This is a genomic window from Streptomyces sp. NPDC005761 (genome assembly GCF_040630635.1).
In the GTDB taxonomy this organism is placed as follows: Bacteria; Actinomycetota; Actinomycetes; order Streptomycetales; family Streptomycetaceae; genus Streptomyces.
Genome location: NZ_JBEXXX010000013.1, coordinates 111,676 through 168,062, shown reverse-complemented (window position 1 = coordinate 168,062; position 56,387 = coordinate 111,676). Strand labels below are relative to the sequence as shown.

The 56,387-nt window shown below is 71.0% G+C and carries 51 protein-coding genes; 40 read left to right on the top strand and 11 right to left on the bottom strand.

Annotated features, from left to right (window positions below; genetic code table 11):
• Positions 1 to 106: 106 nt before the first annotated feature.
• Both ABZ434_RS15630 and ABZ434_RS15625 read right to left on the bottom strand, forming a co-directional pair.
• The gene (locus ABZ434_RS15630) at positions 107 to 595 is read right to left on the bottom strand and encodes a DUF3515 domain-containing protein (protein ID WP_359135840.1); all 489 of its coding nucleotides are present in this window, start codon (positions 593 to 595) and stop codon (positions 107 to 109) included.
• A gap of 20 nt (positions 596 to 615) precedes the next feature.
• Complete coding sequence (locus tag ABZ434_RS15625) at positions 616 to 849, bottom strand: Lrp/AsnC ligand binding domain-containing protein (protein WP_064070330.1); 234 nt, start codon at positions 847 to 849, stop codon at positions 616 to 618.
• Positions 850 to 1,157: 308 nt separating this feature from the next.
• On the opposite strand from ABZ434_RS15625, the gene ABZ434_RS15620 reads away from it, so the two are divergent.
• Together ABZ434_RS15620 and thiD are read left to right on the top strand one after the other, a co-directional pair.
• Positions 1,158 to 2,129 (top strand): thiamine-phosphate kinase, encoded by a 972-nt coding sequence (locus tag ABZ434_RS15620; RefSeq protein WP_359135837.1) that lies wholly within the window; start codon positions 1,158 to 1,160, stop codon positions 2,127 to 2,129.
• Between the two features lie 10 nt (positions 2,130 to 2,139).
• Positions 2,140 to 2,952, top strand: a complete 813-nt coding sequence (gene thiD, locus ABZ434_RS15615; protein WP_359135835.1) for a bifunctional hydroxymethylpyrimidine kinase/phosphomethylpyrimidine kinase — start codon at positions 2,140 to 2,142, stop codon at positions 2,950 to 2,952.
• Between the two features lie 93 nt (positions 2,953 to 3,045).
• Here the strand turns inward: thiD and rpmB are convergent, their stop codons facing one another.
• Positions 3,046 to 3,231: a 50S ribosomal protein L28 gene (gene rpmB / locus ABZ434_RS15610; protein WP_003965989.1), complete on the bottom strand. Its 186-nt coding sequence runs from the start codon at positions 3,229 to 3,231 to the stop codon at positions 3,046 to 3,048.
• A 257-nt stretch (positions 3,232 to 3,488) separates the two neighbouring features.
• Here rpmB and ABZ434_RS15605 point away from each other — a divergent pair, with 257 nt between their 5' ends.
• Positions 3,489 to 5,111 carry a DAK2 domain-containing protein gene (locus ABZ434_RS15605; protein ID WP_359135833.1) on the top strand — a complete coding sequence of 541 codons (1,623 nt, stop codon included), beginning with the start codon at positions 3,489 to 3,491 and terminating at the stop codon, positions 5,109 to 5,111.
• Between the two features lie 86 nt (positions 5,112 to 5,197).
• Here ABZ434_RS15605 and ABZ434_RS15600 read toward each other — a convergent pair whose 3' ends face one another.
• Positions 5,198 to 8,125 carry a tetratricopeptide repeat protein gene (locus ABZ434_RS15600; protein ID WP_359135831.1) on the bottom strand — a complete coding sequence of 976 codons (2,928 nt, stop codon included), beginning with the start codon at positions 8,123 to 8,125 and terminating at the stop codon, positions 5,198 to 5,200.
• On the bottom strand, positions 8,122 to 10,002 hold the full coding sequence (locus tag ABZ434_RS15595; RefSeq protein WP_359135829.1) for an HSP90 family protein: 1,881 nt from the start codon (positions 10,000 to 10,002) through the stop codon (positions 8,122 to 8,124). Before ABZ434_RS15595 ends, ABZ434_RS15600 begins: the two co-directional genes overlap by 4 nt.
• Positions 10,003 to 10,174: 172 nt before the next feature.
• Between ABZ434_RS15595 and recG the strand changes: the two genes are divergently transcribed.
• The 8 genes from recG to mutM all read left to right on the top strand — a co-directional run bounded on the left by recG (position 10,175) and on the right by mutM (position 17,582).
• The gene (gene recG / locus ABZ434_RS15590) at positions 10,175 to 12,394 is read left to right on the top strand and encodes an ATP-dependent DNA helicase RecG (RefSeq protein ID WP_359135827.1); all 2,220 of its coding nucleotides are present in this window, start codon (positions 10,175 to 10,177) and stop codon (positions 12,392 to 12,394) included.
• A 115-nt stretch (positions 12,395 to 12,509) separates the two neighbouring features.
• Positions 12,510 to 13,094, top strand: a complete 585-nt coding sequence (rsmD, locus tag ABZ434_RS15585) for a 16S rRNA (guanine(966)-N(2))-methyltransferase RsmD (protein ID WP_359135825.1) — start codon at positions 12,510 to 12,512, stop codon at positions 13,092 to 13,094.
• A 26-nt stretch (positions 13,095 to 13,120) separates the two neighbouring features.
• Complete coding sequence (gene coaD, locus ABZ434_RS15580; RefSeq protein ID WP_359135856.1) at positions 13,121 to 13,600, top strand: pantetheine-phosphate adenylyltransferase; 480 nt, start codon at positions 13,121 to 13,123, stop codon at positions 13,598 to 13,600.
• A 98-nt stretch (positions 13,601 to 13,698) separates the two neighbouring features.
• Positions 13,699 to 14,799 carry a cell division initiation protein gene (locus ABZ434_RS15575; protein ID WP_359135823.1) on the top strand — a complete coding sequence of 367 codons (1,101 nt, stop codon included), beginning with the start codon at positions 13,699 to 13,701 and terminating at the stop codon, positions 14,797 to 14,799.
• Positions 14,800 to 15,013: 214 nt separating this feature from the next.
• Entirely contained in the window at positions 15,014 to 15,622 is a 609-nt protein-coding gene (locus ABZ434_RS15570) for a DUF177 domain-containing protein (RefSeq protein ID WP_359135855.1), read from the top strand.
• Between the two features lie 2 nt (positions 15,623 to 15,624).
• Positions 15,625 to 15,798 (top strand): 50S ribosomal protein L32, encoded by a 174-nt coding sequence (gene rpmF, locus ABZ434_RS15565; protein WP_003965982.1) that lies wholly within the window; start codon positions 15,625 to 15,627, stop codon positions 15,796 to 15,798.
• A gap of 19 nt (positions 15,799 to 15,817) precedes the next feature.
• Entirely contained in the window at positions 15,818 to 16,639 is an 822-nt protein-coding gene (rnc, locus tag ABZ434_RS15560; protein ID WP_359135821.1) for a ribonuclease III, read from the top strand.
• A gap of 88 nt (positions 16,640 to 16,727) precedes the next feature.
• Positions 16,728 to 17,582 (top strand): bifunctional DNA-formamidopyrimidine glycosylase/DNA-(apurinic or apyrimidinic site) lyase, encoded by an 855-nt coding sequence (gene mutM, locus ABZ434_RS15555; protein WP_359135819.1) that lies wholly within the window; start codon positions 16,728 to 16,730, stop codon positions 17,580 to 17,582.
• Between the two features lie 4 nt (positions 17,583 to 17,586).
• On the opposite strand, the gene ABZ434_RS15550 is transcribed toward mutM, so the two are convergent.
• Both ABZ434_RS15550 and ABZ434_RS15545 read right to left on the bottom strand, forming a co-directional pair.
• Entirely contained in the window at positions 17,587 to 18,006 is a 420-nt protein-coding gene (locus ABZ434_RS15550; RefSeq protein WP_359135817.1) for a helix-turn-helix domain-containing protein, read from the bottom strand.
• A 130-nt stretch (positions 18,007 to 18,136) separates the two neighbouring features.
• The gene (locus ABZ434_RS15545; protein WP_359135815.1) at positions 18,137 to 19,120 is read right to left on the bottom strand and encodes a CAP domain-containing protein; all 984 of its coding nucleotides are present in this window, start codon (positions 19,118 to 19,120) and stop codon (positions 18,137 to 18,139) included.
• A 144-nt stretch (positions 19,121 to 19,264) separates the two neighbouring features.
• Here ABZ434_RS15545 and ABZ434_RS15540 point away from each other — a divergent pair, with 144 nt between their 5' ends.
• From ABZ434_RS15540 to ABZ434_RS15525, 4 genes are all read left to right on the top strand, one after another.
• Complete coding sequence (locus ABZ434_RS15540; RefSeq protein WP_359135814.1) at positions 19,265 to 19,546, top strand: acylphosphatase; 282 nt, start codon at positions 19,265 to 19,267, stop codon at positions 19,544 to 19,546.
• Between the two features lie 439 nt (positions 19,547 to 19,985).
• Positions 19,986 to 20,198, top strand: coding sequence for a hypothetical protein (locus ABZ434_RS15535; protein ID WP_018551753.1), 213 nt, complete (start codon positions 19,986 to 19,988; stop codon positions 20,196 to 20,198).
• Positions 20,199 to 20,547: 349 nt separating this feature from the next.
• Positions 20,548 to 24,324 (top strand): AAA family ATPase, encoded by a 3,777-nt coding sequence (locus ABZ434_RS15530; RefSeq protein ID WP_359135811.1) that lies wholly within the window; start codon positions 20,548 to 20,550, stop codon positions 24,322 to 24,324.
• Between the two features lie 209 nt (positions 24,325 to 24,533).
• Positions 24,534 to 25,952 (top strand): sugar porter family MFS transporter, encoded by a 1,419-nt coding sequence (locus ABZ434_RS15525; protein WP_359135809.1) that lies wholly within the window; start codon positions 24,534 to 24,536, stop codon positions 25,950 to 25,952.
• A 70-nt stretch (positions 25,953 to 26,022) separates the two neighbouring features.
• Here the strand turns inward: ABZ434_RS15525 and ABZ434_RS15520 are convergent, their stop codons facing one another.
• On the bottom strand, positions 26,023 to 26,988 hold the full coding sequence (locus tag ABZ434_RS15520; protein WP_359135807.1) for an LLM class flavin-dependent oxidoreductase: 966 nt from the start codon (positions 26,986 to 26,988) through the stop codon (positions 26,023 to 26,025).
• A gap of 63 nt (positions 26,989 to 27,051) precedes the next feature.
• Complete coding sequence (locus ABZ434_RS15515) at positions 27,052 to 28,449, bottom strand: cytosine permease (protein WP_359135805.1); 1,398 nt, start codon at positions 28,447 to 28,449, stop codon at positions 27,052 to 27,054.
• A 191-nt stretch (positions 28,450 to 28,640) separates the two neighbouring features.
• On the opposite strand from ABZ434_RS15515, the gene ftsY reads away from it, so the two are divergent.
• Positions 28,641 to 29,837, top strand: a complete 1,197-nt coding sequence (gene ftsY, locus ABZ434_RS15510) for a signal recognition particle-docking protein FtsY (protein ID WP_359135803.1) — start codon at positions 28,641 to 28,643, stop codon at positions 29,835 to 29,837.
• A 63-nt stretch (positions 29,838 to 29,900) separates the two neighbouring features.
• Here the strand turns inward: ftsY and ABZ434_RS15505 are convergent, their stop codons facing one another.
• On the bottom strand, positions 29,901 to 30,560 hold the full coding sequence (locus ABZ434_RS15505; RefSeq protein WP_359135801.1) for a bifunctional DNA primase/polymerase: 660 nt from the start codon (positions 30,558 to 30,560) through the stop codon (positions 29,901 to 29,903).
• Positions 30,561 to 30,982: 422 nt separating this feature from the next.
• Between ABZ434_RS15505 and ABZ434_RS15500 the strand changes: the two genes are divergently transcribed.
• The 6 genes from ABZ434_RS15500 (at position 30,983) to ftsH (ending at position 40,790) form a co-directional block, all read left to right on the top strand.
• Positions 30,983 to 32,458 (top strand): hypothetical protein, encoded by a 1,476-nt coding sequence (locus tag ABZ434_RS15500; RefSeq protein WP_359135799.1) that lies wholly within the window; start codon positions 30,983 to 30,985, stop codon positions 32,456 to 32,458.
• A 368-nt stretch (positions 32,459 to 32,826) separates the two neighbouring features.
• Positions 32,827 to 34,179, top strand: coding sequence for an ammonium transporter (locus ABZ434_RS15495; protein WP_359135797.1), 1,353 nt, complete (start codon positions 32,827 to 32,829; stop codon positions 34,177 to 34,179).
• Positions 34,176 to 34,514 (top strand): P-II family nitrogen regulator, encoded by a 339-nt coding sequence (locus ABZ434_RS15490; RefSeq protein ID WP_136330688.1) that lies wholly within the window; start codon positions 34,176 to 34,178, stop codon positions 34,512 to 34,514. The genes ABZ434_RS15495 and ABZ434_RS15490 overlap by 4 nt, the downstream gene beginning before the upstream one ends.
• A gap of 31 nt (positions 34,515 to 34,545) precedes the next feature.
• Entirely contained in the window at positions 34,546 to 36,999 is a 2,454-nt protein-coding gene (locus ABZ434_RS15485) for a [protein-PII] uridylyltransferase (RefSeq protein WP_359135794.1), read from the top strand.
• A 131-nt stretch (positions 37,000 to 37,130) separates the two neighbouring features.
• Positions 37,131 to 38,684, top strand: coding sequence for a signal recognition particle protein (gene ffh, locus ABZ434_RS15480; protein ID WP_359135792.1), 1,554 nt, complete (start codon positions 37,131 to 37,133; stop codon positions 38,682 to 38,684).
• A 189-nt stretch (positions 38,685 to 38,873) separates the two neighbouring features.
• On the top strand, positions 38,874 to 40,790 hold the full coding sequence (ftsH, locus tag ABZ434_RS15475) for an ATP-dependent zinc metalloprotease FtsH (RefSeq protein WP_359135790.1): 1,917 nt from the start codon (positions 38,874 to 38,876) through the stop codon (positions 40,788 to 40,790).
• A gap of 44 nt (positions 40,791 to 40,834) precedes the next feature.
• On the opposite strand, the gene ABZ434_RS15470 is transcribed toward ftsH, so the two are convergent.
• A complete protein-coding gene (locus ABZ434_RS15470) occupies positions 40,835 to 41,692 on the bottom strand; it encodes an SAM-dependent methyltransferase (protein WP_359135788.1) in 858 nt (285 codons plus the stop codon).
• Positions 41,693 to 42,273: 581 nt separating this feature from the next.
• Here ABZ434_RS15470 and ABZ434_RS15465 point away from each other — a divergent pair.
• From ABZ434_RS15465 to ABZ434_RS15380, 18 genes are all read left to right on the top strand, one after another.
• On the top strand, positions 42,274 to 42,867 hold the full coding sequence (locus ABZ434_RS15465; RefSeq protein ID WP_359135786.1) for a hypothetical protein: 594 nt from the start codon (positions 42,274 to 42,276) through the stop codon (positions 42,865 to 42,867).
• Between the two features lie 158 nt (positions 42,868 to 43,025).
• Positions 43,026 to 43,469 carry a 30S ribosomal protein S16 gene (gene rpsP, locus ABZ434_RS15460; protein WP_136329608.1) on the top strand — a complete coding sequence of 148 codons (444 nt, stop codon included), beginning with the start codon at positions 43,026 to 43,028 and terminating at the stop codon, positions 43,467 to 43,469.
• 2 nt (positions 43,470 to 43,471) lie between these two features.
• On the top strand, positions 43,472 to 43,711 hold the full coding sequence (locus ABZ434_RS15455; protein ID WP_003980229.1) for an RNA-binding protein: 240 nt from the start codon (positions 43,472 to 43,474) through the stop codon (positions 43,709 to 43,711).
• Positions 43,712 to 43,790: 79 nt separating this feature from the next.
• Positions 43,791 to 44,396 (top strand): ribosome maturation factor RimM, encoded by a 606-nt coding sequence (gene rimM / locus ABZ434_RS15450; protein WP_359135784.1) that lies wholly within the window; start codon positions 43,791 to 43,793, stop codon positions 44,394 to 44,396.
• Complete coding sequence (trmD, locus tag ABZ434_RS15445; RefSeq protein WP_359135782.1) at positions 44,396 to 45,217, top strand: tRNA (guanosine(37)-N1)-methyltransferase TrmD; 822 nt, start codon at positions 44,396 to 44,398, stop codon at positions 45,215 to 45,217. Before rimM ends, trmD begins: the two co-directional genes overlap by 1 nt.
• A 126-nt stretch (positions 45,218 to 45,343) precedes the next feature.
• Positions 45,344 to 45,694: a 50S ribosomal protein L19 gene (gene rplS / locus ABZ434_RS15440; protein ID WP_359135780.1), complete on the top strand. Its 351-nt coding sequence runs from the start codon at positions 45,344 to 45,346 to the stop codon at positions 45,692 to 45,694.
• Between the two features lie 45 nt (positions 45,695 to 45,739).
• On the top strand, positions 45,740 to 46,510 hold the full coding sequence (lepB, locus tag ABZ434_RS15435) for a signal peptidase I (RefSeq protein WP_359135778.1): 771 nt from the start codon (positions 45,740 to 45,742) through the stop codon (positions 46,508 to 46,510).
• Positions 46,503 to 47,582 (top strand): signal peptidase I, encoded by a 1,080-nt coding sequence (lepB, locus tag ABZ434_RS15430; RefSeq protein WP_359135776.1) that lies wholly within the window; start codon positions 46,503 to 46,505, stop codon positions 47,580 to 47,582. The genes lepB (ABZ434_RS15435) and lepB (ABZ434_RS15430) overlap by 8 nt, the downstream gene beginning before the upstream one ends.
• On the top strand, positions 47,479 to 48,399 hold the full coding sequence (lepB, locus tag ABZ434_RS15425) for a signal peptidase I (protein WP_359135852.1): 921 nt from the start codon (positions 47,479 to 47,481) through the stop codon (positions 48,397 to 48,399). Before lepB (ABZ434_RS15430) ends, lepB (ABZ434_RS15425) begins: the two co-directional genes overlap by 104 nt.
• Before the next feature lie 234 nt (positions 48,400 to 48,633).
• Positions 48,634 to 49,548, top strand: a complete 915-nt coding sequence (gene lepB / locus ABZ434_RS15420; RefSeq protein WP_359135774.1) for a signal peptidase I — start codon at positions 48,634 to 48,636, stop codon at positions 49,546 to 49,548.
• 49 nt (positions 49,549 to 49,597) lie between these two features.
• Positions 49,598 to 50,347 carry a signal peptidase I gene (lepB, locus tag ABZ434_RS15415; RefSeq protein ID WP_359135772.1) on the top strand — a complete coding sequence of 250 codons (750 nt, stop codon included), beginning with the start codon at positions 49,598 to 49,600 and terminating at the stop codon, positions 50,345 to 50,347.
• Positions 50,337 to 50,825, top strand: coding sequence for an NUDIX hydrolase (locus ABZ434_RS15410; protein WP_359135770.1), 489 nt, complete (start codon positions 50,337 to 50,339; stop codon positions 50,823 to 50,825). Before lepB (ABZ434_RS15415) ends, ABZ434_RS15410 begins: the two co-directional genes overlap by 11 nt.
• A 64-nt stretch (positions 50,826 to 50,889) precedes the next feature.
• Positions 50,890 to 51,198 (top strand): DUF2469 domain-containing protein, encoded by a 309-nt coding sequence (locus tag ABZ434_RS15405; RefSeq protein WP_003965949.1) that lies wholly within the window; start codon positions 50,890 to 50,892, stop codon positions 51,196 to 51,198.
• Between the two features lie 84 nt (positions 51,199 to 51,282).
• Positions 51,283 to 51,642 carry a YraN family protein gene (locus tag ABZ434_RS15400; protein ID WP_359135768.1) on the top strand — a complete coding sequence of 120 codons (360 nt, stop codon included), beginning with the start codon at positions 51,283 to 51,285 and terminating at the stop codon, positions 51,640 to 51,642.
• On the top strand, positions 51,642 to 53,267 hold the full coding sequence (locus tag ABZ434_RS15395; protein ID WP_359135766.1) for a YifB family Mg chelatase-like AAA ATPase: 1,626 nt from the start codon (positions 51,642 to 51,644) through the stop codon (positions 53,265 to 53,267). Before ABZ434_RS15400 ends, ABZ434_RS15395 begins: the two co-directional genes overlap by 1 nt.
• Positions 53,264 to 54,451, top strand: a complete 1,188-nt coding sequence (gene dprA, locus ABZ434_RS15390; protein ID WP_359135764.1) for a DNA-processing protein DprA — start codon at positions 53,264 to 53,266, stop codon at positions 54,449 to 54,451. Before ABZ434_RS15395 ends, dprA begins: the two co-directional genes overlap by 4 nt.
• Before the next feature lie 290 nt (positions 54,452 to 54,741).
• The gene (gene whiG / locus ABZ434_RS15385; RefSeq protein WP_359135761.1) at positions 54,742 to 55,578 is read left to right on the top strand and encodes an RNA polymerase sigma factor WhiG; all 837 of its coding nucleotides are present in this window, start codon (positions 54,742 to 54,744) and stop codon (positions 55,576 to 55,578) included.
• Between the two features lie 148 nt (positions 55,579 to 55,726).
• A complete protein-coding gene (locus ABZ434_RS15380) occupies positions 55,727 to 56,302 on the top strand; it encodes a helix-turn-helix domain-containing protein (RefSeq protein ID WP_359135850.1) in 576 nt (191 codons plus the stop codon).
• Positions 56,303 to 56,387 lie beyond the last annotated feature (85 nt).

Here is a 56,387-nt window from a genome sequence, read left to right as displayed (position 1 = left end):
GCTCACGATCGCGTTCCGGCCGCTGATCGAGGAGTGGGCCGGGCAGCGCTTCGGCTCGCTGGTCCTGAAGCCGGCGGAGCTCCTCGTCATCCCCCCCTCGTACCCCCTACAGGCCGCTGGGAACCGTCTTCTTGACCGGCGCCGCGAAGGCCGCCAGCGGGGTCGCGTCGTGCGCGTACGCCTCCGAGAGCGAGACCTCTACGTACGCCTTGCGCAGGGTGGTCGTGAACCGCGGCCCGTCGTCCTCCCGCTGTTCCAGCAGCCAGTTGACGCCGTCGGCCTCGGCGGCCTTCGCCTGGGCGTCGTCCATCTTCGCGGGGCGCGCGACACCGCAGCGCAGTACGATCGCCCCGTCCCCCCACCCGGCGGTCAGATCCGAACGGGGTGCGGGATCGCTGCGCTCCAGACCGGCGACGGAACTCGGCAGCTCCTTGTGCAGCGCGCGGCAGTAGGCTGCGGCTTCCGAGGAGGGCGTCGGTACCGAGACCGATGCCGCCGGATCCGTGGAAGTGCAGCCGACCGCGGCCAGGAGTACCAGGGCGGCGGACGGACCGAGAAGCACGGGGTGGGGGAGCCGGCGGCGGGAAGATGTCACCGGCCCAGCGTAGACGGGGGCTACAGGTGAACGACCGGACAGGTCAGGGTTCGGGTGATGCCGTCCACCTGCTGGACCTTGGCGACCACCATGCGTCCGAGTTCGTCGACGGTGTCGGCCTGGGCCCGCACGATCACGTCGTAGGGACCGGTGACGTCCTCTGCCTGGATCACTCCCGGAATCTTGGCGATGGTCTCGGCGACTGTCGACGCCTTGCCCACCTCGGTCTGGATAAGGATGTACGCCTGTACCACGGAACCTCCAGGGCGGCCACGAGGATCATGTGGGGGAAAGGGACGCCACGTTATCGCGTTGCCGCGGGCCGCGGGGAGACCTGCGGGCCGGATGACGCCCACAGCGTGGCGTACAGAACGCACAAGTTGACGTATCTCTTGACAGTACCGACAGCAGTGACGGCCCGCGACCGCAAGCTCAGCGGCGCGGACGGGGGACAGGCGGGACGGGCGTGACCGTGACCACCAGGGCGGAGCACGGTCCGGACGTCCGGCCGCTGAAGCAGGCCGGACGCCCGTCCGGCCCCATAGATGAGAGGTGGGACTCGGTGAAGGGAACCGTGGGCGAGTTGGGGGAGTTCGGGCTCATCAGGGAACTGACCTCCCGGCTCACCACCACTCCGGCGGTACGGCTGGGGCCCGGCGACGACGCCGCGGTCGTCACCGCCCCCGACCGCAGGGTCGTGGCCAGCACGGACATCCTGCTGGAGGGACGGCACTTCCGGCGTGACTGGTCGACCGCGTACGACGTCGGCCGCAAGGCCGCCGCGCAGAACCTCGCCGACATCGCCGCCATGGGCGCCGTGCCCACCGCACTGCTCCTCGGCCTCGTCGTCCCCGCCGAACTCCCGGTCACCTGGGCCGGAGAGCTGATGGACGGCATCCGCGACGAGTGCCAGGTCGCGGGGGCGGCCGTGGTCGGCGGAGATGTCGTGCGCGGCGACACCATCACCGTCGCGATCACAGCGCTCGGTGATCTGCGCAACCACGAACCCGTCACCAGGGCGGGAGCCCAGCCCGGCGACGTCGTCGCCGTCACCGGCTGGCTCGGCTGGTCCGCCGCCGGGTACGCAGTCCTCTCCCGCGGATTCCGCTCACCCCGTGCCTTCGTGGAGGCCCACCGCCGTCCCGAGCCGCCGTACCACGCGGGCCCCGCGGCGGCCGGGCTCGGCGCCACCGCGATGACGGACGTCAGCGACGGGCTCGTCGCCGACCTCGGCCACATCGCCGAGGCCAGCAAGGTCCGCATCGACCTGCGTTCCGGGCTCATCGACATCCCGTCCCAGATGTCCGACATCGGGCAGGCCGTCGGCGTGGACCCGCTCCAGTGGGTGCTCACCGGCGGCGAGGACCACGCGATCGTCGCGACGTTCCCGTCCGACGTGAAGCTGCCGGCCCGCTGGAAGGTGATCGGAGAGGTCCTCAACCCCTCGGCGCTGCCGCAGGTGACGGTCGACGGGGCGCCCTGGACCAGCAAGAGCGGGTGGGACCACTTCGGCGACATCGAGGACGCCCAGTAGATTGCGGCGTATGCCCATACCCTCCTCCGCCGTACCGCCCCGAGTGCTCACCGTCGCCGGATCCGATTCCGGCGGCGGTGCCGGCATCCAGGCCGACCTGAAGACGATGCTGGCGCACGGCGTCCACGGCATGAGCGTGCTGACCGCCGTCACCGCCCAGAACTCGCTCGGCGTGCAGGGTGCCTGGGAACTGCCCGCGGACGCCGTACGCGCCCAGTACCGCAGCGTCGTGGACGACATCGGCGTGAGCGCCGTCAAGACCGGCATGCTGTCGTCGGCGCTGCTCGTCGAGACCGTCGCCGCGCTCCTGGCCGGGACGGACGCCCCCGCCGTCGTCGACCCGGTCGGCGTCTCCAAGCACGGAGATCCGCTGCTGGCCGCCGAAGCACTCGACTCGGTCCGGACGAAGCTGCTGCCCGTCGCGACCGTGGCGACCCCGAACCTCGACGAAGTGGCGCAGCTCACCGGCATCACGGTCACCGACGAGGCCGGAATGCGGCAGGCGGCGTCCGCACTGCTCGGTTACGGGCCGCGCTGGGTCGTCGTCAAGGGCGGGCACCTGCCGGGCGAGCCCGTGGACCTCCTCACGGACGGCATCGAGGAGCACTGGCTGCGCGCTCCTCGCCACGACAACCGCCACACCCACGGCACGGGCTGCACCCTCGCCTCCGCCATCGCCTGCGGACTGGCCCGCGGCCAGGACGTGCCCACGGCGGTGCGGGCCGCCAAGGTCTACGTCACCGGCGCGATCGCGGCGGGCTTCCCGCTGGGGTCGGGGATCGGCCCGGTCGACCACGGGTGGCGACTGCGGGACGCCCGCTGATCCGCTCCCCCCGGAAGAGCACAGCAAAAAGCCGGTCCACCGAGGTGGACCGGCTTTTTGGGCAACCGGTAGGGCTGCGCTACGACGGGAACGTCAGCGCGCGACCTTGCCGGCCTTGATGCACGAGGTGCAGACGTTGAGCCGCTTCGGCGTCCGCCCGACCACGGCACGCACGCGCTGGATGTTGGGATTCCAGCGACGGGACGTACGGCGGTGCGAGTGCGAAATGCTGTTGCCGAAGCTCGGCCCCTTGCCGCAAACGTCGCAGTTGGCAGCCACGGGTCACTCCAAAACTTCAGATGCACTTACAGTGAATTCCGGCACGCCGGATTCATTGACTGAAGTGGCGGTACCGGGGGAATGTTCCCGACTCTCGTCGGGCAACCGAAGCAGCATACAACGGCTGCGTCGGAGATACGAAACTACCATGGGTCCACAGCCGCCCGCCCCGCCCCTGGGCCCGTCCCGGCCGCCGGCCGGGGCTACTCTGCGGTGCAGCCCGCCGCCCCGGTACGCGTTTCGAGGAGGACCATCAGGTGCCGCAGACCGCCGACGACCTGGACGCCGTCGCGGTGCGTACCTGGTGCTCACTGGCGCTGGACGCACTGGGCCGCGAGCGCGAGGCCATCGACGCGATCAACGTGTATCCCGTCGCCGACGGCGACACGGGAACCAATCTCTACCTGACCGTGGAATCCGCGGCGGCAGCCGTCGAGGCGGTCTTCGCCGCCCACGAGACCGGCACCTCGGTGCCCTCCACGGCCGACGCGGTACGTGCCATGGCGCACGGGGCGCTGATCGGGGCCCGCGGGAACTCCGGCACGATCCTGGCGCAACTGCTGCGTGGTATGGCCGGGGTCCTGGCCGAAGGAGCGGGCGCCGGCCGGCTGCGCCTCGCGCTCAGCAGAGCGGCGACGTCGGCCCGTGAGGCGGTCGCCCACCCCGTCGAGGGCACGGTCCTGACCGTGGCCGCCGAGGCCGCCGCAGCCGCGGCGCGGGTGGCGGACGGCGCAGGCGCGCCCGCGGTGGTGCGGGCGGCGTACGAAGGGGCGCGGACGGCCCTGGACGCGACCCCCGGGCAGCTCGCCGTCCTCGGCCGGGCCGGGGTCGTCGACGCGGGCGGACGGGGACTCGTGGCGGTGCTCGGCGCGCTCGTCGAGGCGGTCTCGGGCCGGGCCCCGGAACGGGTGCCCACGTTGCCCCCCGCGCACGTCGCCGGCGCGGACTGTCCCGCGGGCGACGACCCGCAGGACGGACCGGCCTTCGAGGTCATCTACCTGCTGGAGGCCGACGACGAGGCCGTGGAACGGCTGCGGGTCCGGCTCGACGGGCTGGGAGACTCCCTCGTGGTGGTCGGCGGCGACGGGCTGTGGAACGTCCATGTACACGTCGACGACGCGGGAGCGGCGGTGGAGGCCGGTGTCGAGGCCGGGCGGCCGTACCGCATCCGGATCACCCACTTCGCCGCGGACCGGGTGCACGCCCGCCCCGAACCCGCCCAGCGCGCCGTCGTCGTGGTCGTCCCCGGCGACGGCCTCGGCGGCCTGTGCGCGGAGGCCGGTGCGACGACGGTGCTCGCGAGGCCGGGTGAGCCCCCGGCCAGCGGCGAACTCGTCGACGCCATCCGCCGCGCGCACGCCCGCGAGGTGGTGCTCCTGCCCAACGACGGAGACCTGCGCCACACCGCGGCGGCCGCCGCCGAGCAGGCCCGGACCGAAGGCATCCGGGTCGCCCTCATCCCCACCCGGGCCGCCGTCCAGGGCATCGCGGCCCTGGCCGTCCACGAACCGGACCGCAGCTTCGACGAGGACGTCGTCGCGATGACCGCGGCAGCCGGCGCCACCCGCTACGCCGAACTGGCCGTCGCCGAACGGCAGTCCTGGACCATGGCGGGCATCTGCCAAACCGGCGACATCCTGGGCCTGATCGACGGCGATGTGGCCGTCATCGGCGAGGACGTCCCGGAAACGGCCCGCAAGGTGCTGGACCGGATGCTGGCGGCGGGCGGCGAACTCGTCACGCTGGTCCTCGGCGAGGACGTCCCCGGCACCCTGGCCGACGCCCTGGAGGAACACGTCCGCGAGGGCTACCTGGCGGTGGACACGGTGGTCTACCGCGGCGGCCACCAGTGCGCTCCGCTGCTGATCGGCGTGGAGTAACACCGCCGCCGCGTGTTCTCGATCGTCGGACGGGGCCGGGCCCGTCCGGCGACCGAGGACGAGGCGCCCCGTCCGGACGAGCGGGGCTACGCCCCCGCCACGTACCCCCGCACCGACTCCACCTCCGACCGTCGCGCGTCCACCGTCCCGTCCGTGCCCGCCGGCACCCCCTCGTACGCCGCGAGCACCTCCGCGGCCCGCCTCAGCGCCGCGTCCGCACGGCCCAGGTCCGCCTCGAGCCAGGCGGCCATCAGGCCGGCGGCCGTACGCCGGTCGAGGTGTTCGGGGCCGGCCTCGTCGAAGGCCGCCGCCGCCCGGTCGACGTAACCGAGCGCCTCCTCGTACGCCAGCCGCGCCGGATCGTCCGCGGCCTCCCCCGGGTCGCCCTCGCACGCGTGGGCGAGCAGTTCGGCGGTCTGGCGGTACGTGTCCGCGAGATCCGCCCGCAGCAGCGGGCCCTCGCACTCCCGTTCCGCCTCGGCCATGAACGCCCGTGCCGCGCCGAGTCCCGGCAGACCGTCCCGAATCGCGATCCAGGCCCGCACCCGCAACGTCCTTGCCAGCGCGGGCACGTCACCGAGCGCCCGCCACAGCTCCCCGGCCCGCTCGTACGCCCGCTCGGCCTCCTGGTTCAGTTCGGCCCGGTACAGAGCCTGGCCGGCGAGCTGGGCGAGCATCGCGTGGTCGTGCTGCTCCGGCCAGGCGCGCGCGACGTCCGCCGCCCGCAGCCAGTGCTCCGCGGCCGCCCGCGGTTCACCGAGCGTGGACAGCCCGTCGCCGAGCCACCACAGCGTCTGGACGACCATGCCGTCCCCGTGCTCCTCGGCCGAGAGATCCGGCAGTACCGCCTCCAGAACGGCCGCCGCCTCCGCCGCGCGCCCCAGCCGGAGCAGCCAGCCGCCGAGCTGGTGCCGGGCATGCGCCCCCAGCGTGGCACTCTCGCCCGCCTCGTCCGCCCAGTGCGCCGAGTCGAGGGCGTGCCCGGTGGCCTCGTCGAACCGGCCCGTCGCGCCGAGCACTTCGGCGAGTATCAGATGCAGCCGGGCCCGCCCCGCGGCGGACAGCGAGGTACTGCCGTGCTCCAGGGCCTTCCGCGCGGCCCGCTCCGCCGTCTCGTGGTCGTCCAGCTGCGCGGCGATCCGTGCCGTCCTGGCCTCGTACTCGACGGCGTACCACGGCTGTTGCGCCGCGTTCACCACGGCCGCCGCCCGCCCGTACAGTTCAGCCGCCGCCGGACCGTCGCCGCGGTACGCCGAGACGTCCGCGAGGAAGCCCAGAGCCTCCGAGACCCTGGTGGCCACCTCGTCCCGTCCGAGCAGGGGCTCGGCGAACGCGAGCACCTCCCGGGCCGCCTGCTCCAGCGCGGCGACCGCCGCTGCCGTCGACTCCTCGTCCGCGGCCTGGAACATCCGCTGCTGGTGGGCCCGGGCCCGGCAGACCAGCACACCGCTCACCTGCCGGCCCGTGGCGAGGCCCTCCGCGTGCAGGGCCCGGACCAGTTCCACGAGCGGCGCGATCTCCGCCAGTGCCTCGTCGGCCGCGCCCTCCTCCGTCGACCGGAGGAAGGCGCGCCTGGCCTGTGCCGCGACGGCCTCGCCTCGGTCTCCGGCCTCCTCGTAGAGCCGGGCGGCCGTCCGGAAGGCCTCCGCAGCCTCCGCGGGCGGCAGTGAGGGGCTCATCGCGCGGTGGTCCTCCACGCTCGCCCGGTCGTGGGCGCTCAGCGCGTCCGCCTCACCCCCTGCCTCCCCGGCTCGCTCGGCGACCGCCCGCCAGGCGGCCCGGGCGTCCGGATGCCCGGCGTCCGAGAGCCGGTGCGCCTCGGCCAGCAGGCCCGCCAGGTCCGCCGCGGGGCCGGTCGCGGCAGGGCGCACGGCAGGCGCCGGGGCCTCGGACGGTGCCGCGAGCGGGACGGCCCGTACCCCGAGCGGCAGCCGGTCCAGCAGCGGGCGGCGCGCCAGACGTTCGCGCACCTGCGCGCCCACGTGGCCGTTGCCGTTGCGGGTGTCGAAGCGGGCAGCCAGAGCCAGTGCCTGGGTCCGCGCCTCAACTGCCAGCAACGCCGCGGTCCAGTCCGTACCGGCCGGGCCCGGTACCGGCTGGGCGCCGTGCCCCAGCTCGGTCAGCCGGTCCATCAGCACGGCGGTGACCGTCAGGAAGTCCATCAGGCTGCCGGGGTTCCCGCTGTCGGTGAAGTACGCGGGCCGGTCCGCCAGGATCTCCAGCGCGCGCGGCTCGTTGCCGGTCAGCGCACAGAACTCGACGTGCAGGGCGACCGAGTACCGCATGCTCTCCATCGGCCGCACCATCCGGTACCCGCGCAGGTGATGCGCGCGGGCCTGCTCCGCACGGCCGGTCCGCAGGAGCGGCAGCAAGGAGGCGGCCAGCACCGCATGCGGCTCGTGTGCGCAGACGTGCTCACCCTCCAGCACCGGCGACCAGGCCGTCAGCGCCTCCTCGTCCAGCCCCCGCAGCGCCTGCCAGTTCCCCTGCTCGTGCAGCTCGCAGGCGTGGCAGTTGGCCATCCGGTCCCGGTCCGCCGCCTGCCAGGCGGTGTACGCCTGCCCGGCCCGCTCCAGATCGCCCAGGTGCCGGGCGATCTCCAGCTCGCCCTGGCGCACCGCCCGCTCGGAATGCCCCGCCAGCCGGTAGCGGCGCTCCATCTCGCCCTGCCACTTCTCGATGGCGGCCAGCGGGATGTGCGGCTGGTCGACCATGGAGCTGGAGACCCACTTGAACATCCAGAACAGATGGTGGGTCATGAACGGGTCGAAGTCGCCCGGCCGTTCGTCCCACAGCCGCAGCAGCCGCGCGAACGGGACGAACATCTTGTCCTTCTCGGAGCTGTAGTTGTAGACCTGCAGCTGATGGACGAGCGCCTCGACGAGCAGCGCCGCGTCCCCGCTCTGCTCCGCCCCGGCCAGCAGCCGCTCCGCACGGGCGTTCCGCGCGGGCCCCTCCGGCTCCTCCTGGTTGTCCCGCAACGCCTGGCGGATGGTCGCCGCATCGGTGCTCATCGGCCGTCCTCCTGAGGGTTCGCGGGGGAGTGCCCCGGAGCGGCGGGATGCGTGGCCCACTCCAGCAGGCCGAGGAACGCCCGGTTCAGCAGCGCCGAGTCGGCGGGCCGCAGCGGCCGCTGCGCCATCAGCAGCGCCTGCCCGTACAACGCCTCCGTCGCGGTCACCGCCAGCTCCTCGCTGTCCAGCGAACTGATCCGGCGGATCAGCGGATTGAGATGGTTCAGGACGAGCCGGGCCCGTGGCGCGCTGCCGCGCAGCGAGCCCAGGATGTCCGCCCACAGGTCGTCCGCCTGCTCCTCGGCCTCGGCACGCGCCTGCTCGTGGCGGGCCGAGCGGTCGTCCAGGTGCAGTGCCGGCACCGTCAGCGGATGGAAGGCGCGCACCGCCACATCGCAGCCGAGCGGATCCAGCCTGGCGCGCGCCGCCGTGAGGAACGCGCCGAGCGCCAGCTCCTCCTGCGGGTCCACGGAGTCCAGGTGCGCGGTGACCGTGTCGGCGTCCAGCTCCGCGACCACCGTCCCCGGCCGGGCCGCGGGCAGCCGCTCGACGAGCTCGGTGTCGTACGTGTAGCCGCCGTTGACCACCCCGATGCCCTGCGCGGAGGCGATCGGCGCGACCTGCCGGAACTCCTCCACGGTCCGGGTGAAGTGCACCACCGGATGGCGCCGGGCGAACTCCTCCAGCGACAGCCGGCCGTCCGTCGTCTCGAACGGCAGCCACGGCAGCATCGTGCGCAGCATGGCGCCGTCGTGCCGGGCGAGCGACTTCACCCCCAGGTGGTGCACGGACAGGAACTCCGCCAGCCGCTCGGGTTCGCCCGCCGCCAGCCCCGTGAGCCAGTCCCTGATGCGCTCGCCCAGCGCGTCCCGCACCGCGGAGAGGGTTTCGTCCGCGTACAGCGCCTCCCGCGAGGCGGTGGGCCGCAGACTGTCCGTGTCGATGACGCACCGTACGAAGAACGCCCACTCCGGCAGCAGCTCGTCCGCCCGGTCCGTCAGCAGCATGCCCTTCAGATGGACCCGGTGACCCGCGCGCTGCGCCGGACTGACGGCGGACGGCAGGACGTGGGCCACCCCGCGGATCCCGGCGAGCGGCAGATCGAGATCGATCGTGTCGAGCGGCGTGAAGCCGAACTGCTCGTGGCAGTGGCGCGCCAGCGCCACCCGCCGCCCTGCCCGACTCGCGTACGCCCGGTCCCACGGCGCCGGCAGACCGGTGACGGCCACCTCGCCGACCCGCACGTCGTAGGGCAGCAGCGAACCGAAATCCCGGGCCAGCGCGAGGACCCGCTCCTCGGACAGCCACTGGGCGCTGCCCGGCCGGGCCGTCAGGTGCACGGTGGTGCCGGGCTCCGGGCGCGCACTGTCGGGAAGCGTGCGGACGGTGTACGAACCGTCGTCACGGGCACACCACTCCACCGGCGGCGCACCGGGCGTCCGCGCGGAGCGGCTCACCACCCGGATCTCGGCCGCGACGACGAAGCACGCCAGCAGCCCGATGCCGAACTGGCCGAGGAATTCCGCCCGCGCCGAGGCGAGCCCCTCGGCCCCGTCCCGCTTGGAGCTGCGGCCGATCGTGGCGAGCAGGCTGTGCACATCGGTCTCGGTCAGCCCGATGCCGCTGTCCTCGACACGCAGCCGGCCGCCCTCGGCGTACAGCCGCACCAGAGCGGGGGCGTCGGGCTGCCCCGCACGGCGGGCCGTGACGGCGTCCACCGCGTTCTGCAGCAGCTCGCGCAGATAGACGCGGGGAGAGGAGTAGAGATGATGGGAGAGAAGGTCGACCAGTCCGCGCAGATCCACCTGGAAGGTGTGCGGCTCCTGGACGGCGGCGGACTCGGTGGGCGCGGAATTCGCTGAGGTCTCAGATGTCATCGTCGCAGCGCCGGTGGGGGGACTTGCGACAGCGCGGGTCGGGCGATCCCTCGATGGGTGATCGCGAACGAGAAGCGGGGGAGCCGATCCTAGGGTTGCGGGCACGATTCTGACCAGGACTTATCGCGGCCCGGTGGCGCCCCTCGGACAACTGTCAGTGGCGTGGTGTGCAATGGATCGCGTGTCTGCGTTCGACGAACCCCTCAAGAAGCTGCTCGGTGGCGCCACCGCGAAGGTGATGGCCGAGCACCTCGACCTGCACACGGTCGGTGATCTCCTCCACCACTACCCACGGCGGTACGAGGAGCGCGGCCGGCTCACGGCGCTGACCGACCTCCCGCTCGACGAGCACGTGACGGTCGTCGCCCAGGTCGACGACGCCCGGGTGATGACGTTCAACGGCGGCCGGGGCAAGCGCCTCGAAGTGACGCTCACCGACGGCCACGGCCGGCTCCAGCTGGTCTTCTTCGGGCACGGCGTCCACAAGCCGCACAAGGAGCTGCTCCCGGGGCGGCGGGCCATGTTCGCCGGCAAGGTCTCCGTCTTCAACCGCAAGATGCAGCTGGCCCACCCCACGTACCAGCTGCTGGACGCCGAGTCCGCCGACGAGGCCGAGGCGACCGAGGCCGTGGACGCGTTCGCCGGCCGGCTGCTGCCGATCTACCCCGCCTGCAAACAGCTCGACTCCTGGCGCATCGCCAAGGCGGTCGACGCGGTGCTGCCCAGCGCCCGGGAGGCCGTGGACCCGCTCCCGGCCGCGCTGCGCGAAGGCCGTGGCTTCACCCCGCTGCCCGAGGCACTGCTGAAGATCCACCGGCCGCAGACCAAGGACGACGTCGCCGCGGCGAAGGACCGGCTGAAGTGGGACGAGGCCTTCGTCCTCCAGGTCGCCCTGGCCCGCCGCAGATACGCGGACACCCAGCTGCCCGCCGTCGCCCGGGGACCGGTCCCCGGGGGACTCCTCGACGCCTTCGACGCCAAACTGCCGTTCACCCTCACCGACGGCCAGGTCAAGGTCTCCAAGGAGATCTTCGACGACCTGGCGACCGAGCACCCGATGCACCGGCTGCTCCAGGGGGAGGTCGGATCGGGGAAGACGATGGTCGCGCTGCGCGCCATGCTGGGCACCGTCGACGCCGGGGGACAGGCCGCCATGCTCGCGCCCACCGAGGTCCTCGCCCAGCAGCACCACCGGTCCGTCACCGAGATGATGGGGGAGCTCGCCGAGGGCGGCATGCTCGGCGGCGCCGACCAGGGCACGAAGGTGGTGCTGCTCACCGGTTCGATGGGCATGGCGGCCCGTCGGCAGGCCCTGCTCGACCTGGTCACCGGAGAGGCCGGGATCGTCATCGGGACGCATGCGCTGATCGAGGACAAGGTGCAGTTCCACGACCTGGGACTGGTCGTCGTCGACGAGCAGCACCGTTTCGGGGTAGAGCAGCGCGACGCCCTGCGTTCCAAGGGCAGGCAGCCGCCGCATCTGCTCGTCATGACCGCCACCCCCATCCCCCGGACGGTCGCGATGACCGTCTTCGGTGACCTGGAGACGTCCGTCCTGGACCAGCTGCCGGCCGGCCGCTCGCCGATCGCCAGCCATGTCGTCCCCGCCAAGGACAAGCCCCACTTCCTGAGCCGCGCCTGGGAACGGGTCCGCGAAGAGGTGGAGAACGGCCACCAGGCCTATGTGGTCTGCCCCCGCATCGGCGACGACGAGGACGACGCCGCCAAGAAGAAGGGGAAGAAGAAGGCCGCCGAGGAGAAGGAGGAGGGGGACAAGCGTCCTCCGCTCGCCGTCCTGGAGATCGCCGAACAGCTCGGCAAGGGACCGCTGAGCGGTCTGCGCGTCGAGGTGCTGCACGGCAGGATGCACCCCGACGACAAGGACGACGTGATGCGCCGCTTCGCCGCGGGCCAGGTCGACGTCCTGGTCGCCACCACCGTCATCGAGGTCGGGGTGAACGTCCCCAACGCCACCGCGATGGTGATCATGGACGCCGACCGGTTCGGCGTCTCCCAGCTGCACCAGCTGCGTGGCCGGGTGGGCCGAGGATCCGCTCCCGGCCTCTGCCTGCTGGTCAGCGAGGCCCACGAGGCGAGCCCCGCCCGCGCCCGCCTCTCCGCGGTCGCCGCCACCCTCGACGGCTTCGAGCTCTCCCGGATCGACCTCGAGCAGCGGCGCGAGGGCGACGTCCTCGGACAGGCCCAGTCCGGGGTCCGCTCCTCGCTCCGGGTCCTGAGCGTCATCGACGACGAGGAGGTCATCGCCGCCGCCCGCCAGGAAGCCGTCACGGTCGTGGCCGCCGACCCGGATCTGGAGCACCTGCCCGAACTGCGCATCGCCCTGGACGCCCTGCTCGACAAGGACCGCGAGGAGTACCTCGACAAGGGGTGACGCGCTCGCGGGGTGCGGGATCCGCGGGAGCCCTGTCCGCCCCGACGCCATATCGTGGGTGGCACGGCGCCCGCAGCACCCTGCGCGCCGCCCCCGACCCGAGGATCAGACACCCATGACCCGCGTGATCGCAGGCGTGGCCGGCGGACGCCGCCTGGCCGTCCCGCCCGGCACCGGCACCCGCCCCACCTCCGACCGCGCGCGCGAGGGCCTCTTCTCCACCTGGCAGGCGCTCCTCGGCACCCTCGACGGCATCCGGATCGCCGACCTCTACGCGGGCTCGGGAGCCGTCGGCCTCGAAGCGCTCTCCCGCGGAGCGGTCCACGCGCTGCTCGTCGAGGCCGACGCCAAGGCCGTCCGCACCGTCCGGGACAACGTCCGCACCCTGGGCCTGCCCGGCGCGGAGGTCCGCGCCGGCAAAGCGGAACAGATCGTGACAGGACCTGCCCCCGCGGACCCGTACGACGTGGTCTTCCTCGACCCTCCCTACGCCGTGACGGACGACGATCTTGGCGAGATCCTGCTCACACTCCGTGCCCAGGGGTGGCTCACAGGCGATGCGCTCGTCACGGTAGAACGCAGCACCAGAGGCGGAGAATTCAACTGGCCCAAGGGATTCGAGCCATTGCGGGCCCGTCGCTACGGCGAGGGAACGCTTTGGTACGGTCGCGCCGCCGCTACGTGCGAAGACGCACGATGACCGGACCGGAGAGCGAGGGAATCAAGTTGCGCCGCGCCGTCTGCCCGGGGTCGTTCGACCCCATCACCAATGGACATCTCGACATCATCGGCCGCGCCTCGAAGCTGTACGACGTCGTACATGTCGCGGTGATGATCAACCAGTCCAAGAAGGGCCTGTTCACGGTCGACGAGCGGATCGAGATGATCCGCCAGGTCACCTCGGACTTCGGCAACGTCCAGGTCGAGGCCTTCCACGGGCTGCTGGTCGACTTCTGCAAGCAGCGCGACATCCCGGCGATCGTGAAGGGCCTGCGGGCCGTAAGCGACTTCGACTACGAGCTCCAGATGGCCCAGATGAACAACGGGCTCTCGGGTGTCGAAACGCTCTTCGTGCCGACCAACCCGACCTACAGTTTCCTGTCGTCCTCCCTGGTCAAGGAGGTGGCGACCTGGGGCGGAGACGTCTCGCACCTGCTGCCGCCCCTGGTCCACGAGGCACTGACGGAACGCCTCGCTCAGCAGTGAGGCGCTGACAGTCCGTCACCAGGTGTCGGGTGGGCGCCGACTGGCCGTACAGTCGTCCCGTCCGTCTCCAATCGGCAGTAGAGAGTGGCGAGCACACGGTGGACGTGCAGAAGAAGCTCGACGAGATCGTCGAAGCGGTCGGGAACGCCCGGTCCATGCCCATGTCGGCGTCCTGCGTGGTCAACCGCGCCGAACTGCTCTCGATGCTCGAAGTGGTGCGCGAGGCCCTGCCCGGCTCGCTCGCCCAGGCCGCGGAGGTCATCGGCGGCCACGAGCAGCTCGTCGAGCAGGCCCGTCAGGAGGCCGGCCGGATCATCGAGAGCGCCCACGCCGAGCGCGGCTCGCTCATCTCCGGCACGGAGATCGCCCGGCAGGCCCAGGCCGAGGCCGACCGGATCCTCGGTGAGGCCCGCAGGGACGCCGAGGAGGTCCGCGCCGAGGCCGACGAGTACGTCGACAGCAAGCTCGCCAACTTCGAGGTCGTCCTCACCAAGACGATCGGCTCGGTCGACCGGGGCCGCGAGAAGCTCCTCGGCCGGGGCCAGGGCTTCGACGAGCAGGGCTACGAGGATCCGGACTTCGCCGAGGCCCCCGAGCGCAGTGCCGACCCGGCCACGCTCCAGCGCCGGGCCGACGAGTACGTGGACACCAAGCTCGGCGCCTTCGAGGCGGTGCTCGCCAAGACCCTGGAGGCCGTCGGCCGCGGCCGCCAGAAGCTGCACGGCAGGGTCGCCACCGACGACCTCGGCGCGCACATGGCGGCCCAGGACGCCGCGGGCAACCAGGGCCACACCAGTGACGAGGACCACTGGGCCGGTCTGGCCGGGCTCGCCACCCCGGAACCGCTCCAGGTGCCCCAGCAGCAGCACAGCGAGCCGCAGTACCCGGCGCAGCCGGAGCCGCAGTACGCCCAGACGTACGCGTACCAGGAGCAGCCGCAGGACGCCTACCAGGCGCAGCCCCAGCAGCCCGACCCCTACGCCGGCTACCAGCAGCAGTCCGATCCGTACGCGGGGTATCAGCAGCAGGGCTACGACCCGAACCAGGTCCAGGTCCCGATGCCGGCGCAGGGCTACGACGCCTGGCAGCAGCCGGTGCAGGCTCAGCAGCACGGCGAAGGCGCGCTGGACGAGACCAGTCTGTTCGACACCAGCATGATCGACCTGGAGCAGCTCCGCCGGTACGAACAGGAGCGCTGAGCGCTCCCGGGGGCCGGCCCCGGTGCTGGTTCAGGGCCGGATTGGGAGCTGGGCGATGTGTCCAGTATCCTGGCTCTTCGGTCGCGCGTATGTCCGCGATCCCGGCTGCCCGCTTCGACTCCGAACCGGTCGGCCCACCCACACCATGCGTGATGCGCACGATTTGAAAGCAGGAGAAGCCCTGAACGGCCACCTCGACCACCGAAACCCCCTCGTGTTCGATACGCACGAGCTGGGTCGGCGTCCCGGTGCCCTCAAGCGGCTGACCCGCTCGGCGGAAGCCCCCAAGGACCTCGGTATCGACGGGGTCATCGGTGTGCCGGAAGGCGCACCGGTGGAGCTGGACGTCCGCCTCGAATCGGTCATGGAAGGTGTGCTTGTCACAGGCACCGCCCGTGCATCCGCCGAGGGGGAGTGCGTAAGGTGTCTGGAGCCGCTCACCCTTCAGGTGGAGGCGGATTTCCAGGAGATGTTCTCGTACCCTGACGCCGATGACCGGAACCGCAGCAAGGCCGCGGACCCGGTCGACGACGCCGAGGACGACGAGGACAGGTTCTTCCTCGAGGACGGCTTGTTCGACCTCGAGTCAGTGCTGCGTGATGCGGTGGTGCTCGCACTGCCGATGCAGCCGGTGTGCACGGAGACCTGTTCCGGTCTGTGTTCCGAATGCGGAATCAGGCTGGACGAGAACCCGGGCCACCACCACGATGTCGTCGATGCTCGATGGGCGGCATTGCAAGGACTCGCCGAGACCGTTCAGGACGGCGAGAAGGACAACATGGGCGGCGCCGATCCCGGCGTCGACGAGAAGCAGGAGAAGTAGCCGTGGCTGTTCCGAAGCGGAAGATGTCGCGCAGCAACACGCGCCACCGCCGGTCGCAGTGGAAGGCTGCGGTCCCCACCCTGGTTTCGTGCGAGCGTTGCCAGGAGCCGAAGCTGCAGCACATCGCGTGCCCCAGCTGCGGCACGTACAACAAGCGCCAGGTCCTCGAGGTCTGAGCGGCTGGTGAGAGGCCCGATGTCTGAGTTGTCCCACGCCAAGAAGCAGGCAGACAACGTCAACACAGCCTCGTCCCACACGCTTCTGGAAGGGCGGCTCGGGTACCACCTCGAGTCCGCCCTTCTGGTGCGTGCGCTGACCCATCGTTCGTACGCGTACGAGAACGGCGGTCTGCCCACGAACGAGCGGCTCGAATTCCTCGGGGATTCGGTGCTCGGACTGGTGGTCACGGACACGCTGTACCGCACTCACCCCGACCTGCCTGAAGGCCAGCTGGCCAAATTGCGGGCCGCGGTGGTCAACTCGCGTGCGCTTGCGGAAGTGGGCCGCGGCCTCGAACTCGGCTCCTTCATCCGGCTCGGCCGAGGTGAAGAGGGCACGGGTGGCCGGGACAAGGCGTCCATCCTTGCCGACACCCTTGAAGCGGTGATCGGTGCGGTCTATCTCGATCAGGGCCTCGACGCGGCCTCGGAGCTGGTTCACCGGCTCTTCGACCCGTTGATCGACAGGTCCTCGAACCTCGGTGCCGGCCTGGACTGGAAGACCAGTCTCCAGGAGCTCACCGCGAGCGAGAGCCTCGGTGTCCCCGAGTACCTCGTCACGGAGACCGGCCCGGACCACGAGAAGACCTTTACTGCTGCTGCTCGCGTCGGTGGTGTCTCGTACGGCACCGGCACCGGCCGTAGCAAGAAGGAAGCGGAGCAGCAGGCGGCCGAGTCCGCCTGGCGCGAGATCAGCGCCGCCGCGGAAGCACGGGAGGCAGCGGAGAAGTCCGCGGCCGACGGAGGGGCCGCCGACACCCCTGCCGACCCGGCGTCCACGGACGTTGCTCCTGCCTGACCCCGAGAACCCCCCGGTGCCCAGCGCACCGGGGGGTTCTCTCTGTCCGCAAGCAGATCCAGCCACCGATTGATTCAGGAGCGACACCGTGCCCGAGCTGCCCGAGGTCGAAGTCGTCCGGCGCGGGCTCGAGCGCTGGGTCGCCGGGCGCACCGTCGGCGAGGTCGAGGTCCTGCACCCGCGCGCGGTCCGCCGGCACCTCGCGGGCGGCGCGGACTTCGCGGCCCGGCTCGGCGGTGTCCGCCTGGGCACGGCCATGCGCCGGGGCAAGTACCTGTGGGTGCCGCTCGACGACGCGGCCACCTCGATGCTCGGCCACCTCGGCATGAGCGGTCAGCTGCTCGTACAGCCCGAGGGGACACCCGACGAGAAGCATCTGCGGATCAGGATCCGCTTCGACGACACCGTGGGCACCGAACTGCGCTTCGTCGACCAGCGCACCTTCGGCGGGCTCTCCCTCCACGAGAACACCGGCGAGGGGCTGCCCGACATCATCGCCCACATCGCACGCGACCCACTGGACCCGGCCTTCGACGACGCCGCGTTCCACACCGCGCTGCGACTTCGCCGAACGACGGTCAAGCGCGCTCTGCTCGACCAGTCACTGATCAGCGGCGTCGGCAACATCTACGCGGACGAGGCGCTCTGGCGCGCCAAGCTGCACTACGACCGGCCGACGGCAACCCTCACCCGCCCCAGGTCGGCCGAGCTGCTCGGCCATGTCCGCGACGTGATGAACGCGGCGCTCGCGCAGGGCGGCACGAGCTTCGACAGCCTCTACGTGAACGTGAACGGCGAGTCGGGCTACTTCGACCGCTCGCTCGATGCCTACGGGCGCGAGGACGAGCCCTGCCATCGCTGCGGTACGCCGATGCGGCGCCGCGCCTGGATGAACCGGTCGAGCTACTTCTGCCCCCGCTGCCAGCGGCCGCCGCGCCCGTAGAGCCTCAGACGCGGTCTGCGTGGGCCCCGTCGTACTGGGCGCGTGCCGTGAGGACCTCGGGCATCCGGCCCTCGACGAGCTGAATGAGGCCGAGCAGTTGCCCGGCGACCTGCCGCCCGAGGGGCGTGAGCTCGTAGTCGACGCGTGGCGGATTGACCGGCTGCGCCTCGCGGTGCACCAGTCCGTCGCGCTCCAGCGCATGCAGCGTCTGGGAGAGCATCTTCTCGCTCACCCCGTCGACCCGGCGCCGCAACGCGTTGAACCTGAGGCTGCTCTCGTACAGCGCGCCGAGCGTCAGACTGCCCCAGCGCCCGGTGACGTGCTCCAGGGTGCCGCGCGAGGGGCACTTCCGGGAGAACACGTCGAAGGGGAGGGTGCCGTCCGGGCCGCACTCGCCCGGTGCGCTGCTGCCGGTCTCTTCCATGAAAACCAGCGTACGCCCGCACAGCGCTTTCCACGGGGTTGCGCAATCCGTGGGTGAGCGAGTGGGGCGTACGAGGCCGGAGCGGGTGGTGATGCGGGACGAGGCGCTGTTCAGGAGCGTCCCGGGAGTCTCAGAAGCCGAAGTCCTGCGTCCACCACGGGCCGCCGGATCCGAAGTGGACACCGACGCCGAGCGTCTTGTAGTCGCAGTTGAGAATGTTTGCGCGGTGGCCGTCGCTGTTCATCCAGGCCTCCATCACGGCCTCGGCGTCGGCCTGGCCGCGGGCGATGTTCTCACCGCCGAGACCCGAGACGCCGGCCTTGGAAGCGCGGTCCCACGGGGACTGTCCGTCCGGGTCGGTGTGGTCGAAGAATCCGCGGGCCGCCATGTCGTCACTGAAGTTCTGGGCGAGCGAGGCCAGTGAGGAACTCGCGGTCACCGGACTGCAGCCGACCTTGGCGCGCTCCTGGTTGACCAGGGCGAGCACCGCGGCCTGGGCCGAGGTGGCGGCGGCCGGCGCGGTGGTCTTGCGGGCGGCCGGTGCGGAGGACGAAGCCTTGGTCGTCGGCTTGGCGGGGCTCGACGTGGAAGCAGTCGGTGCCGAGCTCTTCACGGGTGCGGCCGGGGCCTTCGTCGGGGCGGCGGAGCGCCGCGCCTGCTCCGTGGCCGTGGCCGCTGCCTCCTTCGTCCTCGTCTTCGCCTTCGTCGGCGCGGACGTCCGGGAGGGCGACGCGGACGGTGTGCCGGCCTCGGGGGAGCCCGACTTCGCGGGCGCCTTGGCGCGTCCGGTGCCGCGGTCGGCCGCGGTGGACGCGGACTCGCGGTCTGCCGGGGCGGTCGTGGAGCCGCCCTGCGTCAGCAGGTCCGGGGCTCCCTCGGAGCGCACGTGGTCGGCGGCGGGGCCGCCACTCACGTTGTAGTTGTCGCCGCCGGGCAGCAGTCCGGAGGCCACCGCCACGGCGCCCACGGCCAAGGCCGCGGAGACACCGAGCAGTCCCGTACGTACCGGTATGCCGGACCGCTTCCTGCGGTGCGCGTCTCGGGTCCGGCCTGCGGTTCCCTCCGCGTGCTGTTCAGCGGCGGGAGCTGCGGCGGAGCGTCGGTGGCGTCCCATCTGCTGTGCCCTTCTGACGATCTGGACGCCGTTGTCGGCGCACCCTGGCTCACCCGATCGAGTGAAGCTATTGCGAGGGGACTGTACGCCATGACGAATCGCCGAGAAGTGCTCCGAGAGCAATTGGCCGGTTAGCGTTCGGGCATGAACGAAGATGTACGGCTCACCGCTTGGGTACGCGGTCGAGTACAGCAAGTAGGGTTCCGCTGGTTTACCAGGGCAAACGCTTTGGAGATCGGCGGCCTCGCCGGATTCGCCCTCAATCTCGACGACGGCAGAGTGCAGGTTGTGGCCGAAGGGGGGCGTGAGAATTGCCACCGTCTGCTGGATTGGCTGCGCTCGGACGACACACCCGGGCGCGTTGACGGGGTCACTGAGATCTGGGACACGCCGCGGGGCGGATACGAGGGATTCGCGATCCGCTGAGGCGACCTCCGGGCGGGGGAGGAACACGGCTTGTGTTCGGGCCGTGTTCGAGGCGCGCCGGGGGGTGACGGCGACGGGTGCGGTCATGCGTACACATGAAATGACCTGCGGAATGACCCGATGGTTGCCAAGATTCGGTTGCCGTGCCAGGCTGCGGCAGTAAGGATGATCTCCGTGCCCCTGAGGGCCCCGCTGGAGAGTCGCGCCGCATGATCGTCAAGCCGCGCGCCCCCGGGACGCCCGCCTCTACAGGGTGTGATCGTGTTGACCGTCAAACTTTTTGGTGAGACGCTGAAATCCCCGCGCACCTTAGCTGTTCGGCAGAGCTGTTTGGCAGCAGAACAGCAGTGAGCACAGAGCACTGCCGAACACCGCGGGTGCGATTCCCTCACGACCCACACCGCATCGGTCGGTCACTCAGTGTGGAGGACCATCCATCATGGCAAAGGCGCTTCTCGGTTACGTCGGCGGTTCCGATCCGCGACTCCTCGCCGAGATGCGACGGCTTCAGCAGCGCGTCCAAGATCTTGAGTCCGAGCTCGTACGGATTCAGGACGAGAACGACGCGCTCAATGCCGCCGCCCAGCACCAAGAGTCGCTGCTCGACAGCATCGACATCGACGTACCTCAGGCGGAGCCGGCGCTGACCTGACCGATGGCCCCCAGGGGCCGGTCGGGCTGCACGCGTCAGCCGCACGGGACCATCGCCGGATCGTCACCGGATCATTGAAGATCAATTGCTCTTGATCTGCCTCATCATGTGCCTCGTCACTGATCCGGGCACGCGCGCCTTCATGGAGGCCGACGGATCTGCTGATGTGGCACTGCACCGGATCCGGCAGCACTGCACAAGATTTGCAAGGGACGCTTCGGCGTCCCTTCTTTCTTTTCCCCTCCGGACTGCGCCCGCCCCGCCCCGGACGTACACCCCTTCCCTTACCGTCTGATGTGCCCTGCACCTTCATCAGCGAAACCGAGAGTGAAAGGTAGAGTCCGGCGGCGTGCACCTCAAGGCCCTGACCCTGCGTGGTTTCAAATCGTTCGCCTCCGCCACCACCCTGCGGTTCGAACCCGGGATCACGTGTGTGGTCGGCCCGAATGGCTCGGGCAAGTCCAATGTGGTGGACGCGCTCTCCTGGGTCATGGGGGAGCAGGGGGCCAAATCCCTGCGCGGCGGCAAGATGGAGGATGTCATCTTCGCCGGCACCACCGGGCGGCCGCCGCTCGGCCGGGCGGAAGTATCGCTGACCATCGACAATTCCGATGGTGCACTGCCCATCGAGTACGCCGAAGTGACGATCACTCGGATCATGTTCCGCAACGGCGGCAGCGAATACCAGATCAATGGCGACACCTGCCGGCTGCTGGACATCCAGGAACTCCTTTCGGACTCCGGAATCGGCCGTGAGATGCACGTCATCGTCGGCCAGGGCCAGCTGGATTCCGTGCTCCACGCGGACCCCATGGGGCGCCGCGCCTTCATCGAAGAGGCCGCGGGTGTCCTCAAACACCGCAAGCGCAAGGAGAAGGCGCTGCGGAAGCTGGACGCGATGGGGGCGAACCTGGCCCGTGTACAGGACCTCACCGACGAACTGCGGCGGCAGCTGAAACCACTCGGCCGGCAGGCCGCGGTGGCCCGCCGGGCCGCCGTCATCCAGGCCGATCTGCGCGATGCCCGGCTGCGTCTCCTCGCCGACGACCTGGTGCGCCTGCACACCGCGCTGCGCAGCGAGATCGCGGACGAGGCCGCGCTGAAGCAGCGCCGCGAGGCGGCGGAGACGGAACTGAAGGCCGCCCTCGCGCGCGAGGCCGAACTGGAGGGCGAGGTACGGCGGCTGGCGCCCCGGCTTCAGCGCGCCCAGCAGACCTGGTACGAACTGTCGCAGTTGGCGGAACGCGTACGCGGAACCGTCTCGCTCGCCGACGCCCGGGTGACGAGCGCCACCGCGCCGCCCGAGGAGGAGCGGCGCGGCCGCGATCCCGAGGACATGGAGCGCGAGGCCGCCCGGATTCGCGAGCAGGAGGCGGAACTGACCGCAGCGCTGGAGGCGGCGGAGCACGCGCTGGAGGACACCGCGTCCCACCGGGCCGGACTGGAACGGGACCTCGCGGCCGAGGAACGCAGGCTCAAGGACGCGGCCCGCGCGCTCGCGGACCGCCGCGAAGGGCTCGCCCGGCTGAACGGACAGGTCAACGCGGCCCGCGGCCGGGCAGGTTCGGCGCAGTCGGAGATCGACCGGCTGGCCGCCTCGCGCGACGAGGCACGGGAGCGGGCGGATCGGGCCCAGGAGGAGTACGAGCAGCTGAAGTCCGAGGTCGACGGACTGGACGCCGGGGACACGGAGCTCGGCGAACGGCACGAGGCCGCCCGGGGCGCACTGAGGGAGGCGGAGGGGGCTCTCTCCGCGGCCAGGGAGGACCTCACCACCGCCGAACGCGAGCGCGCCGCGGTCGCGGCCCGCCATGACGCGCTGGCCCTCGGGCTGCGCCGCAAGGACGGTACGGGTGCGCTGCTCGACGCCCGGGACCGGCTGGCCGGTCTTCTCGGGCCGGCCGCCGAACTGCTCACGGTGGCCCCGGGACACGAGATCGCGGTGGCCGCGGCGCTGGGCGCGGCGGCGGACGCGGTGGCGGTGACGGACGCGGCCACGGCGGCGGAGGCGATCCGGCTGCTCCGCAAGCAGGACGCGGGGCGTGCCTCGCTCCTGCTCGGCGGCGGTGGGGGCCGGAGCGCGGGCGGCGCCGCTCCGGGCGGATCCGATGCCACGGGCCATGTACCCGGTCAGGGTGCGCAGGCCCACCCGGCGCCACCGACCGGCGGCGCGCACGTCCCGGGGCAGGGCGCCGAACCCGCACAGCGGGCCACGGAGCCCACCGCGTCTCCCACCTTCCCGGGCCCGGCCGAAGCCGAAGCCGAAGCCGAGCCCGTCGAGAAGATGACCGCTCTCGCCCTCGCCGGCGGCGGGGGCGCTCCCGCCGTCGCCGATCTCGTCAGCGGCCCCGTAGGACTGATGGGCGCGGTCCGCAGGCTGGTGCGGCACATGGTGGTCGTGGGAACGCTGGAGGATGCGGAGGATCTGGTCGCCGCCCACCCGGAGCTGACGGCGGTGACCGGTGAGGGGGACGTGCTCTCCGCCCACTTCGCGCACGGCGGCTCGCCGGGGGCGCCCAGCCTCCTGGAGGTCCGGGCGTCCGTGGACGAGGCGGCGGCCGAGCTGGCCGAGCTCGCCGTGCGATGCGCGGAGCTGGCCGGGACGCAGCGGAGCGCGGTCCAGCGGCGGGCAGACTGCGCGGCGCTCGTCGAGGAGTTGGGGGAGCGCCGCCGGGCGGCGGAGCGGGAGAAGTCCGGGGTGGCCCAGCAGCTCGGCCGCCTGGCCGGCCAGGCACGCGGGGCTGCCGGGGAGGCCGAACGGATGACCGCCTCCGCCGCCCGCGCCCAGGAGGCCCTGGAGCGGGCGACCGAGGAGGCCGAGGAGCTGGCCGAGCGGCTGCTGGTGGCCGAGGAGGCCGCGCAGGACGGTGCGGACGACGAGCCGGACACCGCTGTGCGCGACCGGCTCGCCGCCGACGGGGCCAACGCCCGGCAGACCGAGATGGAGGCCCGGCTCCAGGTCCGTACGCACGAGGAACGGGTCAAAGCCCTTGCCGGCCGCGCCGACTCCCTGGACCGGGGCGCCCGCGCCGAACGCGAGGCCCGCGCCCGCGTCGAGCAGCGCCGTGCCCGGCTGCGTCACGAGGCCGCGGTGGCATCGGCCGTCGCCTCCGGCGCCCGTCAGCTGCTCGCGCACGTCGAGGTGTCCGTCGTGCGGGCGCAGGAGGAGCGCGCCGCCGCCGAGGCGTCCAAGGCCGAGCGGGAGCGGGAGCTCGCAGCCGAACGCCACCGGGGCCGCGAGCTCAAGGGCGAGCTCGACAAGCTGACGGACTCGGTCCACCGGGGAGAGGTTCTCGGCGCCGAGAAGCGGCTGCGCATAGAGCAGCTGGAGGCGAAGGCCCTGGAGGAACTGGGCGTGGAGCCGGCCGGTCTGGCGGCCGAGTACGGCCCCGACCAGCTCGTCCCGCCGTCCCCCGCTGCCGAGGGGGAGGAACTGCCGGAGGACCCGGAGCACCCGCGGAACCAGCCGAAGCCCTTCGTCCGGGCCGAACAGGAGAAGCGGCTGAAATCGGCCGAACGGGCGTATCAGCAACTCGGGAAGGTGAATCCGCTCGCTCTGGAGGAGTTCTCGGCGCTGGAGGAGCGGCACAAGTTCCTCTCCGAGCAGCTGGAGGACCTGAAGAAGACCCGGGCCGATCTGATGCAGGTCATCAAGGAGGTCGACGAGCGGGTCGAGCAGGTCTTCACCGAGGCGTACCGGGACACGGCCAGGGAGTTCGAGGGTGTCTTCTCGCGCCTCTTCCCCGGCGGTGAGGGGCGGCTCATCCTGACCGATCCGAACAACATGCTGGCGACCGGTGTGGACGTCGAGGCCAGGCCGCCGGGCAAGAAGGTCAAGCGGCTCTCCCTGCTGTCAGGCGGGGAAAGGTCCCTGACGGCGGTGGCGTTGCTGGTCTCGATCTTCAAGGCCAGGCCGAGCCCGTTCTATGTGATGGACGAGGTCGAGGCGGCGCTCGACGACACCAACCTGCAGCGGCTGATCCGGATCATGGAGGAGCTCCAGGAGAGCTCCCAGCTCATCGTGATCACGCACCAGAAGCGGACGATGGAGGTCGCCGACGCGCTGTACGGCGTCTCGATGCAGGGCGACGGCGTGTCCAAGGTGATCAGTCAGCGACTGCGCTGAGCCTTCACGGAATCTTCAAGACTTCAAAGTAAGCCTTCGCGAGTTCCCGGGTACCCGTCTGGCTGGACCCCACTGTTGACTTCATAACTTGAACGCATAGTCTCTGCAACGTCGTTTCTGTCTTCAAGTGGTGGCAGAGCGGAAGTTATGCGCCACTTAAAGAGCTCACCCCCCATGCCTGACGTTGCGGCCAGGCCCCAGGAGTTCATGTGACCAGCACATCGCAGGGACCGGAGTCCGGAGCCCGGGCGGCTCATCCGGACCACATCGGCCATGTCATCTTCATCACCGCCGCGGCCGCCATGGGTGGCTTCCTCTTCGGCTACGACAGCTCCGTGATCAACGGTGCCGTCGAAGCGATCCGCAGCCGGTACGACATCGGCTCCGGCACGCTCGCCCAGGTCATCGCCATCGCCCTGATCGGCTGCGCGATCGGCGCGGCCACGGCCGGCCGCATCGCCGACCGCATCGGCCGTATCCGCTGCATGCAGATCGCCTCGGTGCTCTTCACCATCAGCGCCGTGGGCTCCGCGCTCCCGTTCGCGCTCTGGGACCTGGCGATGTGGCGCATCATCGGCGGCTTCGCCATCGGCATGGCGTCGGTGATCGGCCCGGCGTACATCGCAGAGGTCTCCCCGCCCGCCTACCGCGGACGCCTCGGCTCCTTCCAGCAGGCAGCGATCGTCATCGGCATCGCCATCTCCCAGCTGGTCAACTACGGCATCCTGCAGATCGCCGACGGTGACCAGCGCGGCAAGATCGGCGGGATCGAAGCCTGGCAGTGGATGCTCGGCGTGATGGTCGTGCCCGCAGTGCTCTACGGACTCCTCTCGTTCGCGATCCCCGAGTCCCCGCGCTTCTTGATCTCCGTGGGCAAGAAGGACCGGGCCCGGCAGATCCTCGAAGAGGTCGAGGGCAAGAACATCGACCTCGACGCCCGGGTCGCCGAGATCGAGACCGCGATGCACCGCGAGCACAAGTCGAGCTTCAGGGACCTGCTCGGCAGCCGCTTCGGCTTCCTGCCCATCGTCTGGGTCGGCATCGGCCTGTCGGTGTTCCAGCAGCTCGTCGGTATCAACGTGGCGTTCTACTACTCGGCGACGCTGTGGCAGTCGGTCGGCATCGACCCGACCGACTCGTTCTTCTACTCCTTCACGACCTCGATCATCAACATCATCGGTACGGTGATCGCGATGGTCCTGGTGGACCGGGTGGGCCGTCGCCCGCTGGCCCTCGTCGGTTCCTGCGGTATGGCCGTCGCCCTCGCCTTCGAGGCCTGGGCCTTCTCCGCCGACCTGGTCGACGGAAAACTCCCCACCACCCAGGGCGTGGTCGCACTCGTCGCCGCCCACGTCTTCGTGCTCTTCTTCGCCCTCTCGTGGGGCGTCGTGGTCTGGGTCTTCCTCGGCGAGATGTTCCCGAACCGGATCCGCGCCGCCGCACTCGGCGTCGCCGCGTCCGCGCAGTGGATCGCCAACTGGGCGATCACCGCGAGCTTCCCGAGCCTGGCCGACTGGAACCTGTCCGGCACGTACATCATCTACGCCTGCTTCGCCACGCTCTCGATCCCCTTCGTCATCAAGTTCGTGAAGGAGACCAAGGGCAAGGCGCTGGAGGAGATGGGTTAATCCCCGCTGCCCGTCTCCTCGAAGACGTACGGCCCCGTCCCGCGCCCGCGGGACGGGGCCGTACGCACGTTCACCCCCCGATCGCCCCGCAGTACAGCCGTAGGCTGCGCCACCCCTCCTCGACCGGCATGCCGCCGCACAGGGGGTGCAGCACCAGACTGTCGAGCTCCCCGGCCAGAGCGGCGCACTCCTGCGGTGTGACGATCCGGTAGACGCCCTCGTCCCGGAGCTCCGCCACGGTCGTCGCCGCCGAGCGGACGGCCGAACGGATGTCCTTGGACTGCCAGGAGGCGTATGTACGCGCCTCGTGCAGGAAGTGCTCGCCGTACTCGGCCCAGGTCCGGTCGGGGTCCTCGGACACGTGCAGCAGCGGCGTCTCGGCCGCGGGCATCATGCAGAAGCCCTCCGTACCGTGCTCCGCACGCTGCTCGTGGTAGTACGCCTCCAGCTCCGGCAGATGCGCGCTCGGGAACAGCGGCAGCCCCAGCCGGGCCGCCCGCCGCGCCGCCGCCCGTGAGCTGCCGCCCACCAGCAGCAGCGGATGCGGGCGGGTGTACGGCCGAGGGGTGACCGTGACCGTACGGCCGCGGAACTCGAAGGGCTCCCCGGTCCATGCCTGCAGCAGCGTCTCCAGCACCTCGTCCTGGAGCCGGCCCCGCCTGCCCCACTCGACGCCTGCCCGCTCGTACTCCTCGGGCCGGTAGCCGATCCCCGCGACCGTGACCAGCCGGCCCGCACTCAGCAGATCGAGCACCGCGATGTCCTCGGCCAGCCGCAGCGGGTCGTGCAGCGGCCCGATGACCGCGGAGACCGTGACCGCGATCCGGCGGGTGGCGCCGAAGACGGCCCCGGCGAGGACGAAGGGGGACGGCAGCCAGGAGTTGGCGGCCCCGTGGTGCTCCTCGGTCTGCACCGTGTCGACGCCGTGCTCGTCGGCGTACGCGGCCATGTCCAGCGCCGCGCGGTAACGGGCCGAGAGCGGCCCCGGGGTGGCGTCGGGGTCGACGAGGTTGAAACGGACGACGGTGAAGGCCATGACGCTGTCCCCCTGGGTCCTGCCGGGCGGGCTGGGCGAGGCCGGACCTTAGCTGACGTAGCGTCAGAAGTGTAGGGGTGCGGTCCGGCGCCTTGCCGGGGGCCGCGGCAGTACCGCGTACAGACCGCCCGAGACGAGGACCGTGACCGCCCAGCCGAGCCCGTTGCGCCCCGTCCAGGTCGTCGCGAGCGGACCGGAGAACCACTCCACGCCCGTGAACAGCAGCCCCACCACCAGGCCCACCGCCCAGGCCCCCACCGCGGTCCACGCGAAACCGCCCGCGTACCAGTAGGCCCCGGCGGGCGTGGTGTCCATGAGTGCCACCGGGTCGTAGGCGCGGCCCCGCAGCTGATCCACGCCGAAGACGCCGATCCATGCCGAGAACGTCACCGCGAGCAGATTCAGGAAGGAGACGAACGAGTCGACGAAACTGCTCGCCACGAGCATCAGCAACGATCCCAGGAACAGACTGATCGCCGCGTTCACGCCGACGGCCCAGGTGCGCGGGATCGTGAACCCCAGGGTCTGGGCGGTGAATCCGGCCGAATACATCGACATGGCGTTGATCAGCACCATGCCGAGCACCGCGACGGCCAGATACGGAACCGAGATCCAGTCGGGCAGCAGCACCCCGATGAACGAGACCGGGTCACGGGTGACGGCGAGCCCCGGGGTGCCGACCGCCATCACCGCCCCCATCAGCACCATCGGCAGGAACACGATCCCCGCGCCTCCCACGGTCGCCGCGACCATCGCCCGCCCGGACGAGGAGCGAGGCAGATAGCGGGTGAAGTCCGGCCCGGTGGGCGCCCAGCTGATGCCACCCGCCGCCAGGGTGCCGATCCCCGCGATCATCGCCGACGTCGGACCGGCCGGCCGGTCCAGCACCGCCGGCCAGGCCGTCGCGCCCGCCAGGTGCACCAGGACCAGGACGCTGAACCCGCCGAAGAGGTACGCGGACCAGGTGCAGCACAGCCGCAGCGCCCGCATGCCCAGCCCCGACAGCGCGAAGCTGCTCGCGACGAACGCGAGCAGCGTCACCACGATCAGCGTCGAGGTGCTCCGGACCCCGAAGAGCAGGCCGAGTACGGCCAGCAGGGCGTACGCCCCGGTGACCGCGTTCACCGTCTCCCACCCCCAGCGGGCCACCCAGATCAGCGCACCGGGTGCCAGATTGCCCCGCTGGCCGAAGACGGCCCGGGAGAGCGCCATGCCGGGGGCACCGCCGCTGCGCCCCGCGACCGAGATCATTTCGACCATGCCGAACGACACGGCCGGAGCCGCGACCGCGACGACGAGCACCTGCCAGAGACTCAGCCCGTCGAAGACGACGAGCCCCGCACCGATGGTGAGGAGCAGCACGGTCATGTTGGCTGCCGCCCAGGTGGGGAACAGGGCCCGGACCCGGCCGGTGCGCTCGCTGTCGGGGACGGGGTCCAGCCCACGGGTCTCCACGGCCATGATCGTACCGTTACCGACATATGGCGCGTAATGCCCAGCGCATTCGGGGGCGCCGCGGGTCCGCCCGCGGGCAGAGGGCGTGCGGCTGGGGGGCGGTGACGTCACGGTTCAGGAGCTGGTGCACGTACTCGGCCCCCGCGGGACCCCGCATCCCTCGCTTGTCGCCGCACGTGACCGATACTGGGTGCGTTATGGAATTCGTCATCCTTGCTGTAGTCATCGCCCTGGTCGCGGTCGGCGTGATCAGCGGGCTCGTGGTCAGCAGCCGCAAGAAGAAGCAGCTGCCCCCGGCACCGTCGAGCACGCCGACCATCACTCCTCCCGCCGAGCCCCAAGTCGGCGAGGAGGCCGAGACGCCGCGCGACACCTCGCGCCGCACCATGGAGGAGGTCGGCCTTCCGCCCGCGGAGGCCCCGGAAACCGTCCAACCGGAGACGCCCGCGGCCCCCGCGCTGGACGTCCCCGAGCCCACCGCCGGCCGTCTCGTACGGCTGCGGGCCAGGCTCGCCCGCTCGCAGAGCTCCCTCGGCAAGGGGCTGCTCACGCTCCTGTCGCGGGACAACCTCGACGAGGACACCTGGGAGGAGATCGAGGACACCCTCCTCACCGCCGACGTCGGCGTCGCACCCACCCAGGAACTGGTCGAACGGCTCCGGGAGCGCGTCCGCGTCCTCGGTACCCGTACCCCCGACGAGCTGCGCAGGCTGCTGCGCGAGGAGCTCCTCGCGCTCCTCGGCACCGACTTCGACCGCGCGGTCAGGACGGAGGGCGGCGCCGAGACCCCCGGCGTCGTGATGGTCGTCGGCGTCAACGGCACCGGCAAGACCACCACCACCGGCAAGCTGGCCCGGGTGCTCGTGGCCGACGGCCGCAGCGTCGTCCTCGGCGCGGCCGACACCTTCCGTGCCGCCGCCGCCGATCAGCTCCAGACCTGGGGCGAGCGCGTCGGTGCCCGCACCGTGCGCGGCCCCGAGGGCGGCGACCCGGCGTCGATCGCCTACGACGCCGTGAAGGAGGGCATCGCGGAGGGCGCCGACGTCGTCCTCATTGACACGGCGGGACGGCTGCACACCAAGACCGGGCTGATGGACGAGCTCGGCAAGGTCAAGCGGGTCGTCGAGAAGCACGGACCGCTCGACGAGATCCTGCTCGTCCTCGACGCCACCACCGGCCAGAACGGCCTGGTCCAGGCGCGGGTGTTCGCCGAGGTCGTCGACATCACCGGCATCGTCCTCACCAAGCTCGACGGCACCGCCAAGGGCGGCATCGTCATCGCCGTCCAGCGCGAGCTGGGCGTGCCGGTGAAGCTGGTCGGTCTCGGCGAGGGGCCGGACGATCTGGCTCCGTTCGAGCCGGAGGCGTTCGTGGACGCCCTGATCGGGGACTGAACCCCCCACTGCAGCGAGGAGCCCGGCCGCACGGTGCGCGGCCGGGCTCCTCGCTGCAGCCGTTCAGCCGCAGGGGGCCAGCCGGTGGCAGATGTACGCCAGCGCGCCCAGCAGCAGCCGGGCCTCCGGGGGCGCCGCCGCAGTGTCCAGGGCCGGCGGACGCAGCCAGCGGACCGGGCCGAGGCCGCCCTGGTCCGACGGCGGCGCGGTGATGTGGGAGCCCGTGCCGAACGCCCGCAGGTCCAGGCCCGTGTCGTCCCAGCCCATCCGGTACAGCAGCCGCGGGAGCTCGGCGGCCGCGCCGGGCGCGACGAAGAACTGCGCCCGGCCGGCCGGGGTCACCGCCACCGGGCCCAGCGGCAGCCCCATGCGTTCCATCCGCACGAGGGCCCGCCGCCCCGCCTGCTCCGCGACGTCGAGCACATCGAAGCTGCGGCCGACCGGCAGCAGCATCGAGGCACCGGGGACCTCGGCCCACGCACGCGCCGCCGCCTCCAGCGTCGCCCCGGCGGGAACCTCCCGCGCGAAGTCCAGTGGATGCGCGCCGGGGGAGGGGCAACCCGGCGCTCCGCAGGAGCAGTTGCCGTCCGCGGCGCGCGCGCCGGGCACGACCGCCCAGCCCCACAGCCCCGTGTACTCGGCCACCGCGGTGCCCTCGGCCGCACGGCCGCGGCGCCGCGCGCCGGACCGCATCTCGCGGATACCGCCGATCGTGAAGCCCATGCCCCCTCCAACGGGTCCAACGCGCCGGTGGTTACGAAGCGGAAGTCCGATGTCACACTCCGTCGTACCTGGCGACCGGCGCGAGGGCGGGGTGCGCCCCGGGGGTGCGAGACCTTGCGCGCGCCCCTGAGTGCATCACTGCGCCCACCGCTGATCGCTCTCTGTCAAGTGAATCGCGCCCGGCCGCAGTGGCGTTCATTCGAAGGGGTGGCGAATGGTGGCGTTTCTGTAAACGCCCTCGCCGAGGGGTGATCGTAGGATTACCGTCGGTACACGAACCATGGAAGTATGTGCGCCCATGGGTATGCCGGAGGCAACCCGATTTTCTGTTCGATGGTGGGCAACCCGCATACGGACAGCATCGGTTCGCGGCATTCTGATAGAGGTTCGCGCGACAGTATTCGGCGGATGGGGGCGTTCCAGTGAGTGGCAGTGGCGCAGGCGATGCGAATGCCGGTAAGCGCCCCAACGGGCAATTGGGATCATGGTTCGTGCGCAGCGGCTGGTCGAAGGGCGAGCTCGCCCGGCAGGTGAACCGCAGGGCACGTCAGATGGGCGCCCACCACATCAGCACCGACACCTCACGGGTGCGGCGCTGGCTCGACGGTGAGCAGCCGCGCGAACCGATCCCGCGCATCCTGTCCGAGCTGTTCTCCGAGCGCTTCGGCTCCGTCGTCGCCGTCGAGGATCTGGGGCTGCGCGCCGCCCATCAGGCGCCCTCCGTGGCCGGTGTCGACCTGCCCTGGGCCGGACCTCAGACCGTCGCCCTGCTCAGCGAGTTCTCCCGCAGCGACCTGATGCTCGCCCGCCGCGGATTCCTCGGCAGCTCGCTCGCGCTCGCCGCCGGACCCGCCCTCATCGAACCCATGCAGCGCTGGCTGGTGCCCGTCGCCTCCGGCGGGTCCGTCGAGCCGGAGTCGGCCGATGCCGCCCGCCGCCCCTCCCGGCTCTCCGGCCCCGAACTCGACCTGTTGGAATCCACCACCGCGATGTTCCGCCAGTGGGACGCCCAGTGCGGCGGCGGACTGCGCCGCAAGGCCGTCGTCGGCCAGCTCCACGAGGTCACCGACCTGCTCCAGGAGCCGCAGCCGGCCGCCACCGCGAAGCGGCTGTTCCGCTGCGCCGCCGAACTGGCCGAACTGGCGGGCTGGATGAGCTACGACGTGGGCCTCCAGCCCACCGCCCAGAAGTACTTCGTGCTCGCCCTGCACGCCTCCAAGGAGGCCGGCGACAAGCCGCTGGGCTCGTACGTCCTGTCCAGCATGAGCCGCCAGATGATCCACCTCGGCCGCCCCGACGACGCGCTCGAGCTCATCCACCTCGCGCAGTACGGCAGCCGCGACTGCGCCACCCCGCGGACCCAGGCCATGCTGTATGCGATGGAGGCCCGCGCCTACGCCAACATGGGCCAGCCCAGCAAGTGCAAGCGGGCCGTCCGGATGGCCGAGGACACCTTCCTCGACGCGGGGATCGACGGCGAGCCCGAGCCCGACTGGATCCGTTTCTTCTCCGAGGCCGAGCTCAACGGCGAGAACTCCCACTCCTACCGTGACCTGGCCTATGTGGCCGGTCGCAGCCCCACATACGCCTCACTCGCCGAACCGGTCATGCAGAAGGCGGTCGAGCTCTTCGGCGAGGACGACGAGCACCAGCGGTCGTACGCGCTCAATCTGGTCGGCCTCGCCACCGTCCACCTCCTCAAGCGCGAACCCGAGCAGTCCACCGTGCTGGCCGAGAAGGCGTTGCGCGTCGCCAGGAAGGTCCGCTCGGAGCGGGTCAACACCCGGCTGCGCAAGACCGTCGACACCGCTGCCAGGGACTTCGGAGACATTCCCGAGGTCGCCCGGCTCACCGATCTTCTCACCGAACAACTGCCCGAGACCGCCGAAGCGGTCTGAGCAGCACCTCTACTCCGGCCACGACGGCCACCCCGCACCGACCGACTTCGGCTCCCCCGATTGCCTGGTCAGCGGGTGACCGTCGTGGCCGGTTCGTGTGGTCGTTCCCCTGCCGGAGCGTCGCAACCGCACCGTATGCGGCTCCGGCCGCAGAGTAGGCCCGAGCGTGGGTACGGCACGGGCGGTTCATGGGGACGTAACACGGCAGTCGTCTTAGTCACTGCGGCGAAACATCGTGTGGCATCGGCGGAAACGGCGCTGGGTGAATCTCATGGCGCATAACCAACCCGCACCTTTTCCCAGTGGTCCCGCACGTGGTTGTGCCCCCATCGCCCGCACGCGGCCGCACCGACGACGAGGAGACGCCGATGCCCCCAGGCATCACGACGCTTGCAGCAGACGCCCCGACGCTGTCTGCCGCCAACACCGGGTTCATGCTCATCTGCTCGGCCCTGGTGATGCTCATGACCCCGGCCCTGGCCTTCTTCTACGGAGGCATGGTCCGCGTCAAGAGCACCCTCAACATGCTGATGATGAGCTTCATCAGCCTCGGGATCGTCACGATCCTGTGGGTGCTCTACGGATTCAGCCTCGCCTTCGGCACCGACGCCGGCTCGATCATCGGATGGAGCCAGGACTTCGTCGGCCTCAGCGGGATCGGCGTCACGGAACTCTGGGACGGCTACACCATCCCGGTGTACGTCTTCGCCGTCTTCCAGCTGATGTTCGCCGTGCTCACCCCGGCCCTGATAAGCGGTGCCCTCGCCGACCGGGTCAAGTTCACCTCCTGGGCGCTCTTCATCACCCTCTGGGTCACCGTCGTCTACTTCCCGGTCGCGCACTGGGTCTGGGGCGCCGGCGGCTGGCTCTTCGAGCTGGGCGTCATCGACTTCGCCGGTGGTACGGCCGTCCACATCAACGCGGGTGCAGCGGCCCTCGGTGTGATCCTCGTCATCGGCAAGCGCGTCGGCTTCAAGAAGGACCCGATGCGGCCGCACAGCCTGCCGCTCGTCATGCTCGGCGCGGGCCTCCTGTGGTTCGGCTGGTTCGGCTTCAACGCCGGCTCGTGGCTCGGCAACGACGACGGTGTCGGCGCGGTCATGTTCGTCAACACGCAGGTCGCCACCGCCGCCGCGATGCTCGCCTGGCTCGGCTACGAGAAGCTCCGCCACGGCTCCTTCACCACCCTCGGTGCCGCCTCGGGCGCCGTCGCGGGACTCGTCGCCATCACCCCGGCGGGCGGCGCGGTCAGCCCGCTCGGAGCCATCGCAGTCGGCGCCATCGCCGGTGTGCTGTGCGCCATGGCCGTCGGCCTCAAGTACAAGTTCGGCTACGACGACTCCCTGGACGTCGTCGGCGTCCACCTCGTCGGCGGTGTCGCCGGATCCCTCCTCATCGGCTTCTTCGCCACCGGCGGCGTCCAGTCCGACGCCAAGGGCCTCTTCTACGGCGGTGGGTTCGACCAGCTCGGCAAGCAGGCCGTCGGTGTCTTCGCGGTCCTCGCGTACTCTCTGGTCGTCTCCGCGATCCTCGCCTTCCTGCTCGACAAGACGATCGGGATGCGGGTCGAGGAGGACGACGAGGTCTCCGGTATCGACCAGGTCGAGCACGCCGAGACCGCTTACGACTTCAGCGGTGCGGGCGGCGGCTCGTCCTCCCGCTCCACGCCCCCCGCGCCCGGCACCACGGCAGCCCCGACGAACAAGAAGGTGGACGCATGAAGCTCATCACCGCAGTCGTGAAGCCCCACCGGCTTGACGAGATCAAGGAGGCCCTCCAGGCCTTCGGCGTCCAGGGCCTCACGGTCACGGAAGCCAGCGGCTACGGGCGTCAGCGCGGCCACACCGAGGTCTACCGGGGCGCCGAGTACACCGTCGACCTCGTCCCCAAGATCCGCATCGAGGTCCTCGTCGAGGACGAGGACTCCGAACAGCTCATCGACGTCGTCGTGAAGGCCGCCCGGACCGGCAAGATCGGTGACGGCAAGGTCTGGAGCGTCCCGGTCGAGACCGCGATCCGGGTCCGTACCGGAGAACGCGGCCCGGACGCACTCTGACCGACTGTTCCGCACACGGAAAGGCAGCTGGGTGACGAGCACCGAAGTGACCACCGAATCCGAGGACTCGGGACCCAGCGGCTACGCGGCGGCCCGGCTGCGCCTTCTCCAGGAGAAGGCGCAGTCCGGGCCGCCGCGCCGTGCGGCCCTCGCCGCGCTCACCGACGAGTGGCTCACCGCCCTCTTCTCCGGCGCGGCCGAACACGCCGGCGTCCGGGGCGCCGCCCTCGTCGCCGTCGGCGGTTACGGCCGCGGCGAGCTCTCCCCGCGCAGCGACCTCGACCTCCTGCTCCTGCACGACGGCAGCGCCGACGCCGGAGCGGTCGCGGCCCTCGCCGACCGTGTCTGGTACCCCGTCTGGGACCTGGGCCTCGCCCTCGACCACTCCGTACGCACCCCTGCCGAGGCCCGGAAGACGGCCGGCGAGGACCTCAAGGTCCAGCTCGGCCTCCTGGACGCCCGGCCCGTCGCCGGGGACCTCGGGCTCGTCGCCTCGCTGCGCACCGCGATCCTCGCCGACTGGCGGAACCAGGCGCCCAAGCGCCTGCCCGCACTCGACGAGCTCTGCCGCGAACGGGCCGAGCGGCAGGGGGAGCTCCAGTTCCTCCTGGAACCCGACCTCAAGGAGGCCCGGGGCGGACTGCGTGACGCCACCGCCCTGCGCGCCGTCGCCGCCTCCTGGGTCGCCGACGCCCCCCGCGAAGGCCTCGCCGAGGCCCGCCGCGTCCTCCTCGACGCCCGTGACGCCCTCCACCTCACCACCGGCCGCGCCACCGACCGGCTCGCGCTCCAGGAACAGGACCAGGTCGCCGCCGCCCTCGGCCTCCTCGACGCCGACGCACTGCTGCGCCAGGTGTACGAGGCAGCCCGCACCGTCTCCTACGCCACCGACGTCACCTGGCGCGAGGTCAACCGGGTGCTGCGCGCCCGCTCGGTCCGCCCCAGGCTGCGCGCCATGCTGGGCGGTGGCCGGGCCCCGGCCACCGACCGGACCCCGCTCGCCGACGGTGTCGTCGAGGCCGACGGCGAGGTCGTCCTCGCCCGTACCGCCCGGCCCGAACGCGACCCGGTCCTCGTCCTGCGGGCCGCCGCCGCCGCGGCCCAGTCCGAACTCCCGCTCTCCCGCCACGTCGTACGCCACCTCGCCGGCGCCGCCAAACCGCTGCCGGTGCCCTGGCCGGCCGAGGCCCGGGAGGAACTCGTCACGCTCCTCGGTGCGGGCGAGGCCACCGTCCCCGTCTGGGAGGCGCTCGAAGCCGAGGGGCTCATCACCCGCCTCCTGCCCGACTGGGAGCGGGTCCACTGCCGGCCCCAGCGCAACCCCGTCCACACCTGGACCGTGGACCGCCACCTCGTCGAAGCGGCCGTGCGCGCCTCCTCCCTCACCCGTCGCGTCGGCCGCCCCGACCTCCTGCTCGTTGCCGCGCTGCTGCACGACATCGGCAAGGGCTGGCCCGGCGACCACTCCGTCGCCGGTGAGGTCATCGCCCGCGACATGGCCGCACGGATCGGCTTCGACCAGCACGACGTGGGCGTCATCGCCACGCTCGTACGCCACCATCTGCTGCTCATTGAGACCGCCACCCGCCGCGACCTCGACGACCCGGCCACCGTGCGCGCCGTCGCCACCGCCGTGGGGAGCACCGCCACGCTGGAGCTCCTGCACGCGCTCACCGAGGCCGACGCGCTCGCCACCGGGCCCGCCGCCTGGTCCACCTGGCGCGCCTCCCTCGTCTCCGACCTGGTCAGGCGCGTCGCGTCGGTCCTCGCCGGCGAGGAGCCCGAGGAACCCGCGCCCGAGGCGCCCGGCGCCGAGCAGGAGCGCCTGGCCATCGAGGCCCTGCGCACCGGCGAGCCGGTCCTGGCCCTGCACACCCAGCCCGAGGCCCCGCACGAGGACGGCGGCCCCGAGCCCGTCGGCGTCGAGCTCCTCATCGCCCTCCCCGACCGGCCCGGCGTGCTCCCCGCCGCCGCCGGGGTCCTCGCCCTGCACCGCCTCACCGTCCGGGCCGCCGACCTGCGGGCCGTGGAGCTCCCCACCGAACTGGGCGAGACCGCGGACCTGCTGCTGCTCAGCTGGCGGGTCGCGGCCGAGTACGGCTCCCTGCCCCAGGCGGCCCGGCTGCGCGCCGACCTCGTACGGGCCCTGGACGGCTCCCTGGACATCAGGGCCCGTCTCGCCGAGCGTGAGGCGGCCTACCCGCGGCGCCGTGGCGTGAAGGCCCCGCCGCCGAGGGTGACGGTCGCGGCGGCCGGCTCGCAGCTGGCCACGGTGATCGAGGTACGCGCCCAGGACGCTCCGGGGCTGCTGCACCGGATCGGCCGGGCTCTCGAACAGAGCGCGGTACGGGTGCGCAGCGCACACGTGTCGACGCTGGGGGCGAACGCGGTGGACACCGTCTACGTGACGGACGCCGAAGGCGAGCCGCTGTCCGCGGAGCGGGCCGCGGAGCTGGCCCGGGAGATCGAGAAGGCACTCGGCTGAACCCTGCGACCGCGTAAAGAGGCCCTCGTCCGTCACGAGAACCGGGCGAGGGCTTTGCGTTCTCCGGCGTCCGGATACCCTGGGGGACGACTACCTGACCCCGCCCCCGACCCTGAGGACCGACGAGCGCCGTGTTCGATACTCTCTCCGACCGCCTTGCCGCGACTTTCAAGAACCTCAGGGGCAAGGGCCGCTTGTCCGAGGCGGACATCGACGCCACGGCTCGCGAGATCCGTATCGCCCTGCTGGAAGCCGATGTCGCCCTCCCCGTCGTCCGGGCCTTCATCGCCAATGTCAAGGAGCGGGCGCGCGGCGTCGAGGTCTCCCAGGCGCTGAATCCGGCCCAGCAGGTCGTCAAGATCGTCAACGAGGAGCTCGTCTCCATCCTCGGCGGCGAGACCCGGCGGCTGCGGTTCGCCAAGACCGCTCCCACCGTCATCATGCTCGCCGGTCTCCAGGGTGCCGGTAAGACGACCCTCGCCGGAAAGCTCGGCCTGTGGCTCAAGAGCCAGGGCCACTCCCCGCTGCTCGTCGCCTGTGACCTCCAGCGCCCCAACGCCGTCAACCAGCTGAGCGTCGTCGCCGACCGCGCCGGCGTCGCGGTGTACGCGCCGGAGCCGGGCAACGGCGTCGGTGACCCGGTCAAGGTCGCCAAGGACTCGATCGAGTTCGCCCGGAACAAGCAGTTCGACGTCGTCGTCGTCGACACCGCGGGCCGCCTCGGCATCGACCAGGAGCTGATGCAGCAGGCGGCGGACATCCGCGACGCCGTCAGCCCGGACGAGATCCTCTTCGTCGTCGACGCGATGATCGGCCAGGACGCGGTCAACACCGCGGAGGCCTTCCGCGACGGCGTCGGCTTCGACGGCGTGGTGCTCTCCAAGCTCGACGGTGACGCCCGCGGTGGTGCGGCCCTGTCGATCGCCCATGTCACGGGCAAGCAGATCATGTTCGCGTCGAACGGTGAGAAGCTCGAGGACTTCGACGCCTTCCACCCCGACCGCATGGCGTCCCGCATTCTCGACATGGGTGACCTGCTCACCCTGATCGAGCAGGCGGAGAAGACCTTCAGCCAGGAAGAGGCCGCTCAAATGGCCTCCAAGCTGGCGTCCAGCAAGGGCGGAAAGGACTTCACGCTCGACGACTTCCTGGCCCAGATGGAGCAGGTCCGGAAGATGGGCTCCATCTCCAAGCTGCTCGGGATGCTGCCCGGTATGGGGCAGATCAAGGACCAGATCAACAACATCGACGAGCGCGACGTCGACCGCACCGCCGCGATCATCAAGTCGATGACCCCGAAGGAGCGCGCCGAGCCGACGATCATCAACGGCTCGCGGCGGGCTCGTATCGCCAAGGGTTCCGGTGTGGAGGTCAGCGCCGTGAAGAACCTGGTCGAGCGGTTCTTCGAGGCCCGCAAGATGATGTCGAAGATGGCTCAGGGCGGTGGCATGCCGGGGATGCCCGGGATGCCGGGCATGGGTGGCGGCCCCGGCCGGCAGAAGAAGCAGGTCAAGCAGGCCAAGGGCAAGCGCAAGAGCGGTAACCCGATGAAGCGCAAGGCCGAGGAGCAGGCCGAGGCGGCCCGGCGCGAGCAGGCGGCCCAGGGCGGCGCGTTCGGTCTGCCGGCCGGTCAGGACGACAAGAACTTCGAGCTGCCCGACGAGTTCAAGAAGTTCATGGGCTGACCACCCCGCCGAGTCACGACCCGGCTGTCACGTCCCCGAGGGGGCGCCCGCTTCACGGCGGGCGCCCCCTCGGCGCGTACGCGGGGTGTGGCGAGGTCCCTCCATGGGCCCATCGGACCGCCGCCCCGAGGGCTTCGCCCCTGTTTCTCCCTTAATGTCGGCTCCATGGCTGTCGGCAGAGGAGACCGCGTGACCAACCCCGTACCTCCCCGCGACCGCACCGACCAGCCCTGGCGCTCCGAGGGGGCACCGAAGCCCCCGCCGCCCGGCCGGAAGATGCCGGGAGGCTGGGGCGGACTCCTGCTCACCGCGCTGGTCGTCTACCTGATCGCCAATCTGGTGCTGTCGTTCTTCAACGGCGACGACGAGCCGACGATCGCGTACACGGAGTTCAGCAAGCAGGTCACCTCGGGCAACGTCTCCAAGATCTACTCCAAGGGCGATGCCATCCAGGGGCAGCTGAAGAAGGAGGCGAAGGTCCCGGGGGGCGACGACACGTACACGAAGTTCGTCACCCAGCGGCCCGCCTTCGCCGATGACAACCTCTGGGCAGAACTGGTCAAGGACGATGTCACGGTCACCGCCGAACCTGTCGTCAAGGAACGCAGTTTCCTCGCCAACCTGCTGATCTCACTGGCACCGATGCTGCTGCTCGTCCTGTTGTGGGTGTTCATCGCCCGGCGGATGTCACGCGGCGGGGCGGGTGGCGCGATGGGCGGCTTCGGCCGCAAGGCCCCGCCGAAACCGGTCGAGCTGGAGGGGGACCGGCGCACGACGTTCAAGGACGTGGCGGGCATCGACGAGGTCGAGGGCGAGCTCAACGATGTCGTCGATTTCCTCAAGAACCCGGACGCCTACCGGAAGATGGGCGCCCGGATGCCCGGGGGCGTGCTGCTCGCAGGACCCCCAGGCACCGGCAAGACGCTGCTGGCGAGGGCGGTCGCGGGGGAGGCGGGGGTGCCGTTCTTCTCGGCCTCGGCCTCCGAGTTCATCGAGATGATCGTCGGGGTCGGTGCCGGACGGGTCCGGGAGCTGTTCGCCGAGGCGCGCAAAGTCGCGCCCGCCATCGTGTTCATCGACGAGATCGACACCATCGGCCGGGCCCGTGGCGGTGGCTCGGGCATGGGCGGACACGACGAGCGCGAGCAGACGCTCAACCAGATCCTCACGGAGATGGACGGCTTCTCCGGGTCCGAGGGAGTCGTGGTGCTCGCGGCGACCAACCGTGCCGACGTGCTCGACCCGGCGCTCACCCGGCCCGGCCGCTTCGACCGGATCGTCCAGGTCAGCCCGCCGGACAAGGAAGGCCGGGAGGCGATCCTGGAGATCCACACCCGGCAGATCCCGATGGCCCAGGACGTGGACCTGGCCCAGGTGGCCCGCACGACTCCGGGGATGACCGGCGCGGATCTGGCCAACCTCGCCAACGAGGCCGCGCTCCTCGCCGTGAAGCGGGGACAGCCGGAGGTCGGCGGCGCCGACTTCTCGGACGCGCTGGAGAAGGTCCAGCTCGGGGCGGAGCGCTCGCTCGTCATGTCGGACGAGGACCGCCGCCGGACGGCGTACCACGAGAGCGGCCACGCGCTGCTGGGAATGCTGCAGCCGGGCGCGGACCCGGTCCGCAAGGTCACCATCGTGCCGCGCGGCCGGGCGCTGGGAGTCACGCTCTCGACGCCGGACGCCGACAAGTACGCATACACCGAGGAGTACCTGCGCGGCCGGATCATCGGCGCGCTCGGCGGCATGGCGGCCGAGCAGGTGGTGTTCGGGGTCATCACCACGGGCGCGGAGAGCGATCTGGAGCAGGTCACCCATCTCGCCCGGGGCATGGTGGGCCGGTGGGGCATGAGCCACAAGGTGGGCCGGCTGACGGCCGTCCCGGGTGACGCGCAGCAGGCGTACGGACTGTCGGCGGCGCCCGCGACGCTGGACGCGGTGGACGGTGAGATGCGCCGCATCGTGGACGAGTGCTACGAGTCGGCCTGCCGGATGCTGCGCGAGAACCGGGACCGGCTGGACTCGCTGGCCGCGGCGCTTCTGGCGAACGAGACGCTGGACGAAGCGGACGCCTACCGCGCGGCCGGGATCACCCGGGCGGCGAAGTAGCCGTTACCGGTGCCGGCCCGCACGGGGCCGGCACCCGGGAGGTGCTACGTGGTGCTGCAGACGAGGTAGCGGAACACGTTGGGCATCCAGACCGTGCCGTCCCGGCGCAGATGCGGATGCAGGGCCTCCGCCACCTCCTTCTCCACCTGGGAGCGGTCCGTGGCCCGTACCGCGGAGTCGAAGAGCCGCGTCGACAGCAGGCCGCGTACCGCGCTGTCCACGTCCGCGTAGCCGAACGGGCACGCCACCCGCCCCGAGCCGTCCGGCTTCAGCCCGGCCCGGAACGCCACGTTCTCCAGGTCGTCCCGCCGCGCTCCGCGCCCGCTCGCGGCCCGCGAGGAGTCCGAGCCCTCCGCGAGCCGGGTCGCCACCCGCAGTACGGCATCGGTGGCGCACCGCTCGGGCGGCCCCCAGCCGGTCAGGACGACGGTGCTGCGCCGTCCCGCCGAGGGCACCGCGGCGCCGAGCGTCCGCACCAGTTCCTCCCCGTCGTCGGGGGAGCAGCCGATCGGGGTGAACGCGGTGATCAGGGTGTAGGGCTCGTGGCCGGCGGCCGGGTCCGGCAGGGATTCCAGGAGCTGCGGTTCGGCGGATCCGGACCCGCCCCCGTCCTCGGGGCCGGGCAGCAGCCGGATCCGGGCGAGCGCCAGGCGCTCGAGGTCCGGGTCGACGCCGGTGACGTGTGCCCCGCGGCCGGCCGCGATCAGCAGCGCGAGCCCGGAGCCGCAGCCGAGCGAGAGCATCCGAGTGGCGGGCCCTACCTCGAGCCGCGTGTACACCGCCTCGTAGAGCGGCGCGAGCATCCGCTCCTGGATCTCGGCCCAGTCACGGGCGCGGGAACCGGTGTCCACGGAGGCGGGCTGCTTCGCCTGCGTGTGGTGCCGGACGAGCGTTGGTGTCATGGAATGCGCCCCAATCCGCAGAGATGCCGGTCATACCGATCGGTCGTGTCTGAATGGACGATTTCCCCGTGGCTGTACGTGCGCGCTTCCCCCGTATGCCAGAGAACTGCGCATCCGCCGCCGCGTCCAGGGGTCTACGGGCAATGGTTGCCCGCGGCTGCGCCCGGCGATGCGCCCGGGGCCGGGACACCCGTGGACAGGGGGCCCGGAGGTTCTGCCTTCCCGCACTGCGGTCCCAGTCTCACCCGGCGGGCGAAGGCAGGCACGTCGAGCGCTCCGGGACGGGCCGTGGGGTGGCTGCGATGCTGCTCGGGGGCGGGGCGTGGGGGCCGCAGCGCGCCGCGGGTAGTGTCGGTGTCCGGGCCCGGCGCCCGCCTCACCGGAGGGCGGGCGTGCACGCCGTCTACGCGCCGGGGCGTACACGGCGCTACGTACCACCTTGGTGCGAGCTGTGCGTCTTCTCCGCAGATCAGCGCACCCGCCCTCGTCAGGACGCATGAACGGCAACTGACTGGTACGTGCAAAATATTTGGGATGGCCCGGAATCGGAACACCGGGGCACTCGCGCTCGTTGTCACGACGTGAGCACGACACCACCTGTACTTGCCGCAGAGCTGGCACAGGCGTGGGCCGACATTCAGCGGTACCACCCCGAGCTGCCCGATCTTGCCGCGCCCGAGTCCCTGATCGGAGAGTCCTCGTCCGCCTGTGGCGCCGAACTCTCCTTCGAGCGACTGCTCCATGAGGCAGTCCACGGCATTGCCGCCGCCCGAGGTGTCCGTGACACCTCGCGCGCCGGCCGATACCACAACCGTCGATTCCTCGCGATCGCCGAGGAGCTGGGCCTCGATCACGCCGAGGAGCCCCACCCCAGCAGTGGCTTCTCGCTGGTCACGCTCAATCCCGAAGCCAAGCGCCGGTACCGGCCGACGATGGAGCGGCTGCAGCGCGCCCTCAAGGCGCACACCGTCGCCACCGCCGCCGACACCAAGCGTTCGTTCCGCGGGCCCGCGGCCCGGCACGGGTCCTCCGGAGGAGGCGTGCGGGTCAAGGCCGTCTGCGACTGCGGGCGCAATGTGCGCGTCGTCCCCTCGGTCCTCGCGCAGGCCCCCATCGTCTGCGGCGGCTGCGGAAAGCCGTTCCAGATCCCGGAGGCAGTGGCCGCGGTGGGGTGAGGCCACGGGGTGTGGCACAATGGCTAGCTGTACTCGACAGTCGCATAGGACCCCTCTCTCCTCCGGCTGACGCGTCCGTCGGGCACTCCGAGTACCGCAACCCCACGTGGCATCTTCGTTGTGCCCAACCACGTCATAGACCAGGAGACACCACTTCCGTGGCAGTCAAGATCAAGCTGAAGCGTCTGGGCAAGATCCGTTCGCCTCACTACCGCATCGTCGTCGCCGACTCCCGTACCCGCCGTGACGGCCGGGCCATCGAGGAGATCGGCCTGTACCACCCGGTGCAGAACCCCTCGCGCATCGAGGTCAACGCAGAGCGCGCGCAGTACTGGCTGTCCGTCGGCGCCCAGCCGACCGAGCCGGTTCTCGCGATCCTGAAGCTCACCGGTGACTGGCAGGCGCACAAGGGCCTCCCGGCCCCCGCGCCGCTGCTGCAGCCGGAGCCCAAGCCTGACAAGCGCGCCCTGTTCGAGGCCCTCACCAAGGACGCCGGCGAGGAGTCCAAGGGCGAGGCCATCACGCAGAAGGCGAAGAAGGCCGACAAGAAGGCGGACGAGGCTGCTGACGCTGCCGCGCCCGCCGAGTCGACCGAGGCCTGAGCATGCTCGAGGAGGCTCTCGAGCACCTCGTGAAAGGCATCGTCGACAACCCCGACGACGTGCAGGTCGCCTCGCGCACCCTGCGTCGTGGTCGTGTGCTCGAGGTTCGGGTCCATCCCGATGACCTCGGGAAGGTGATCGGCCGCAACGGTCGCACCGCACGCGCACTGCGTACCGTCGTGGGCGCCATCGGCGGCCGTGGTATCCGCGTCGACCTCGTCGACGTGGACCAGGTTCGCTGACAGAGTTGAACACCGGCACGGGCCGGGGAGGGCTATGTGCCCACCCCGGCCCGTCGTCGTACGACAGGAGAGACACAAGGTGCAGTTGGTAGTCGCGCGGATCGGTCGCGCCCACGGCATCAAGGGCGAGGTCACCGTCGAGGTGCGCACGGACGAGCCGGAACTCCGGCTCGGGCCCGGCGCCGTACTGGCCACCGAGCCGGCCTCGACCGGGCCGCTGACGATCGAGACCGGCCGGGTGCACAGCGGCAGGCTGCTGCTGCGCTTCGAGGGCGTACGGGACCGTACGGCTGCCGAGGCGCTGCGCAACACGCTGCTGATCGCGGAAATCGACCCGGCTGAGCTCCCGGAGGACCCCGAGGAGTTCTACGACCATCAGCTGATGGACCTCGACGTCGTCCTCGCCGACGGCACCGAGATCGGCCGCATCACCGAGATCACGCACCTGCCGTCCCAGGACCTCTTCATCGTGGAGCGTCCCGACGGCACCGAGGTCATGATCCCGTTCGTCGAGGAGATCGTCGCCGAGATCGACCTGGAGGAGCAGCGCGCGGTGATCACACCGCCGCCCGGGCTGATCGACGAGAGCCAGGCCGTCGTGGTGTCCACACGCGACGAGGAGGCGGCTGCCGCCGAGTCCGGTTCGGCCGAGGACGGCTCCGACGAAGCCGGGAAAGACCTTTGATGCGCCTCGACGTCGTCACGATCTTCCCCGAGTACCTCGAACCGCTGAACGTCTCGCTCGTCGGCAAGGCCCGCGCCCGCGGACGCCTCGACGTGCAGGTACACGATCTGCGGGAGTGGACGTACGACCGCCACAACACGGTCGACGACACCCCCTACGGCGGCGGCCCCGGCATGGTCATGAAGACCGAGCCCTGGGGCGACGCGCTGGACGAGGCCCTGGCGGACGGGTACGAGTCCGGGGCGCACTCCCCGGTGCTCGTGGTGCCCACGCCGAGCGGCCGGCCGTTCACCCAGGAACTCGCCGTCGAACTGTCCGAGCGGCCCTGGCTGATCTTCACCCCGGCCCGCTACGAGGGCATCGACCGGCGGGTGACGGAGGAGTACGCCACCAGGATGCCGGTCGTCGAGGTGTCCATCGGCGACTACGTGCTGGCCGGCGGCGAAGCCGCGGTGCTGGTGATCACGGAGGCGGTGGCCAGGCTGCTGCCGGGCGTGCTCGGTAACGCCGAGTCGCACCGGGACGACTCCTTCGCCCCCGGCGCGATGGCCAACCTGCTGGAGGGCCCCGTCTACACCAAGCCGCCCGAGTGGCGCGGCCGGGGGATCCCGGACGTGCTGCTCAGCGGCCACCACGGGCGGATCGCGCGCTGGCGCAGGGATGAGGCCTTCCGCCGTACCGCACTCCACCGCCCCGATCTGATCGAGCGTTGCGAGGCGAGCGTCTTCGACAAGAAGGACCGCGAGATGCTCTCCATCCTGGGCTGGTCGCCGGAGCCCGGCGGCCGATTTTGGCGCAGGCCCCAGGCCGTGGAACAATAGGCCGCTGCTGTACGTCCGCGTGCGCCCCTGCCACAGGGGGAACGACGCCCGTCCGACGCGATCAGCACCCCTAACTCATCACTCTCCCGTCGATGACCTGTGGCATCGGCGAAGAAAGCAGACACCATGGCTTCCCTGCTCGATGACGTCAACGCCGCTTCGCTGCGTACCGACCTCCCGGCGTTCCGCCCCGGCGACACCGTCAACGTTCACGTCCGCGTGATCGAGGGCAACCGCTCCCGTATCCAGCAGTTCAAGGGCATTGTCATCCGCCGCCAGGGCGCGGGCATCAGCGAGACCTTCACGGTCCGCAAGGTGACCTTCCAGGTCGGCGTCGAGCGCACCTTCCCGGTGCACAGCCCGATCTTCGAGAAGATCGAGCTCATCACCCGCGGTGACGTGCGTCGCGCCAAGCTGTACTTCCTCCGTGAGCTGCGCGGCAAGGCCGCGAAGATCAAGGAGAAGCGCGACCGCTGAGCTGACTCCCTGGTCCACAGGACGGCCGGATAAGCTCTGGCCCCGATGGACACGGAAGCAGAGCACCTGGAGCGCGACCGCTCCTCCGCACCCGCTACGGGAACGGAGGAGGGGTCGCGCTTTTCGCGTATCACGAACCGTTTCGCCGCCTCGATGTCGTGGCGGCGCACCCTTGCCCTCGGCGCCGTCTGTGCGGTCGGCGTGCTGCTCCTCAGCACGTTCGTGGTGCAGCCCTTCCTGATTCCCAGCGGCTCGATGGAGTCCACCCTGCAGATCGGGGACCGGGTGCTCGTCAACAAATTGGCGTACCGTTTCGGCTCCGTACCCCGGCGCGGCGACGTGGTGGTTTTCGACGGGACGGGCTCCTTCGTCCAGGAGGCGCCGTCGGAGAACCCCGTGACCGGCCTGCTGCACGGGGCGGCGGCCTCCCTCGGGCTCGCGGAGCCCGCCGAGACCGACTTCGTGAAGCGGGTGGTGGGCGTGGGGGGCGACCGGGTGGTCTGCTGCGACAAGCGCGGGAGGGTCGAGGTGAACGGCCGGCCGGTGAACGAGGACTACCTGTTCGCGGGGGACGCGCCCTCGCGGGCGCCCTTCGACATCGTCGTACCGGACGGCACGCTCTGGATGATGGGTGACCACCGGAGCAATTCCCGCGACTCCCGCGACCATCTGGGTGAGCCGGGGGGCGGCATGGTGCCCGTCGACAAGGTGATCGGCAGGGCCGACTGGCTCGGCTGGCCGCTGGGCCGGATCGGGGCCGTTCGGGACACCGCGGCCTTCGACGGCATACGCACGCCCGGTTCGGCGCATGGGTAACCGCGGGCGGAGGCCGGGCGCCGCGGATCCGGAGATTCCGCTTCCCACCGGCACCCGGCCGACGGCGGCGCGCTCGCTGCCCACCCGCGCGGAGCGGCGCAAGCTCGCCCGCAAGGTGAAGCGGAAGCGGCGCAGGTCGGCGGTGAAGGAGATACCCCTCCTCATCACCGTGGCGCTGCTGATCGCGCTGGTCCTCAAGACGTTTCTGGTGCAGGCCTTCGTGATCCCGTCGGGTTCGATGGAGCAGACCATCCGGATCGGGGACCGGGTGCTCGTGGACAAGCTGACGCCCTGGTTCGGGTCCGAGCCGCAGCGCGGCGACGTCGTCGTGTTCAAGAACCCCTCCGACTGGCCGCCGCCGAATCCGGTGGCGGAGTCCAAGGAGTCACCCGTCGTCATCAAGCAGGTGAAGGAGGTACTGACCTTCATCGGGCTGCTGCCCTCCGACGACGAGCAGGATCTGATCAAGCGGGTGGTCGCTGTCGGCGGTGACACGGTGAAATGCTGCGAGCAGGACGGCAGGCTCATCGTGAACGGGGTGGCGGTCGACGAGCCGTACATCTTTCCCGGCGATTCGCCCTCCACGATCAAATTCGAGGTAAAGGTTCCTGCCGGGAGAATCTTCGTGATGGGGGACCATCGCTCCAATTCGGCGGATTCGCGCTTCCACCTGGACAAGACAGGTCACGGCACGGTTTCCGAAGATGCGGTAGTGGGAAGGGCCGTGGTGATCGCCTGGCCCTTCGGACACTGGCGCCGGTTGGAGGAACGTTCGGCGTTCTCCGCCGTCCCGGACGCGCGCGCCGGGACGGCCGCTGCCGCCCGGCCGTCGAATAGTGTGTCCCCGGATCCCAACGGATTGATCCGGCTCCCGACCCCTGCGGAACTCCCGCTCGTTATGGGAGTGGTGGGCCTGCACCGGCTAGGGCGCAGGCGGTGGCACGGAATAAGGAGTGGATGTGGGGGATTTGGCGGTCGGCGCACGATCCGGACACGACGAGCCCGAGGACCGGCCGGGCAATCCGGAGAACGCCGAGTCCGCCGGGACGACGGCGGACCCGGCGGAGAGTGACGGCGGCTCCCCGGGCAGCGGCAGCACGGCGCAGAAGAAGCCCCGCTCCTTCTGGAAGGAACTGCCCCTCCTCATCGGCATCGCGCTCATCCTCGCGCTGCTGATCAAGACATTCCTGGTGCAGGCGTTCTCGATCCCGTCGGATTCGATGCAGAACACGCTTCAGCGGGGCGACCGGGTGCTGGTCGACAAGCTGACGCCCTGGTTCGGCTCGGAGCCCGAGCGCGGTGAAGTGGTCGTCTTCCATGACCCGGGCGGCTGGCTGGAGGACACCGCGGCTCCCGACCCGAACGTGGTGCAGAAGTTCCTGAGCTTCATCGGCCTGATGCCCTCGGCCGAGGAGAAGGACCTGATCAAACGTGTCATCGCGATCGGCGGCGACACGGTGGAGTGCAAGAAGAACGGGCCTGTCACGGTCAACGGCAAGGCGCTGGACGACAAGTCGTTCATCTTCGCGGGAAACACGCCCTGCAATGACGAGCCGTTCGGGCCGATCAAGATCCCCAAGGACCGTATCTGGGTGATGGGTGATCACCGTCAGAACTCCCTCGACTCGCGCTACCACCAGGAACTGCCGGGCGGTGGCACCGTCTCCACCGACGAGGTGGTCGGCCGGGCCGTGGTCATCGCATGGCCGGTCAACCGCTGGGCGACGCTGCCGATCCCGAAGACCTTCGACCAGCCGGGGCTGAACGCGGCGATGTCCGTGGCGCCCGGTGCGATCGGCATCGCCGGAGCTGTGCCGTTCGTGTTCTGGCGGCGCCGGCGGGCCGACGCCCGATTCCGGTCGGCAGAAGTGCACGGCAGCTCGTCATGACCGGGTGAATCCTGCCGATTCACCGAGAAGCTGAGACATGGCACGGATGAACCGCCCTCCGATTGCTCGACGAGCAACGGAAGGGCGGTTTTCGTTGGTGGGCGGCCCGGAGCCGGCCGGCGGTAAGGACGCAGTTCCTGCGGAACTCCCGTTCGTTGTACGAAGCAGTGGGCTTGAACGAACAGGTCCTGGAGCAGGTGTAGGCCACAGATTGAGGGTTGGAACGTGACGGACATGGCTGCCGGTGCACGACCTGGACATGAAGAGCCTGCGAAGTCGCCCGACCGTCCCGGTCAGCCCGCCGATCTTGCCGTCGGTCCGCCGGAAGAGCCATCGGGTCCGGACGCTCCCGCGGATACGAGGACTGCGGACGCGGGCGGCGGCAAGGTGCGGAAGCAGCGGCCCTTCTGGAAGGAGCTGCCGCTGTTGATCGCCGTCGCTCTCGTCCTCGCGTTGCTGATCAAGACATTCCTGGTGCAGGCGTTCTCGATCCCGTCGGATTCGATGCAGAACACGCTTCAGCGGGGCGACCGGGTGCTGGTCGACAAGCTGACGCCCTGGTTCGGCTCGGAGCCCGAGCGCGGTGAGGTGGTGGTGTTCCATGATCCGGCCAAGTGGCTGGCCGGGGAACCGACACCCGAGTCGAATGTGGTGCAGGACTTCCTGAGCTTCATCGGCCTGATGCCGTCGGCCGAGGAGAAGGACCTGATCAAGCGGACGATCGCGGTGGGCGGCGACACCGTGGAGTGTGCGAAGGGCGGTCCGGTCGAGGTCAACGGGAAGGCACTCGACGAGCCGTACATCTACCCGGGGGACTCGGCGTGCGACGACAAGCCGTTCGGGCCGTTCACCGTGCCCGAGGGAAAGATCTGGGTCATGGGCGACCACCGGCAGGACTCCTCGGACTCGCGCTATCACACCGATGACGCGACCAAGGGCTTCGTGCCCGTCGAGGACGTGGTGGGGCGGGCCGTCGTGGTGGCGTGGCCGGTCAATCGCTGGGCGATGCTGTCGGTCCCGGACACCTTCGACCAGCCGGGGATCGGCGCCGCGGCGGGCCTGGCCCCGGGGGCAGTCGGCGTCGCCGGTGCGTTGCCTCTCGTGCTGTGGCGCCGCAGGAGGCTGACCGGCGGGCGTACCGCCGGGTAGGGTGCCGACTCGGATCAGCGATTGTCGATCTCCGATGAGGGATGCTGCGATGAGTGCAACAGGACGTACGGGAGACGGCCGCGGCCGGCTCGGCAGCAAGCTGTCGGGGCTGGCGGTGGCCATCGGCTGTGTGCTCTTCCTCGGCGGGTTCGCCTGGGCGGCCGTGGTGTACCGGCCGTACACGGTGCCGACCGAGTCGATGACCCCGACGGTGAACGCCGGCGACCGGGTCCTCGCGCAGCGGGTGGACGGCAGCGAGGTGCACCGGGGCGATGTGGTGGTGTTCACCGATGAGGCGTGGGGTGACATGCCGATGGTGAAGCGGGTCGTCGGGATCGGCGGCGACAAGATCGCCTGCTGCGAGAAGGACGGCCGGCTGACGGTCAACGGCATACCCGTCGCGGAATCGTATCTTCAGGCCGGTGACCCGGCCTCGGCGAACGACTTCACGGCCGAGGTGCCGAAGGACAAGCTCTTCCTCCTGGGCGACGACCGCAGGTCCTCGCTGGACTCCCGTGTCCACCTGGAGGAGGGCGGGCAGGGATCGGTGCCGCGCAGCGCCGTACAGGCCCGGGTGGACGCCGTGGCCTGGCCGCTGGGCGGCATGATCGGGCGGCCGCAGGCCTTTGCCGCCCTGCCCGGCGGGGTGTCCGCCCAGGGGCCGCTGAAGCTCCAGCTCGGGGCCATGGCGGGCGGCGTGGTGCTCATCCTGGGCGGAGCCGTGTACGGACCGCTCGCGGGGCGGTCGGCCCGCTCGAAGCGGAACAGGCAGGAGAGGGCGACCGCTGGTGCCCGCTGAGACGCGCAAGGTCGCCCGCCTGGTGCTACTCGATCCGGAAGACCGCATTCTGTTGATGCACGGGTTCGAACCGGAGGATCCGGCGAGCACCTGGTGGTTCACGCCCGGTGGCGGCCTCGAGGGCGACGAGACCCGCGAGCAGGCCGCCCTGCGCGAACTGGCCGAGGAGACCGGCATCACGGACGTCGAGCTGGGCCCGCTGCTCTGGCAGCGGATGTGCTCCTTCCCGTTCGACGGGCGGCGCTGGGACCAGGACGAGTGGTACTTCCTGGCCCGCACGACGCAGACCGCGACGGACACCAGCGGGCAGACCGGGCTGGAACGCCGCAGTGTCACGGGTCTGAGGTGGTGGACCTCCGCCGAACTGTCGGCGGCGCGTGAGACGGTGTACCCGACCAGACTCGCCGAGCTGCTGCGCACGCTGCTCGACGAGGGTCCTCCGCGTACGCCGCTGGTTCTTGCCCCTGAAGTCGCCTGAGCGACCGGGGGTAACGGTCCCTGGCGCACAATGGGGGAACGCACGGCTGAAGGGGAACATGCCAATGAGCGCCGAGGACCTCGAGAAGTACGAGACCGAGATGGAGCTGAAGCTCTACCGGGAGTACCGCGATGTCGTCGGTCTGTTCAAATATGTGATCGAGACCGAACGGCGCTTCTACCTCACCAACGACTACGAGATGCAGGTGCACTCGGTTCAGGGCGAGGTGTTTTTCGAGGTGTCCATGGCGGATGCCTGGGTCTGGGACATGTACCGGCCCGCACGGTTCGTCAAGCAGGTCCGGGTCCTGACGTTCAAGGACGTAAACATCGAGGAGCTCAACAAGAGCGATCTCGAGCTTCCGGGTGGCTGAGTTGTCCACAACGGCCCGGTTGTCCACCAAGATCCACTAGTTGGTGGCGGACGCGTCACAGTCGGTGCCGGAGGTGGTGCCGATATGAACGCACGGGGGGCACTCGGGCGGTACGGCGAGGACCTGGCGGCACGGCTGCTGACCGATGCCGGCATGTCCGTACTGGAACGGAACTGGCGCTGTCGCGCCGGCGAGATCGACATCGTCGCAAGGGACGGTGACGCGCTCGTCATCTGCGAGGTGAAGACCCGTAGAGCGGGGGCTTTCGAGCACCCGATGGCCGCGGTCACACCGGCCAAGGCGGACCGACTGCGGCGGCTGGCCGGGCTCTGGCTGGCACGGCACGGCGGTTCGCCGCCCGGTGGGGTGCGGATCGACCTGGTCGGTGTGGTGCTGCCCAGGCGCGGAGCGCCCCTGGCGGAGCATGCGCGGGGGGTGGCCTGATGGCGTTCGCGCGAGCCTGCTCGGTGGCACGCGTCGGTGTCGAGGGCGTGGTGGTGGAGGTCCAGGCGGATCTGGAGCCCGGGGTCGCGGCGTTCACCCTGGTGGGACTGCCGGACAAGAGTCTGGTGGAAAGCCGGGACCGGGTCAGGGCCGCTGTGGTCAACTCCGGGGCGGAGTGGCCGCAGAAGAAGCTCACCGTGGGGCTGTCACCCGCGTCGGTCCCCAAGAGCGGGTCCGGTTTCGACCTGGCCGTCGCCTGCGCCGTGCTCGGCGCGGCGGAGCGGATCGATCCCGCGTCGATCGCCGACGTGGTGATGATCGGGGAGCTGGGACTGGACGGCAGGGTGCGACCCGTCCGCGGGGTGCTGCCCGCCGTCCTGGCGGCGGCGGAGGCCGGGTACCGGCAGGTGGTCGTCCCCGAGCAGACCGCGGGCGAGGCCGCCCTGGTTCCCGGGGTCTCCGTGCTCGGGGTCCGGAGCCTGCGGCAACTGATCGCCGTACTCTGCGACGAACCGGTGCCTCAGGAGCCGGAGCCCCACGATCAAGGGCGCCCCGACACCATGCTGGCCGGGCTGATGGTGCCCGGCGCCGGTATGGGCACCGGGATCGCCAGGGGCTCGTCGCACGGTGAGAGCAGCCGTCCGGATCTGGCCGACGTCGCGGGTCAGGAGCGCCCGCGCATGGCCCTGGAGGTCGCCGCCGCGGGCGGACACCACCTCCTGCTCTCAGGACCGCCGGGCGCGGGCAAGACCATGCTGGCCGAGCGGCTGCCCGCCATCCTGCCGCCGCTGACCAGGCAGGAAGCCCTCGAGGTGACCGCGGTGCACTCGGTGGCGGGGATCCTCCCCCCGGGCGAACCGCTGGTCTCCCGGCCGCCCTACTGCGCCCCGCACCACTCGGCGACGATGCAGTCGCTGGTCGGCGGGGGCAACGGGATGCCGCGCCCCGGCGCCGTCTCACTGGCGCATCGCGGGATTCTCTTTCTGGACGAGGCGCCGGAATTCTCGGTACGGGCGCTGGACGCGCTGCGCCAGCCGCTGGAGTCGGGGCATGTCGTGGTGGCCCGCAGCGCCGGCGTGGTGCGACTGCCGGCCCGGTTCCTGATGATGCTCGCCGCCAACCCCTGCCCGTGCGGGCGGCACACCCTGAGCGGAGCCGGGTGCGAATGCCCGCCCTCGGCGGTCCGCCGGTACCAGGCAAGGCTCTCCGGACCGCTGCTGGACCGGGTGGACCTGAGGGTGAGCGTCGACCCCGTCAGACGCGAGGACCTGATGGGCGGGGGCGGCAGGGGCGAGTCGACCGACGCGGTCGCCGCCCGGGTGCTCAGGGCCCGGGCGCGGGCCGCGGAGCGGCTGGCGGGCACCCCGTGGACCACGAACAGCGAGGTGCCGGGCCATGAGCTGCGGACCCGGCTGGTCGCGGCCCCGGGTGCGCTGATGGCGGCCGAGCGGGACATGGAGCGGGGAACGCTCACGGCGCGGGGTCTGGACCGGGTGCTGAGGGTGGCGTGGACCGTAGCGGACCTGCGCGGCGCCGACCGCCCGGACGCCTCGGACATCGGGGTGGCCCTGGAACTGCGCACCGGGATTCCGCGCGGGGCCCCCATGGGGGCGGGGGCGTCATGACCGGGCGGGGGACGGGGGGCTGCGGCGGGGTGAGCGACCGGGAGCGGCTCGCCAGGGCGGCGCTGACCCGCGTCCTGGAACCGGGTGACGTACGCGGCGGTCGCTGGCTGCGGGAATGCGGTGGCGTGGAGCTGATGCGGCGGATCACCACCCCGGACGGTTCAGCCGAGCAGCTGAGCGGGATGACAGCGAAGCGGCTGGCCGCCTACCGGCTGCGGGCCCGGACCGTCGAGCCGGAGGAGGACCTGAGGGCGGTGGCCTCGGCCGGGGGACGCTTCGTCTGCCCCGGTGACCGGGAGTGGCCGAGCCAGCTGGACGACCTGGGGGACGTCAGACCGACGGGGCTCTGGGTCCGGGGGAGGCCCGATCTGCGGCTCTGGGCACTGCGCTCGGTCGCCGTGGTCGGGGCCCGCGCCTGCACCCCGTACGGGGCCCACATGGCGACGACGCTCGCCGCGGGCCTCGCGGAGCGGGGGTGGGTGGTCGTCTCGGGGGCGGCCTTCGGGGTCGACGGGGCCGCTCACCGGGGCGCCCTGGCCGCGGGCGGCGCGACGATGGCGGTACTGGCCTGCGGGGTGGATGTCCCCTACCCCCGCGGCCACGCCGAACTGATCGGACGCATCGTCGAACAAGGGCTCGTCCTGGGTGAACTGCCACCGGCCGACCACCCCACCCGCAGCAGATTCATCCTCCGGAACCGGGTGATCGCCGCGTTGACGCGAGGCACCGTCGTCGTCGAGGCCGAGTACCGCAGCGGTTCGCTGGTCACGGCACGCTGCGCGCAACGACTCGGCCGCCACACCATGGGAGTACCGGGCCCCGCGACCAGCGGTCTGTCGGCAGGCGTCCACGAACTCCTGCGGGGCGAGGGAGTGCTGGTGACGGATGCCGCCGAAGTCGCGGAGATGGTCGGTGACATCGGGGATCTGGCTCCGCCGAGGCGTGGGCCGATACTGCCCCGCGACCACCTGGATCCCGTCTGCGGCAGGGTCCTTGACGCGCTGCCGGCCCACGGATCCGTCGACGGCCGGGAAGTGGCGCGCGCTGCCGCGACGAGTGCGGACGAGGCACTCGGCAAGCTGTACGAACTGCACTCACTGGGGTTCGTCGAACGCGAAGGCGACGGATGGAGGTTGACGAAGCGGCCGACATGCAATGGCGACGCGCGGCGAGGCGGTTCTTGACCTGGGGCATTCGGGTGAAAAGGTGAGGCCGATGACCTCGGTGGATACGTCGGCGACGCCTCCGGGACCGGCGCACGAGGTGACGGCCCCGGACGCCCGTCATGTCCTCGCCCAGGTGCGCAGTCCGCTCCGTCGCCGCGTTCCGCTCCATGTCCGTTCACCGGGAACCGCACAGCACCGATCCCTTATCCTGCGCGGACCGCGACACTTCAGTCACGCTACGCTCACAAGGATTCCGGCCCAGACACAAGTCCCCCAGCACTTCACGGCAGAACGGCTCAAGGCACCACATGCCCCAGCACACCTCCGGGTCTGACCGCGCGGCAGTACCAGCGGCTGCGCGTGGCACTGTGCGCCCGCCCGCCCCCTCCTCGCTCGACGAGTTGTGGCGTTCGTACAAGACCACGGGCGACGGGCGGCTGCGGGAACAGCTGATCCTGCACTACTCGCCCCTGGTGAAGTACGTCGCCGGCCGGGTGAGCGTGGGACTGCCGTCCAACGTCGAGCAGGCGGACTTCGTCTCCTCGGGGGTCTTCGGCCTGATCGACGCGATCGAGAAGTTCGACATCGAGCGCGCGATCAAGTTCGAGACGTACGCGATCACCCGCATCCGGGGCGCGATGATCGACGAACTGCGGGCGCTGGACTGGATCCCGCGTTCCGTGCGCCAGAAGGCGCGGGCGGTGGAGCGCGCCTACGCCACCCTGGAGGCGCAACTGCGACGCACGCCCTCGGAGGCGGAGGTCGCCGCCGAGATGGGCATCGCTCTGGAAGAACTGCATGCGGTTTTCAGCCAGTTGTCGCTCGCGAACGTCGTCGCCCTGGAGGAACTGCTCCATGTGGGCGGTGAGGGCGGCGACCGGCTGAGCCTGATGGACACGCTGGAGGACACCGCTGCCGACAACCCGGTGGAAGTGGCCGAGGGCCGTGAGCTCAGAAGGCTGCTCGCCCGCGCGATCAACACCCTGCCGGACCGTGAGAAGACGGTCGTCACGCTCTACTACTACGAGGGACTGACCCTCGCCGAGATCGGCAACGTCCTCGGGGTCACCGAGAGCCGGGTCAGCCAGATCCACACCAAATCGGTGCTGCAGTTGCGCGCGAAGCTGGCCGACGCCGGACGCTGAGGCGCCGCGGACGGGCCCGGGCAGGCCGTGGACGGGCACCGGGCGGACTCCCGGGAGAGGCGCTTCGGCCAGGGATCGGGGCCGCCCGCCCCCTCACGAACACCGGTCGCCGTAGAGTGGTCGCGTGCCCAGGATTCGAGCGGCCTCCGTGGCCGAGCACCGGACCATGCAGCGCAGCGCCCTCCTGGACGCAGCGCGCTCCCTGCTGTCCGAGGGCGGCACGGAGGCGTTGACCTTCCCCGCCCTCGCCGAACGCACGGGTCTCGCACGGTCCTCCGTCTACGAATACTTCCGTTCCCGCGCCGCCGTCGTCGAAGAGCTCTGCGCCGTCGACTTCCCCGTGTGGGCGGCCGAGGTCGAGAGCGCGATGGAGCGGGCGGGGACGCCCGCGGAGAAGATCGAGGCCTACGTCCGGCGGCAGCTGGACCTCGTGGGGGACCGCCGCCACCGGGCCGTCGTCGCGATCTCGGCGAGCGAGCTGGATGCGGGTGCACGCGAGAAGATCCGGGCGGCGCACGGTGGTCTGATCACCATGATCGTGGAGGCTCTCGGCGACCTCGGACACGAGCAGCCCCGGCTGGCGGCCATGCTGCTCCAGGGTTCCGTGGACGCGGCGGTCCGGCGTATCGAGCTGAGCGTGGCCGAGGAGCCCGCCGTGATCGCGGACACCGCCGTCACGATGATCCTGAACGGCGTCCGGGGCATCCGCGGCAACCAGCACTGACCGCCCCGGACCACGCCGACCGACCTGTGCCCTGACTGTCGTGGTTACGCCCGCGCGGGACCGGGTTCCGGCACGCCCCACACCG

Coding starts and splice junctions, on each gene's coding strand:
- ABZ434_RS15550 (WP_359135817.1), bottom strand. CDS start 18,006: ATGGAAGAGACCGGCAGCAGCGCACCGGGCGAGTGCGGCCCGGACGGC.
- lepB (WP_359135776.1), top strand. CDS start 46,503: ATGGGTAACCGCGGGCGGAGGCCGGGCGCCGCGGATCCGGAGATTCCG.
- ABZ434_RS15595 (WP_359135829.1), bottom strand. CDS start 10,002: ATGACATCTGAGACCTCAGCGAATTCCGCGCCCACCGAGTCCGCCGCC.
- lepB (WP_359135778.1), top strand. CDS start 45,740: ATGGACACGGAAGCAGAGCACCTGGAGCGCGACCGCTCCTCCGCACCC.
- recG (WP_359135827.1), top strand. CDS start 10,175: ATGGATCGCGTGTCTGCGTTCGACGAACCCCTCAAGAAGCTGCTCGGT.
- ABZ434_RS15495 (WP_359135797.1), top strand. CDS start 32,827: ATGCCCCCAGGCATCACGACGCTTGCAGCAGACGCCCCGACGCTGTCT.
- ABZ434_RS15395 (WP_359135766.1), top strand. CDS start 51,642: ATGGCGTTCGCGCGAGCCTGCTCGGTGGCACGCGTCGGTGTCGAGGGC.
- ABZ434_RS15535 (WP_018551753.1), top strand. CDS start 19,986: ATGGCAAAGGCGCTTCTCGGTTACGTCGGCGGTTCCGATCCGCGACTC.
- dprA (WP_359135764.1), top strand. CDS start 53,264: ATGACCGGGCGGGGGACGGGGGGCTGCGGCGGGGTGAGCGACCGGGAG.
- ABZ434_RS15540 (WP_359135814.1), top strand. CDS start 19,265: ATGAACGAAGATGTACGGCTCACCGCTTGGGTACGCGGTCGAGTACAG.
- rnc (WP_359135821.1), top strand. CDS start 15,818: ATGTCTGAGTTGTCCCACGCCAAGAAGCAGGCAGACAACGTCAACACA.
- ABZ434_RS15400 (WP_359135768.1), top strand. CDS start 51,283: ATGAACGCACGGGGGGCACTCGGGCGGTACGGCGAGGACCTGGCGGCA.
- ABZ434_RS15545 (WP_359135815.1), bottom strand. CDS start 19,120: ATGGGACGCCACCGACGCTCCGCCGCAGCTCCCGCCGCTGAACAGCAC.
- ABZ434_RS15470 (WP_359135788.1), bottom strand. CDS start 41,692: ATGACACCAACGCTCGTCCGGCACCACACGCAGGCGAAGCAGCCCGCC.
- lepB (WP_359135774.1), top strand. CDS start 48,634: ATGGCTGCCGGTGCACGACCTGGACATGAAGAGCCTGCGAAGTCGCCC.
- rplS (WP_359135780.1), top strand. CDS start 45,344: ATGGCTTCCCTGCTCGATGACGTCAACGCCGCTTCGCTGCGTACCGAC.
- ABZ434_RS15405 (WP_003965949.1), top strand. CDS start 50,890: ATGAGCGCCGAGGACCTCGAGAAGTACGAGACCGAGATGGAGCTGAAG.
- whiG (WP_359135761.1), top strand. CDS start 54,742: ATGCCCCAGCACACCTCCGGGTCTGACCGCGCGGCAGTACCAGCGGCT.
- thiD (WP_359135835.1), top strand. CDS start 2,140: ATGCCCATACCCTCCTCCGCCGTACCGCCCCGAGTGCTCACCGTCGCC.
- ftsY (WP_359135803.1), top strand. CDS start 28,641: ATGGAATTCGTCATCCTTGCTGTAGTCATCGCCCTGGTCGCGGTCGGC.
- ABZ434_RS15600 (WP_359135831.1), bottom strand. CDS start 8,125: ATGAGCACCGATGCGGCGACCATCCGCCAGGCGTTGCGGGACAACCAG.
- ABZ434_RS15455 (WP_003980229.1), top strand. CDS start 43,472: ATGCTCGAGGAGGCTCTCGAGCACCTCGTGAAAGGCATCGTCGACAAC.
- rsmD (WP_359135825.1), top strand. CDS start 12,510: ATGACCCGCGTGATCGCAGGCGTGGCCGGCGGACGCCGCCTGGCCGTC.
- lepB (WP_359135772.1), top strand. CDS start 49,598: ATGAGTGCAACAGGACGTACGGGAGACGGCCGCGGCCGGCTCGGCAGC.
- ABZ434_RS15515 (WP_359135805.1), bottom strand. CDS start 28,449: ATGGCCGTGGAGACCCGTGGGCTGGACCCCGTCCCCGACAGCGAGCGC.
- ABZ434_RS15520 (WP_359135807.1), bottom strand. CDS start 26,988: ATGGCCTTCACCGTCGTCCGTTTCAACCTCGTCGACCCCGACGCCACC.
- ABZ434_RS15505 (WP_359135801.1), bottom strand. CDS start 30,560: ATGGGCTTCACGATCGGCGGTATCCGCGAGATGCGGTCCGGCGCGCGG.
- ABZ434_RS15490 (WP_136330688.1), top strand. CDS start 34,176: ATGAAGCTCATCACCGCAGTCGTGAAGCCCCACCGGCTTGACGAGATC.
- trmD (WP_359135782.1), top strand. CDS start 44,396: ATGCGCCTCGACGTCGTCACGATCTTCCCCGAGTACCTCGAACCGCTG.